The sequence below is a fragment of the Aetokthonos hydrillicola CCALA 1050 genome, assembly GCF_017591665.1.
Taxonomy (GTDB): domain Bacteria; phylum Cyanobacteriota; class Cyanobacteriia; order Cyanobacteriales; family Nostocaceae; genus Aetokthonos; species Aetokthonos hydrillicola.
The window spans coordinates 57,672-115,342 of the sequence record NZ_JAAKGC010000016.1; the positions used below are offsets into that span (position 1 = coordinate 57,672).

Consider the following 57,671-nt stretch of genomic DNA (forward strand, 5'->3'; position numbering starts at 1 on the left):
AAAGTTGAGTAGCAATCCGAGTGAAGATAGCAGAATAGTTATGTGGTTTAGCAGAGGAAGATGAGGTTTGAAGTGATGAGCTAGAAATGTTTTTAGATGTATCACACAAAGCCTGGTCGTCATTATTTTTTTCGCGATAGCTTATTGAAGTAGCTACTTCAACTGGAAATCTAAAGCATAAACCTTCATTACTCTGTTCTTTATATTGACCGCCAACACTGTCTAGAAAAGTGAGAACTGGTTGATTTTTTGCTGTAGGAACATAGTGAATTTTAACAGAATCCACCTCACGTTTTTTAGCAATTTCACCGATCTTTGCTAACATTTGATGCTCCACACCCCGCCCTAGAACTCGACAACTTAATAGAAATGAATCTACTTCAATAGCATCGGGTTGAACTTTGAAAATAACTACACCAACTAAACCGTAATCTCCAAAACGATCCTTAACGCTAATGGTGAGACATTCAACGTTTTGTAAGGAACATAACTGTTGTATTTCTGTCTCGGAACGTCTAATGGTTGTGGTGTTAAACTGATTTGTTCGTTGGGTCAATTGTGATACTCTTCCCAGCTGATGCTCAGTCATAGAAGAGATTTGGATCTGTAAATCTAGACTAGCAATAAAATCAGCAAAAGTTAGAGATTCTGTTCGTAAGCGTTCGCGCTGTAGGTTTTCTTGGTACAAAGCAGTTCGCCGCTTATCTTCTTCTGTAATTTTCAGGGTATCGAAAGCCCAAACGTGTTCAATAAATTGAGGAATGTTGTCTGGTGCAGGAAGTTGCAAGGTTAAAACTTCTGGACAGTTACTTTGAACTTCTGCACATTCAACAGGATTGTCATCGATAAAGATGAAGTGTTCTAGACTTAGTTGTAACTCCTTAGCTAGAGATTTGATATTTTCCGATTTAGGTTGCCAGTTAGCTCGATAAGAAACGATATGGTCAAGCTTGAGAATCATATCTGCTCGTTGCTCAAATACAGCTAACAAATCTGCTTCATTGTTCTTACTGCATATGCAAATGAGCGTTCCAGCTTTGTACTGTTCGACTAGAAACGATTGCATTGCTTGGTAAGAAGGAGTAATTTGAATTCCATTGACTCCGTCTTCTCCACAAATACCTTTCCAGAGAGTTTCATCAGCATCAACCACAATCACTTTGTATGGAGTGCTTTTGATTCTACGGATTTTACGAGCAATTATTGTTCCTAAAGCTGTAAAGAATGGGTTTGTGAAAGGAACATGACCAAGTTTATCGGCTTGGGAGTCGTAATAGTTTGCAATAGGATAAGTTTCTTGAATTGCTTCAGTTGTTACAACATGTACTCCAGGTATTGCTTCGAGTTTGCAGCTTAGTTCTTTCTCAATTTGGTTAAAGAGAGAAATATGCTGTGAGTCTGGCGAAACAGGACATAAGCAAACTAAATAAGGCACTGTAGAACGTTCTACTGCAGATTTTAGTGAGAGTAATAAGTCTTGGATATTTCGAGTGATTTTCTCCTGGACGTTAACTAATTGAGAATCTGTTTCAGTAATTGTTTGATCTTCGTACCGCAGCCAGTCTTCTAACCGTATTAAGATAACGTTTATACCATTCTGATTTTTGGAAAGTAGACTTGTTGGATCAAGAAGTTGCTGAAAGACTTGATTATAGGGCGCAAACTCAATTCGATGGGGAATTTTTAGCTCTTGCATCCAAAATTTTAGAGACTCTTGAATCGGTTCTGCGGTAAAAGTGGATGCGATCGCCACCCGTAATTTCTTCTGAACAGGAACTTTCGCGACTAGTTCTGACAAAGGTTTGTTCGTTTGGTTGATCACGCTTTCCAGTAAAAGCTGGAAATGTTCGATCACCCGCCTGATTGTTTCGGGTGTAAAGATGTCAGTGTCATATTCTAAAGCTCCCCGCAAACCTTCACTTTCTTCAAACATTGTTAAAAACCAGTCGAAATCCGTCATCCCTCGATCTACTTTGACTGGTTCAAGAGCAAGGTTTGAAAACTGTGTAGTGTTCATAGCCATGCTCGTGAAGCTAAACATGACCTGTACCAAGGGTATGTCGCTATAGTTTCTTTCTGATTCGGCAATTTCTACGACTTTGGCAAAAGGTACATTCTGATGGACATAAGCCTCTAAAGCTACTTCACGAACACGCGCTAATAACTCTTTAAAAGTAGGATTGCCAGAAAGGTCAGTGCGTAACACAACTGGGTAAGAAAACATACCAATCAGGTTTTCTGATTCAGTATGAGTACGTCCCGATACAGGAGAACCAAGTAGAATATCTTCTTGTTCTGTGTAGCAGTAAAGTAAAATCTTAAACACTGCCATCAGAGTCATGAACAGAGTCGCTCCCTCTTGACGGCTAAATTCTTGCAGTGACTGAGACAAGCTCGCAGGTAAGCTGAAGAATTGGGTTGCACCTCGGAAGCTACGATTAGTAGGTCTTGGCTGGTCAAGTGGTAGTTCTAGTGCTGGTGGAATCAGAGCAAGTTTTTTCTTCCAATATGCAAGCTGGCTTTCTATGACTGCACTTTGTGAAGATTCTTTCTGCCAATTTACAAAGTCCCTATATTGAAAATTAAGTTTGGCAAGGGAGGGGAAACGGTTGTTAGAGTATGCATCATATAATTCTCCAATTTCCTGAATGAACACTCTCATTGACCAGTAATCGGAAATAATATGATGAATCGTTAAAACAAACACATGTTCTGTCTGACTTAAACGGAGTAAAGTAGTCCGTAAAAGTGGAGCTTGGGTTAAATCGAAAGGCTGCTGAACTTCGTTTGCTGCCAATTTTTCGACTTCTATTACTTGCTGGGTTTTATCTACTTCACTTAAATCAACGATAGACAGAGGAAGATGTAGTTTTGGCGCAATAACTTGAATTGCCTGCGCTGTTGCTACTGGGAAAGTTGCTCGTAAAATTTCATGACGATTTACAACTTCTTGAACACTTTGTTCTAGAACTTTTATGTTGATTTGTCCAGACAACCGAACAGCCATTTGAAAGTTGTAAACAGGATTACCTGGTGATAAATGGTTGAGCAACCACATTCTTTCCTGTGGGAAGGATAAGGGGAAAGAAATTTGTGCATCCGTTGACTCTGTGGAAGGGCGATCGCTTGTTTCATCTTGTCTTATGCTAAGCTTTACAGTGGAGTCAAACCCTGTTATTTCACCAAGTAAAAATGTTACCAATTGAGCAATGCTAGGGCCTTGGAGAAATTTTGTTTCAGGTACAACAACTTTTAAGTCAGACTCAATACGCTTCTTCATCTGGATAGACATTAATGAGTCGATCCCGAAGTTAGTGATCGGCAGATCAACATCCAACTTAGGTAGAGAATAACCCAAGACCGATGCTAATTGTTCACAAAGATAAGACTGTAAAACTGACTGTTGCTCCTCTTGTTTTAATGCTAAGAGTGCATCGCGAGTTAGTCTTTGTTCTTGAGAGTTATTTGACTTTGCTAAGGTAGCTGCTTCCAAAACCTTGCCAACGTGAGGTTGAGAGGTTGGAATTTCTGAGGGATAAGTTCTTTCCAGCCAGTACCGTTGGCGCTCAAATGGATAGGTTGGCAGTGATACCCGTTGGTAAGTAAAACCACGATGAAAATTAGTCCAGTTTATATCAACGCCCTGTACATATAGGATACTCAAACTATTGAGGATTACCTGCCAGCTATCCTGACCAGATTTGAGGGTTGTTAACCAAATACCTGTTTCTTGGGGTTGAGCCTGAACAGCTGAATTATCACCTAGTTCAATAAACAAGTTACTACCTTGTTTAACCAGAGTTTCTGTAACTGCTGTAAGCTGTATTGTTTCTTTCACCAAGCCAGATTCGGTGAATACAACTGCCATTTCTCCTGACTGGCTGAGCTGACTAGACTCTACAAGCATCCGAAGACTATTTTCTAGATCAGTTGTTTGTGCTATGCAAGCAGCTACATATTCGCCTACACCAAAACCCATCACTGCTGCCGGTGAAATTCCCCAAGACTGCCATAGTTTAGCTAATGCATATTGCACAGCAAAAGATCCAGGCTTAAAGTATTCTTTTTGCTCCAAAGGAGAGAAAACACCTGATTCTGGATAAAGCACTGATAACAGCGGTTTTTCCAAATACTTCCGAAGGAGAAAATCACACTGTTCCAATGTCTCGCGAAAAGTAGGCTGAGTCTGATAAAGTTGGTAGCTTAACTGAAGATAGCTAGAGTCACAATTGCTGAACAAAAAGGCTATTTTCAAAGAATTGTTGCTGCGTGCTTTACCACTTACTGCTCCTACAGCTGGTTGACTAGCTGCAAAAGTAGATAATTGCTCGTGTAACTGAGCAGTTGATTCAGCTATGACTGTTAGTCGGTGAACAAAATGAGATCTTCCTGTATTAGATGTAAAGCAAATATCTCCTAAAGAAACTTCTGAATGAGAGGCCAAAAAATCAGCATAACGACCCGCAAGAGAGCGTAAAGCAGACTCACTTTTTGCTGACAGGGTTAATAAATGTGAGGGATACTCCAGTTTATTTGTCTCCAAGGTCAGCTCAGGTGCATTTTCTAACACCACGTGAGCATTTGTACCACCAAAACCAAAGGAACTTACACCTGCAAAACGGCGACGTGATTTTGTGATCCAGGGTTGTAAGTAGGTTGGAATTGAAAGTGGAGAGTCCTGTAAGGAGATAAGCGGGTTTAAATGTTTTAGATGTAAGTGAGGAAAAATTTCTCCAAATTGTAAGGAGAGTACCACTTTGATTAAACCAGCAATACCCGCCGCTGCCTCTAAGTGACCGATATTAGTCTTAACGGAGCCAATCAAACAAGGTTGATTCAGCAAACGATCTTCAAGCAATACTCTTTTTAACGATTCGATCTCAATTGGATCTCCAATGGGAGTACCTGTACCGTGTGCTTCTACATAGTTAAGTTGATCTGCTGTGATCCCAGCTTTTTGCAAAGCTTTTCGGATAACTACTTGTTGTGACGGGCCGTTAGGAGCAGTGAGTCCATTACTACGACCGTCTTGATTAACTGCGGAGCCTCTAATCACAGATAAAATATTGTCTTTATCCCTCACAGCATCAGATAAGCGTTTGAGAACAACTATCCCACAGCCCTCACCCCGGACGTAACCATCAGCACTATTGTCAAAAGTTTTACAGCGTCCGTCAGATGCCATCATGTGTGCTTGAGAAAAAGTGATGGTCAACTCTGGAGTTAAAATTAAGTTGACTCCACCAACTAAAGCTAAGTTAGACTCTCCTGTCTGTAAACTTTGGCAGGCTAAATGTATTGCAACTAGTGATGAAGAGCAAGCAGTATCTACAGAAATACTCGGCCCTCGCAGATCTAGTAAATATGATAGGCGGTTAGCTGCTATGCTAAAGGCATTACCAGTACCAGCATACGCATCTATTCGGCTAGGGTTTTCAAACTGAATTCGAGAATAATCATTATTACTGATCCCAATAAAGACTCCTGTTTCACTCCCAGCTAGTTGATTTGGTACAATTCCCGCATTTTCCAGTGCTTCCCATGCTACTTCTAGCAGAATTCTTTGCTGAGGATCCATTCGCTCAGCTTCTCGTGGAGAAATTCCGAAGAAGTTAGCGTCGAATTGATCCACTTGATCTAAAAATCCACCCCAACGGGTGCTCATTTTCCCTGGAGTCTCTAACTCTGGGTTATAAAAACTGTTGATATCCCAACGATTATTAGGTACTTCGTTGATGACATCCACTCCACTACGCAATAACTGCCTAAAAGTTTCTGGATCATTAGCGCCAGGAAACCTGCAACCCAAACCGATGATAGCGATCGCTTCACCGAAAGTGTTCGGGGCAGTTATTGTGTTTTGTTGAGGAACATCTACCTTAACGCTAACAGGCTCCTCTGGAGGGTTAACTTCTCCAGATAAATGTAGAACAAGTGCTGCAATACTGGGGTAATCGTACAACATGGTTGGCGAGAGTTTCTGACCAAGCCAGTTCTCTAGCTCACCAGCAAACCTCACTGTTGCGACTGAATCTAAACCATAGCTGACGAAAGGTACTTGAATATCTATCTCAGAGGGTTTAACCTGAAGACGTTCAGCAATTTTAGAAACAATCCAAGCTTGAATTTCTGCGGATTTTCCTTTATTTGGCAAGCTTTCTGGTTTGGAAGCTAATTGTTGCTGTGATTGAACTTTACTTTGAGAATCCTTGCGCCAAATTCCGACTATATCTAAGCTATCTGCAAGAAAATTTGCTTTACAAGCACGCCGTTGAATCTTACCACTGGAAGTTTTAGGAATTTTTCCTGTCTTCAGCAGCAGTATGGTATGAACTTCTAACTCATGGTGTTCTATGACTGCTTGACGAATTGCTTTAACCACCTCATCTACGTTTAGCTTCCGGAGATATTGACGGTCTATTTCTTGAGTGATCGCCAGTTGCTCTTCTCCATCTACTTCAATTGAGAATGCTGCTCCACAAGTTGGTCTGAGTGCAGGATGACACCGTTCTACTGTTAATTCAATATCTTGAGGATAATGATTGCGACCTCGAATGATAATCAGATCTTTCAACCGACCTGTGACAAACAATTCACCATCCTGCAAAAATCCTAAGTCCCCTGTGCGCAGAAATGGGCCGATATCGGTGTCTGGTAGTCGTGCCTGAAAAGTTTCAGCGGTCTGCTCTGGTCTGTTCCAATAACCCTGAGCTACACTCGAACCCGATACACAAATCTCTCCTACTTGATCAGGAGCACATCTGGTCAATGATTCCGGGTCAACAATAACAATGTTTGTATCTAGCCATGCTCTTCCACACCCTACTAAATGGCTAACATTTTTTGCCTCACTAGATGCTTTTACAATCCTATTTTGTTGGAGTGCATCTGATTCCACGGTGCAATAAATTGGTTCATCCTTGACTATACCACCGGAAACCATTAGGGTAGCTTCAGCCATGCCATAGCAAGGATAGAAAAAGTTAGGACGAAAACCACACGACTCAAATACAGCAGCAAACTTTTCCAAAGTTTCTCTGCGAACCGGCTCAGCACCACTGTAAGCAGTACACCAGCTGCTTAAGTCTAGAGTTTCTCGTTGTTCAGGGGTGATATTATTTATACAAAGTTCGTAGCCAAAGTTAGGCCCACCGCAATGGGTTGCTTTATAGCGCGAAATTGCTCGTAACCATTGAATTGGTCGTTGAACAAAGGATGTCGGTGGCATTAAGACACCAAGAAAACCCGTATACAAGGGCTGAAGAATTCCGTCGATCAGTCCCATATCGTGGAAGCTGGGTAACCACGATACAGATACGCTGTTTGGTGACAATTCAAAAGCTTGCTTAATATATTCTGAATTGTGCAGCAGGTTTTGATGACTCACCATCACCCCCTTTGGTGTTCCGGTTGAACCTGAGGTGTACTGCAGAAAAGCTAGTGTATCACTGTTTAATACAGGTTCCTGCCATGAAAGCATTTCTTCACTAGCAACATCGTCTGTAGCAAGCCAGGCTACCTCTGCTAATTCTCTGTCTTCGGCGAAACGACTCTCTATACTAGGCAACAGTTCTTTTGTAGTCAGTGCAACTTTTGTCTGAGCATCTTCGACAATAGCTTGCAGCCTTGACATTTTCTGATTACGTCTAGGTGGATAAGCCGGAACTGCGACCATTCCTGCATACAAACAACCAAAGAAAGCAGCAATAAATTCCAGTCCCGATGGATACAACAGTAAAGCCCGTTCGCCAGGAGCAGCTAGTGATTGAAGACGAGCTGCGATCGCTTGAGCTTGTTGATCTAACTCCCGATAAGTGAAACTACCTGTTTCAGTTTCCCCATCTTCCAAAAAAATGTAAGCTGTCTTATCAGGCTGATTTTGCGCTCTTTTGCGTAGAAGCTCCACCAAATTTAAGGGTTGTTCAGAAAGGTTCAATTCAGTAGTCATATTCTTCAAAATATTGGATTGTTGAAATATCAAACCCCGAAAAATTGATAACTAGAAATTCATTGAACTTAAAAGTTAACCAAAGCCTCCTTTTTTTAGCTCTCGGTAACTAGCATTTATTTTTTACTTCATCAACGCCAGTTCCTGAGAGTGTGGTACAGAAACAGAACTCCACTCTAAAATGGCAGCCCCCCAAGAAAGCCCTGCACCAAAGCCAGCCAAAGCTATAACATCATGTGGCTTAATTTGTCCTTTGCGAACAGCTTCATCTAAGGCAAGAGGAATTGAAGCAGCCGAGGTGTTTCCGTAATTTGCTAAATTGCTAATGATTTTTTCACTAGGAAGTCCTAGACGCTCAGCTACAGAATCTAAAATTCGCTGATTAGCTTGGTGCATCAGAAGCCAATCAACTTGGTCAATAGTAAGATCAGCATGAAAGAGTGCCTTCTCAATAACTTCTGGAACTTTCTGAACAGCAAAGCGGTAAACTTCTTGTCCGTTCATTGTAATGGGTTGATAAGTTCCTTGACCAATGGAGATACTATCAACAAGTTGCTTCTCTTGATCTTTGAAACCTAATTTCAAATACTGATTCTGCATACCATCGGTATGAAGTTGAAAACCCAACAGGCTCTCAGATTCACTTGCTTGTACAACCACTGCACCCGCGCCGTCACCAAAGAGTATACAAGTACGTCGATCAGACCAATCAACCCACCGCGAAAGAACTTCTGCGCCAATCAGAAGAATATTTTGATATGCACCAGCACGGATAAACTGGGCACTAGTTATTAAACCAAAAATGAAACCAGAGCATGCTGCTGTTAAATCAAAAGCTACAGCTTGGGTAGCTCCTAGTTCAGCTTGGATTGCACTAGCACTACCAAACAAATCGTCAGGCGTAGATGTCGCTAGGATAATTAAATCTAAGTCTCGTGGTGCAATACCGGCCATTGCTATAGCTTTTTGAGCAGCTTCAGTAGCCATAGCAGTCAGGGAATGCTGCGGTGGAAGAAGACACCGGCGGCGAATTCCTGTCCGAGTTTTTATCCATTCATCAGAAGTAACCATAATTTGGTTAAGTTGATGATTGTCTAAGTAAGTATCCGGAACGGCGGAGCCAGTTCCTGTCAAAACAACACCTTTTTTTGATGAATATCTCATAGCTTTAATGACTCATTATTTCTGTGATTCAAGTTTGTCAAACAGCCCTATTATTCCTCGAATTTTTTAAAAGCTAGGCTAACATTATGACCCCCGAAACCAAAGGAATTAGAGAGTGCAACATCTACCCGTTGAGAGCGGTAGTGTAAAGGAACATAGTCTAGATCACAGGCTGGATCAGGTGTTTCTAGATTAATTGTTGGTGGAATTTTGTCTTGTGCTATAGCCATTACTGTTGCAACAGCCTCTATACCTCCAGAAGCTCCTAAAAGATGACCAGTCATCGATTTTGTAGAACTAATAGCTACTTTAAAAGCATGATCCCCAAGAGCTTTTTTGATGGCAAGTGTTTCCACAACATCATTAGTAGGCGTACTAGTGCCATGAGCATTAATGTAATCTACTTCGTTCGGGTACAATCCAGCATTTTTGAGCGATAATTCCATTGCTCTAGTAGCGCCTTCGCCATTAGAAGGAGGTGAAGTAATATGATGGGCATCACAAGTTAAACCATAACCGACAATTTCTGCATAGATTCGAGCACCGCGCCTTTGCGCATGGCTTAATTCTTCTAATAAAAGAATACCACTGCCTTCTCCCATCACAAAACCGTCTCGATCTTTGCTAAAAGGACGAGAAGCTTTAGTAGGTTCTTCGTTATAAGTTGATAAAGCTTTGGCCGAAGAAAATCCTGCCATACACACAGGAGTAATAGCAGCTTCGGTTCCACCGCAAATCATTACTTGAGCATCCCCCCTCTGAATAGTACGGAAAGCATCTCCTATAGCATTAGCTCCCGAAGCGCAAGCTGTAACAGGACAAGAGTTAGGACCTTTTGCTCCTAAATGAATTGCAGTTACTCCAGCAGCCATATCTGCGATCATCATGGGAATTAGAAAAGGACTACAACGGTTAGGCCCACGATTTAAAACAACTTCCGTTTGATTTTCTATCATTTTTAAGCCGCCAATTCCGCTGCCAATCAGCACTCCCACTTGCTGAGAATTGTGATTATTAATCTCAAATCCAGCGTCAGCAATAGCTTGCTTACTAGCACAAACTGCAAATTGAATAAAGCGTTCTAAGCGCTTAGCTTCTTTTGATTCCATGTAATTACAAGGGTCAAAGTTTTTCACTTCTCCTGCTATTCGAGTGGCATGACGAGAGGCATCAAATGAAGTAATTAAACTTATGCCACTATGTCCTTGAAGAAGCTGCTCCCAGTATTCAGTCACTGTATTACCTAAAGGACTAATTACCCCTAGCCCTGTGACTACTACTCGTTTCAATTCAAGGCTAACCATAATAAGATTCTATTTTGATAGTGTTTGCTGGTCTTAACTCAGTTACTTAAGATATTTTTTGACACTAGTTTTGATGTGAAAATCTAACTGCTGGCTTACCATCCATCAAAGTTAGTATTAGGCAACATTTCCCAAGTGAATCAGAATCCCAGCGATAGATCGGAAGTCCAGAAAACTGTGAAAATTCTGTAACAACTTCTGGAATATCTCGAAAAACAATATTCCTAACAGAGTTTCTAGCACAAAGAGCCTCTGCCAGAATAAAGACTGATCCAATTTCACTTAAACGTCTACCTTCAAGTGAAACAACATTGCCAGATCTTAGCTCTTCAAGTTCAGTATCTGACAGCTTTATCCCAAGATAATTCACTGCCTTTTCAATCTCGGATGTATCTAAATTTGGGATTGGTGGTGATTGTAACATATTATTTAACTCCAAAAATCTTGATAATATACGTCAGCGCGATTCTAATGGCACTTGAACAAAAGCCACTAAATTAATTAGAAATTTTGTATTGGTCTTAAACTCTTTCTGCCCTTCAGTAGCCAAAACGACTTTGGTGTTTACATAGGGGATAAATCTTGCAGGTAGGATAAAAGAGAAAGGGGAAATCAACAAACCTACTTACATGGTTACTGGTGAAAAAAATTCACCAGAATTGTACTCTCTTCCTAGCTTTCTTGATAAGCTGATTTTACCTATGTAGTGGCATATTTGCTAAAACTTAGGTAACAACCTCCTTCTATAAACCTGATCGAAAAAAAAGACACTTTACCAAAAAAAGAGCTACTTCCATTACCATAAATTCTTCTAGCCTTGATCTTATAAACTATTCAGGTTCTTCTATTGCTGTATCAACTCCTTAATTACCCTATGCCATATAGATTATTTCCTGGGAGAAGCATGGTCAATACAGATAATGTCAGTACTTTTTTCCTGAGAAATGGAGTAACAAAACTCTGCTAAAATTAGGAAAAATCAGTTTATAGCAATGAAATATAAAATACATCATATTAATATATGGATTTTGAAGAAGCATTTAGAGTTGCAAATACCGCAGTTTTAGCAAAAACCAAAAGAAATCTGAAAGATGTAGAAGCAGCAATACTTTTGGGAGCATGGGAAGGTAAGAGCTATTACGAAATAGCAGACGTTTATGGCTATAGTGCTAAGTACCTAACTCAAGACGTAGGATCGGGGCTGTGGAAGCTGCTTTCAGATGCTTTAGGTGAGAAAGTCAGTAAAAAGAACTTTAAGAGTGCACTGGAGCGACAATGGCGCTTAGAAAGGGTTGTAGATATCAAGTCTAGTGAAACAATACCATCTAACTCAATTTCACAAGTAGATCCAGCAACGACATTACCTCCTTTTGTGGAGCATAAAGAGATCAACACCAATCCCCGCCAAGATTGGGGAGAGGCGGTTGACGTATCAGTTTTTTATGGTCGCACCGCAGAACTCGCTACCCTAGAGCAATGGATTTTGCGCGATCGCTGTCGCTTGGTAGGAATTTTCGGGATCGGGGGAATTGGTAAAAGTGCTTTGTCTATACGCAGTTCAGAAAAAATGCAGCATGAGTTCGACTACCTCATTTGGCGATCGCTCTTACATGCACCACCTGTTGACAAGATGCTGGAAAAACTGATTTATTTTCTATCTAGCCAGCAAAATACTGATTTACCAGAAACAATCAGTGATAGAGTATCCGTATTAATCAATTACCTACGCTCCTCACGCTGTTTACTGGTATTAGATAATTTCGAATCAATTCTACGTGGTGGCGAAGAATTTGGACATTATCTTCCTGGATACGAGGGATATGGTGAACTTTTAAGACGAGTTGGAGAAACACATCATCAAAGTTGCTTAGTACTGACGAGTCGAGAGAAGCCTGAAGAAATTGCACTATTAGAAGGTGAAATATCATCCATTCGCTCGCTACAACTAACCGGTTTAAGTGAAGTGGAAGGGCAAGAAATATTGAAATTAAAGGGTCTTTTGGGAAGTGAGGGTGAAAGGAAAAGACTAATTAAATACTATGGTGGTAACCCCCTGCAATTAAAAATAGTTTCTGCTTCTATTCGAGATTTATTTGCTGGTAATATTGCTAACTTTATAGAACAAGGAATAACAGTTTTCAATGGTGTTCGCAATCTTTTGGAGCAGCAGCATAATCGCCTGTCTGAGCTAGAAAAGCAAATTATGTACTGGCTAGCGATCAATCGAGAGCCGGTTTCATCTCTGGAACTGCAAGAGGATATTTTAACTGTAGTATCACGACCGAGATTACTCGAAGCGATGGAGCTTCTTAGAAGGCGTTCGCTAGTTGAGAGATGTTCAGCAGGTTTTACACTACAAACTGTAGTCATGGATTACATAACTGAAATATTCTTGGAACAGGTTTTTGAAGAGATTAAAACTGAAAATTTGTCTTTATTGATAAGTCATGCTCTCATCAAAGCTGAAGCAAAAGATTATATTAGGGAAATTCAAAATAATCTAATTCTACAGCCCCTTATTGATAAACTAATTATCAACTTTGTTTCGAAAGAAAATATAAAGAAAAAAATCAATAACCTTTTGCTGAAAATTCGAGAAAAATTTTACATCATACCAGGATATGCTAGTGGAAATATTATTAATTTGTTAGTTCAATTAAAGATTGATTTAACTGGGTACGACTTTTCTAATCTGACTATCTGGCAAGCCTACCTAAAGGATGTCAATTTGCATCATGTCAATTTCTCTAACTCAGATCTAACTAAGTCTGTTTTTGCGGAAAAATTGGGTGGTATTTTGTCGCTTGCCTTTAGTCCAGACGGTCAACTTTTAGTGACGAGTGATACTAATGGCGAAATTCACTTGTGGCAAATCCAGAGCGGGAAACAAATTGTTATCTGTAAGGGGTCTACTAACTGGACATTCTCAGTTGCCTTTAGTCCGCTTGGTAATATTTTGGCTAGTGGCAATCTTGATAAAACAGTGAAATTATGGAACGTTTATACTGGTCAATGTCTCACAACATTAACAGGGCACACCGATTATGTGTACGCGATCGCCTTCAGTCCAGATGGTGAGATTCTGGCTACTGGTAGCTACGATCAGACAATCAAATTGTGGCATATTAACGATGGTAAGTGTCTGAAAACCTTAACAGGACATGCTGGTTATGTACAAGCGCTCACCTTTGTCCCACAACGCAACGCCAACAGTTCAGAGAGTTACATTTTAGCCAGTGGCAGCCAAGACAACTTGATCCTGTTGTGGGATGTTGGTACAGGAAAATGCCTCAAGGCTTTGCAAGGTCACTCTAATTCGGTATCGTCAGTAGCCTTTAGTCCTGAAGGTCAGATCTTAGCTAGTGCTAGCGATGACCATACAGTGAAGTTGTGGGATGTAGGCACAGGAAAATGCCTCAACACTTTGCAAGGTCACTCTAATTCGGTATCGTCAGTAGCCTTTAGTCCTGAAGGTCAGATCTTAGCCAGTGGCAGTTACGATCAAACAGTGAAATTGTGGGATGTAGGCACAGGAAAATGCCTTAACACTTTGCAAGGGCACTCTAGCTGGGTATCGTCAGTTGCTTTTAGTCGTGAAGGTGAGATCCTAGCCAGTGGCAGTTACGATCAAGCCGTAAAGTTGTGGGATATACGCACTAGCCAATGTCTAAAAACTTTGCAAGGACATACAAACCGCGTATTTTCAATTGCCTTTGCTCCGCAAAGCTATGCGGACAGTCTGTATAGTCATATTCTAGTTAGTGGTAGCGAAGACTGTAAGCTAAGGTTGTGGGATGTTCACACAGCCCAATGTTTAAAAACTATACAAGCACACTCAGGTCGCGTATCGTCAATTTCCTTCAGTCCTCTAGGTTTAATCTTGGCTAGTGGCAGTGAAGATAGTACTATAAAGTTATGGGATTTTTACACAGGCGAATGTATAGAAACCTTACAAGGACACACAAATCAGGTACTGTCAGTTGCTTTTAGTCCTTTAGGTAATATCTTAGCTAGTGCCGGTAATGATTATACCGTGAAGTTATGGGATATAAGTGCTGGTGAGTGCCTAAACACTTTGCAGGGACATACCAGTTTATCGTCAGTCGCTTTTAGTTCAGATGGAAAAATCTTAGCTAGTAGCAGTCATGATCAAACTGTCAAATTATGGGATGTAGGTACAGGTCAATGTTTACAAACTTTGCGGGAACATTCTAGCTGGGTATCCTCAGTTGCTTTTAGTCCAAATGGAGAAATACTGGCTAGTGGCAGCCGTGATCAGACTGTAAAGTTATGGGATGTGAATACAGGTCAATGCTTACAAACTTTACAAGGACACTCTAGTTGGGTATCCTCAGTTGCTTTTAGCCCAAATGGAGAAATGCTGGCTACTAGTAGTCATGATCAAACCGCGAAGTTATGGGATGTTGATACAGGTCAATGCTTACAAACCTTACAAGGACACTCTAGTTGGATATCGTCAGTGGCTTTTAGCTCCAATGGAGAAATGCTGGCTACTAGCAGCTTAGATGGAATGATTATGCTCTGGAATGTGAAGACACGCGAGTACCTAAAAACTCTTCGCTCTGATCGACCCTACGAACGGATGATCATTACTGGTGCTACAGGTTTAACCAAAGGAACTACTGGAACGTTGAAAGCTCTTGGAGCAATAAATAGTTAAGATGAATGTCATTAATTATTGCAGCCTGTCACGAGTCCAAAGAGTATTCCTCAACCACCCAATTCAATATAAGTACTGCTAAACTGAGGAATAACCCTAAGAACCAGTGATTATGCTCAAGCGTTCTAAGTTCGACACAACTCAATCTCAGATTATGCACCGCGCTGAGGATCTCATTAATGCAGCTTCCAATCGCTACCGCATTACGGTTCAAGTGGCAAATCGTGCTAAGCGTAGGCGTTACGAAGATTTCGACAGTGCAGAAGATGCAATGATGAAGCCAGTACTAAGGGCTATTATCGAAATGTCTGATGAACTGACTCAGCCAGAAATTATTGGTGAAATGTAAACAACTTCAGTGGGAGTCGGGAGTCAGAAGTCAGGAGTCAGGAGTCAGGAGTCAGGAGTCAGAAGCCAGATAATTTTTGTTGAATAAAGTACCTTTCTCCCCTGCTCCTCTGCCCCCCTGCGCCCCTGCGCTCTGCTCCCTTCCCCCTGCGCCCTGCCTGCTCCCTGCTCCCTCTTCCCTACGAATGCTCAAAAATTCACAGTTTATAAAAAAGCCTTGGTACAAAATTGCTGCTTTAATTGCGGTTGGTGTGATTGTCTTGGGTTCAGGGATAAGTGGATTAATTCCCACGAGTTCGCTAGGTTCCCAATCTGCACTCGCACAAGTAGGCATTATTCCCAGTGATGTTTGGCAGCAAGTTTATCAACAATTACCTGACTTACCACGAGAAAATAAGTACATCAGCAAGGACACCGGAAAGGTTGCTGAAAATAACACCTTGGTAAGTCGCATGATTAGGTATCATTTTTATCTCAAAGGTCGCCCAGCAAATTATCGGTTAGATTGGAAGCTAACATTGGCTGATTACTTGGGAGCAAACGAAGTTATGTACGATGGTAGCTATCCAGGTAATGACACATTGAAGAAAAATCCTATAGATGGCGATCGCGCTGCAATTAGTCGTTTGAATCGTCGTCAGCGCGATGCTTTAGTACAAGCTTTGGTCAATGCTTTTAATAAACCGAATAGATGATATCACCCCGTTGCAGCAAGATTTTTTTGGAAGGTTAAAATTTTTCCTACATCTGCTACCCTGTACTGTCAAAATCCCTTACTTACTTTATTAGACATCTGGTGAAAATTAATTATGCGTTCCTTGAAATCCTTGCTAAGGGCGAACGCCGTACTCTGCGAGAAGCCAGAGGCTACGCCCCTACATCAATTTCTGGAGATGTCTATTATACCTAAATAGTCTTTCTTCTCACCGTACATTGTTACTGAAAAATTTGCGGTGTAGTGCTTGAGGGTTCTGAACAAAAAAGTATATTTTGTTACTTACATGAAAAAAGTCATGGTGACTGAATGACTTTCTTCCTAACGTAATTAGGAAGTTTGGGGGATGCAAGAATACTTATAAACTCGTATGATTCTCTGGTTTGAGAAATGCATTCAGAGGGTGTGGCGTGCCTTGTCTGGAGACTCATCCCCTGAAAAACAGGGGTCGATAGTCTTCCTAGAATTGAATCTCTGAGATTGAAGCGGTTAATGCCTTATATCTCCTGCCGCACCGAACAATACAAATCTTTTTTTTCACAATGGGCGGTACTTCCCAAATACCCTCCTTCCTGTTGACTGTCGCTTGCTAGGAGATTTGCACCTATAATTAAGCCCATGAATACCCTTCCAGACGCTCAAGTTGTTCAAAAAATTTTTGAAAATGCGCAGACTGATGGTGACATTACCACAGGGGATCTTACAGAAATTTACAGAATTGTTGTAAATTTGGATAAAATTCCCAAACCCGTAGGTATTTCCCAAAATATACCCGACAGTAGCACAGATAAGTTTATTGGAAGATATAGAGAGTTAGAATACTTGCATCAACAATTGCAATGTTATAACGAGGTTGTAATCGCTGCAGTTGAAGGGATGGGTGGAGTAGGGAAAACAGAATTAGCTATTCAGTATTCCCTATTGCATTTGCAGTTGCATAATTATCCTGGAGGTATTTGCTGGTTACAAGGACCAGAACAAAATATTGGCTCGCAAATATTAAACTTTGCTCACACATATTTGGGTTTACGACCACCAGAAGATTTGGAACCACCCGAACAAGTGCGTTGGTGCTGGGAATCTTGGCATAAGGCAAATACTCTAGTGGTTCTGGACGATGTGAAAGATTACAGTGAGATAAAACCTTATCTACCACCGCAGCTACCCCAATTTAAAGTATTAATTACTACGAGACTCAGATTAGATTTCACTGGTTCTCTCTATATGGAAGATTTACCACAACCAGATGCATTCTTAATTTTGACGCTAATGACTCCCCCATTGTGGTTAACCGTAAACGCTAGAATGAAAAACGAATTTGAAAAAAAATTCAATTAAAGAATTCAGGAGTCTTAAAACAGTGAACAGTAAACAATTATCAGAGAGCAAGGCAGTTGGTGCAGTGTTAACTGATAACTGATAACTGATAACTGTCCCTATGCAACGTTTACTCAAAAGTGGATCTGGTTGGCGTATCGGCTGGAATCCAGCCGCGCCAGAATTTAAAGGTTTGGTGGGTACAGATGATTGGGCAATTGAGTTAACTGAACCAGAGTTGAATGATTTTTGTCGCTTACTGTTACAGCTAGCAGACACGATGAAGCAACTTGCAGATGAATTGATGGATGAAGAAAAAATTGCTTGTGAAGCTGAAAGCAATTTACTATGGATGGAAGTAGAAGGGTATCCTGACGCCTATAGTCTGCGCTTTATTCTAAATACAAAGCGTGGAGCAGAAGGTAAATGGGATGCTTCCGCTGTTCCAGAGTTGTTACAAGCTGCTGGAAGTCTCGAAGTTTTTTAATTTTCGCTGTTGTGTATTTTCAATTTTGTGCTATCATCTTATAGATGACGGGGCGTAGCGCAGCTTGGTAGCGCGCCACTTTGGGGTAGTGGAGGTCGTGGGTTCAAATCCCGCCGCTCCGACTTTTACAGGTCGGTCAAAAAATTAAGACTAGTAGGGGCGAACGCCGTTCGCCCTATTTAGATTACTTTATAAAGTAGTCAGGAGTCAGAATTCATTCTCACTCCTGAATTCTGACTCCTGACTCCTGTATTCTGAATTCTTTTATTCTTACATCTCTTCCTAAAGACATAAGCTGAAAGTGAAGTAGTCAAACCTTGTGGTTTTCCGTAGTATGAGGTTTGGCTATTCAATGAAATTAGGTAACGAATGTCTAACACCACTAAGGAAGATGCAATGTCAATGCAGCAACTGATTTGCATCATGATGCTGTTTTACTTAATTCAAACTTACGGATGTAATCCAGGACTTTTTGGTCTTCCTGTTACTATTTATCTCAAACAAAATCTTGGACTTTCACCAGCACAGTTAGCATCCTTCAGTAGTTTTATTTTTATTCCCTGGTTAATTAGACCACTTTACGGAATCATTGGAGACGCTTTTTCTATATTTGGCTATCAGTTCAAAAGCTACTTTTTTATCTGCTACTCTCTAGCACTTGTTGTTTTATTAGGATTAGCCGGATTACAAGTTAACACGATCACTCAGCTAGCAACAGGGTTAATTTTAGTAAATCTAGCTATAGCCTTTAGCGACGTATTTACAGATAAAATCATGGTCGTTCAAGGCAGGATTCTCAACAACACGGCTCGTTTACAAGCAGCTCAATGGACGGCTCTAAGTTTTGGTCAAGCTTTGCTATCTTATATCGCAGGTTGGATTGCTCAAAATTCTAATTTATCACTCGCATTTGTGCTTACAGCAATTGTGCCATTTGTTGGGTTAGCTGGAACTTTTCTATTACTTAGAAATGAAAAAAAGCACCGAAAAACTGTTTCAGTTAAAACTAGTGTGAAATCTATTTGGTCAGCAGTCAAGTCGCGACAATTTCTCGCTGTTATGGGCTTTATTGCTTGCCTTGAATTTACTCTCATCCCGCCGTTGGTAAATTACCTTGTATATTACTACAAGGATGCTTTGAAGTTTGACGCTCAATTCATAGGGATTTTGGGGACATTTGAAGCTTTGGCTAATGGTTTAGGCGCGATCGCCTTTGGTATGTTTGCTTTTAGAATTTCTCGACGTCTGCTGCTAAATCTAGCAATTGGCTTAACAACCCTCTCGACCATTGGTTTACTATTTATATACAATGCACCAACTGCTATCTTCGTTAGTCTATTTTTTGGATTTTTTTCCATGGTGTCCATGTTAGGCGTCTTAGAAATTGCAGCCAGATCTTGTCCTGTTGGTGCAGAAGGTTCGACATATGCAATCTTGAAGTCAGTGTATCAAATAGTTAGGCAACCGGGGCCTATTTTAGGGGGTTACTTATACGGTTGGGGAGTTCCAGTTTATATTCTTGTCATTATCAGCGCCGTATTTACAATGTTTTGCTGGTTTTTAATCCCTCTATTTAAATTAGAGCAAGAATCTATAGAGCCACAAGAAGTTTAAGTAGGGTGGGTTAACGAAGTAACGCACCGCTAATACACCGTTAATATCGGTGCGTTACGGCGCAAAAATTGGTGAATAGGTAAAAAATGATACTTGATAATGCGCCTAACGCACCCTACCATATAAATGGTCTCTAATCCAGCGCTGAAAACTCGAATGATAAAACCTGTAATAAGGTTCTTCTTCTATAGTTTCGTAATGTAGAAACTCAAACCAATTTTCCAGCAATTCCTCCACATCGTATTCATCCTGATTTACAATTTCCGCGATCGCACTAGCTGAAATTCCTTTTCCCTCTTCTATAGAACTTAAAACCCGAAGCACTTGCAGTGCAATATCAGACAAACCTTCAGCCGTCATTTTCTGCCAATGCTGTTGGTAATATACTTCTAAAGCAGAAGGTAGTGGATCGCGTTGCCAAGGTTCAGAGTAAACACCCTCAGCAATAGCGTTTATGATGGTGCTGATATACATGAAATTGTTTTCACTTTCGGCGGTGAGGCGATCGCAAAATTCTTCTTCAGTGACGTTGTGAGTACGTAGCCAAGATTTTTGATTTAACCTTTTCTCCAAGTCTGGTGCTTCTTCGTGTGTTTCTAGTGAAAGTTCAGGAGTAAGGTATTGCCAGATATATGCTCGCACATCCTCTGTGTTTTGTTGTGCGTATTCTGTTAAATTAAGATTCTGGGATGGTGCTTCGATTAATAAACCAGATTTTCCTTTCAAAAAGGGACGACGAGTGAGAAGGAAATAAATACCGTTTGGAAGATAGCGAGGGAGATAAAAGAGATTAGAACCAGGGGGTTGACTTTTGCGATCAATCGAATCACAACCATCAATAGCAATGATAAACCGCTGATGAGGTTCTAGCTGATCGCTAATTTTTTGCAGGAGAAGCGAGAGAAACGAGCCTCCTTGTGTAGCGCTCTCAGGAAGTACGTTGCTAACTCTGTTTGTAACCTGGGGTGAATTTTGCGCGGAAGGTTGGGGAGGGGTGTTAGGGGAATTGTGTACGCGATCGCTTAATTGCGTACAAACAGTTGTGAGAAATGCTTCAACATGATTTTTGCCTTCAAGTTGTGCATCGTAATAGATAACATCACTATTTGTTTGCACGTACTGAGCTAAAGCAGCAGTTTTTCCGCTACCAGGTTCACCAACAATAGTAAAGTAACCTCGGTTGTGGCGATGGAAAAAATTATTTTCGCTTTTATCTGCAACTTGTTCAATAAAAGCATCAGTAGTAATCTTATCTTTACGATTTATAATCCATTTATTCAACCCATCTTTATACAGACTTGTGTCATTTTCCAGCGAGAAACGAAGATATTTTTTTACGTCTTCTCTGCTTAAATGCATGTACTCTTCTGCTGTCAAATCTAATTCTTTAGCAGGAATACCAGGAGATAAAAATAACCGCTTTTGACTAGAAATATAAGGTCTTCTGGTCAGTAGAAAATAGGTCTTATCTGGCAGCACATTCGGCAAGTTTAACAGATTTCCTCCTGTTTTTTGCTCGACTTCATCCAGTGCATCGACCAATATCACCAAACGCTGACCATCAGCAAGCTTTTGACTAGCTTGTGTGAGCAAGTTCCCTAAATCAGCATTTTCTGTATTTTTTAAATTGTAACGGTTAATTAATTGCTTACGAACACTCTCCAAGAACTGTTCTGGGCGAGTACGACCGTCTGCAAAGCTATTAAAGTAGCAGATATCTTTGTGTTCATCAACGTATTTAGCCGCGATCGCGCTTTTTCCCATCCCTGCATCTCCTACCACCGTAAAATAACCTTTAGGATATTTGCTGAGAAATTCGTTAAAAGCATCGAATACAAATTCACGACCACAGAAAGAGTGGATCTTTTCTTGAATGAGGGCTTCAAATTCTCCAGGATAGGAAGACGAGTCAATTGATTTAAGATCTGACGGCTTTGGAAAAAATTGCTCAAGATATGTAAGCTTTTCTACTATTTTATCAAGTGTATTACTATCTAGCTTTTGATTGACTAGTAATTCTTCAATGTCTGTATGCATTAGCCTATCAGATGGGGTCTGGCTAAGCTTTACCATTTTGATAAAAGTGTCTCTAAATTCGGATAATACCTGATTTATATCAATATTTAGTTCACGAACGATTTGCCCTAAAGTGTTCCAATCCTGTTCTTCCCAGTTTACGGATTGCTGTAATTTAGAAAGAACAACATCATAACTATTTTGATAAAATGCTTCATCAAAAGCTTTTTTAATCTCTTCACGTTCCAGAAGTCCAGACAGCGCCTCATCTTTCCTCTGAAAAAAATCTGTTTTTGCCAGGTTTGTGTTTTGCTCAGAGATGTAAACTACAAAGCACATGCATAAATAATGTCAAATTTTTGCTCTGGGTGTTTAGTCAGGTCAATTTTCCACTCCTGGAATAATCTAATTAAAGTTTCGTTTGCTTTTGCTTTCTTGGTTATCCAAGGAGTAGCAGCATTAAAAACACCTTTAACTGTGTTAATGATATTCATTAGTATCGATGAGTCAATGAGAACGCTTTTCTAGAGATCTACACTCAGTATTACTGATTTTCCTGATTTATGTTAGGCGGCGAGAAAAATTCAGAAATGTAAACTTACGGTGGGGTGTGTTAGACGAAGCCGTAACTGACATCTTGCACCATTGAGAATCAGCCCGATATCCCGCCCTACACTTAAGTGTAGGGCTAATAGCTTAAGTCCATTTCAATCGACTGAAATCCTTGAGCAGTCCTCTTGAGAGGACTTTAGCTATCAGCCAGCGATTTAAATCTCTGGCTGGCTGACTTACAGCAATTTGCAAACAATTAATTACCCAACATGATATTATACTTGCGACTTCCACCTTTGAAAGTCTGTCAAGATAGCCCGCTATTTCGTCAATGATTGGTGTTAATGAACAATTGAGAAGGGGAAATTATGAGAAAACTGAAGCCATTTTTTACTACGCTCTTAGCTATTGCTGTTCTGTGCATTGGACTAATAGGAGCTAAACCAGCAATGGCAATTACATTCGACTTCAGCTGGAAAGGGAATGGAGGTTATACTGCTCAAGGTTCATTTAGCTATGAAGAAGAACAAAAGAATTCCACAATCACAAACACGAACCTAGAGTCTCTCAAAATTTCTTTCTCCGATCCAGCTAACAAATTCTTAAAAAGTTACGTTCTCGTCAAAGACGGACAAGATACTGGTGTGAATCCATATTTAGAATTCAGTTTCGATCCTGCTACAAAATCTTTTACTAGCGGTAGTGGTTTTGATGTCGGCGAAGGTAGAACAACTGGTGACAACGATTATTACCTCCATGGCACGATTGACACAATTTTAGATTTAAGACATCTAGATACCAATGTATTGGATACTAATTCAGGAGTGATCAACGTCAAAAAGGCATCAGGTGAAAAAGATGACTAAACAATATTGAGTATTGTGTTGACTCTTTAATGTAGGGCGTACGGCTGTACGCTCTACATTTTTGCCGAGAGTATTAAAATCCTAACAGTCCCCGTAACATTTATTAACAGACAAAAAAAATACAACCTTATACCGAAGTTTTGACCCTTACAATTGTTAACATTAGCAATTAAAAGTTAAATAACACGCAAAAAGGATGATGGGATACATGATTGATCGTCATTTTCTCCCGTTAATCCCTTTTGCTTATTTGCAAATAAGGAAAAATTTAATTCGAGGGAACTGCTATGAGTCAACCTATAATTGTAGAGAAAAAACCTGCTGTATTAGAACTAGAACCAGGTCAATATCATTGGTGTAGCTGTGGCAAATCGAGTAATCAACCATTCTGTAATGGTTCTCACAAAGGTACCGACTTTACACCTCTAGCGTTTGACGTTACTGAGACAAAAACAGTAGCATTATGCAATTGCAAACATACAAGCAATTCCCCATACTGTGATGGTTCCCACGCCAAGCTTTAATTTTTAAACCGTAAAGCCTCATATCTTATCAAGGGCATCAGGCTTGTGAGCAGCTTTTTTTCCAGTTTTATCGCTTTCAACGAGATATTCTGGGTTATCTTCTGACGCTGCGACGTGGTGTCCTTTAATTTCAGTGGGTGAGGTGAGTTTCTCCTCAACCTTACCAGTAGTATTCCCTTGTGCTGTTTTCCACTCAACGCGATCTGCGCTCCGCGCAGCAGCGAAGCTATCGCCTTTTTTAAATTCTTCAGTCATGATTGATCTCCTGTTTGAGGTTTGTGACTTCCACTTAGATCAAATTATGCTTAGTATTAAAAAGGCAACCATCGACCCATTGACAGATAATGAGCTTTCCAAGTACTTGTATTAAGTCGTTGACTTTGCTAGTAGTCTTGCACAAGCTAATCTTTTTGCCTCTGGTACTGATGCTCATCACGCTTACGCTCATTGGTTGCACTACCTTAACTACGGAGCAGTATGAAGCCGCAGCGCTCACTCGTTACGCTTGGCAAGTAAAATACGCTGATGACCTAGCTAATGAGACATCGCCACGCTTTGAAACTTTTTCCACCACCTCTTTACTAAATCGTAATGGTTTGAAGCCAGAAGGAGCAGTGGTTGGTCCCGATGACCGGGGGTTATGGTGGCCTATTTTACCACCAAGACCTTCAGTAGATGAAGTCGAACAACGGAAACAACAGCAACGAGAAGCAAGTAAGCCGGAATTGTTAAAATCTGTGGAGTATCGATTGACTTATACAATCGGTAACCAGCGGAGAACGTTACCCACAAATTATGATGTTTATAGGCAGGTGGTGAAGGCATACCCATTCCACACGCCTTTACAACTTACTTTAGGAATTGATGATAACTCAGTCGAAAAGGCTGAACCTATCGGTAATTAATAGACTATTTTTTGACTATTAGGGTAACTAGACTTTCAATCAAGCGATCGCGCTCAACTGTTACAACATCCCGCCCATGCAAAATCTCGTGAGTGATGATGTGATGAATCAAAGTTCCCATAAAAATTCTGGCAGCCATTTCTGGATCAGGAAGAGAAATTTGGGGATGAGCGGTGAGATACTCTGTGAGAATGTGGATATTTTGCTTTTCAAACTTGCTGATAAAAGCCTTCGCCAAACTCGGGAACCGTCCCGATTCTCCAATCATGATCCGAATTAGAAAAAATAATGGCTGCTCTCCTGTAAACTGCTCTAGTATCTTCGTTGCCAGACGTTGCAGCACTATATCAGGGGGTTCTTCGAGAGTATGCGGATTTTGGAGCCACAATAACTCTTGTGGACAACCCTGTGATAATTGTTCAATTAGTGCAGTGAACAATCCTTCTTTATCTTGAAAGTAACTGTAGAGCGTTGGTTTAGAAACCTTTGCAGCATTCGCAATCCGATCCATGCTGGCAGCCGCATATCCACGTTCCATAAATTCCTGCCTAGCTCCTGCTAAGATCGTTTCGGCTTTTTCAGAATCTGGTCGTAGTAGCTCAGCTTTCGTGGGTTTCATTGGTCGAGAAAGAGGAAAAAACGAGAATTTCTAAGAAAATTATTGAATTTACTGCTCGTAACTTTACCATACGGTTTAGTAAAGTTGGCAAGTATTCAACTAATTTCGCAATATTGTAATCGATTTCTGATGTTCGAGTTCATCCCACAAAATAGCATTCCATTCAAACCTTTCTCTCGTATACCAATTCACTAAGCAATCTAAGTAGAGGGTTGCACAAGTTCATGGCAAAATCAAGCAAGGTGTGCCCTTCTCCCTATTGGGAGAAGGGAGCTAGATTCTGTTCCCTCTCCCTCCGCAGGAGAGGGTTAGGGTGAGGGTCAATGGGAGCCAAAACGCCACGAATTTATGAAACGCTGTACTAAGGAAGAACTGCGGGAAGTTCTTGACCGAATCAATGAACAGTGAACAGTGAACAGTTATCAGCGATCTATTGATGGTTGGGTGTTAACTGATAACTGATAACTGATAACTGATAACTGTTAAAAATTCCCGCTAGACTAACGCCACAACTTTTTCTAACAAACCTTGAAACAACTTCAAGCCGTCGCTACTTCCTAGTATTGGATCTGAGGCTCTTTCTGGATGTGGCATCATTCCCAAAACATTGCCTGCAGCATTGCAAATCCCAGCGATGTTGTTCAATGAGCCGTTGGGATTTTCTCCTTGATAGCGGAAAACAACTTGATTGTTGTCTTGTATTTCTGATATAGTCTTTTTATCTGCGTAAAATTGTCCTTCTCCGTGAGCAATGGGCAAAGTAATAATTTCATTACCTGCATAACCTTCAGTCCAAGCTAGATTAGTGCGCTCGACTTTTAGAGAAACACGATCGCAAATAAAATGCACGTCTCGATTTTTCATCAAGGCTCCAGGTAAAAGACCAGCCTCAGTTAATACCTGAAAGCCATTACAAATACCGAGGACAAACTTACCCTTTTGTGCATGTTCTACAACTTGCTGCATGACGGGAGAAAAGCGAGCGATCGCACCACAGCGCAAATAATCACCATAGCTAAACCCGCCTGGTAGAATCACCACATCTATATCAGAAATATCAGTTTCTTGATGCCAAACCATGCGAGTTGGTGCGCCAAGTAGATCGCGAGTCACATAAGCAACGTCGCGATCGCAATTAGAACCCGGAAAAACAACAACCCCAAATTTAATCATTGGTCAAAACACTCCCGTTTGTGATTCGACTTCAATCAAATCAAAGCGATAATTTTCAATAACTGGATTTGCTAGCATTTGGTCGCACATGCTATCTAGCTTTTGACGTGCTGAACTTTCATCAGGTGATATAAAAGTCAACTCAATGTATTTACCAATCCGCACCTGTTCAACGTCATCGTAACCTAACTGGTGTAGCCCTGACTGTACTGCTACACCAGCAGGGTCTAGTACTGAAGGACGAAGAGTAACAAAAATTTTGGCTTGATACTTCCTTTTCACAGGCTTAAGCTTTTAATACAAGGGGATGTTGCTGACACTATATCCATCATAGATGGGAAGGAGTCAGAATTCAGAATTCAGGAGTCAGAATTAGGACTTACGCACTATACAAGTCGAACATCATGTGGATTAACGGATAATGGTTGTTTCAAACCTGTAGGGGCGCTCATGCTTGCGCCCCTACAATGGACGGTAGCACCATCATTTGTGAAAAAATCTTTCGTTCAGGCGCTATTAATTCCTACCCCATATCTCATGATTTCTGTCAATGCGTAAGTCCTAAGAATATAAAGACATAGGTACTTTACCCAAACGAAATAAAAGACACTCTGTACATGATACGGATTTACTTCTCCTGGCTCCTGACTCCTGGCTCCTGAATTCTTTTTATTAACGTTAAGCTAAAAGATAGTCAGGTTAAAAGTTCCAAAAAATTGCCTATGAGCGCCTTTCGTACCCGCAGTCAACAGCGTATTCTCAAATTGCTTAAAACTGTTAAACAAGGCATTTCTGCGCAGGAAATATACTTACAACTGCGTAGCGTTAATCAGGGGATGGGTTTAGCAACCGTTTACCGATCCTTGGAAGCCTTAAAGCTGGAAGGCTTAGTGCAAGTGCGGGTATTAGCTAACAGTGAATCTGTTTATAGCCTAACGCAACAAGAGAAGCATCACTTGACCTGCCTACAATGTGGTACATCGATTCCGTTTAATCAATGTCCCGTCCATGAGCTAGAAACCCAATTGCAAGATAAACATAAGTTTAAGATTTTTTACCACACTTTAGAGTTTTTTGGTTTATGTAAACAATGCCAAGTCGCCCAAGCAGCTATGGAGTAGGGGCATGGGGCATAGTATTAACAGTGAACAGTTATCAGTTATCACCCAAGAATAATGTGTTTATCTTTGGGTTTAAGCCCAATACCATACACCTTGATCACTGAATCACTGTTTACTGCTCCTTATCCCTCGGCTCCTACTATATAATTACAAGGAAAAAAATGGCGTACAGTGACTTCAGCCTTGCTAAAGCAAAAAATGATTTTGCCTTGACTTTAGAAGAAAGCCGTAATTTGTTCAGTGATGTAAAACCAGTATTACCATCAGAAACTTTAAAAACTCTTCTCAGGGACTACATTCCATTAGCAACAGCTATTTCAACGGAAAAAGCTAGATCAGAATTTTTAATTGCTCCCATCTTAGCAGAGCTAAGACGGTTATTACATAACAAAATTTCTCTTTTTTCTGGAAACGAGTTTAACGTTGAGCCAACAAGAGGCTTACAAGGCTATTGTGATTATATTATTAGTGGTTCTAAAGAGCAACTTTACATTACTGCTCCAGTAACTATAATATTTGAAGCCAAAAAAGAAGATATTATTGGGGGTCTTGGTCAGTGTGTAGCGGCGATGGTTGCGGCACAGCTATTTAATCAAAAAAAAGGTAATGAAGTTGAAAGTATTTATGGTTCTGTGACTACTGGAACTAACTGGAAATTCCTAATTCTACAACAATCCACGGTGTATATTGATGAAATTGAGTACTACATTAAAGAAGTTGATAAAATTTTAGGAATTTTACTTCAACCTTTCCAACCAGCTTTGAGTGCTGTTTAGTCCATTCTATACTAAGTTTGCTTCAGGATGCTGAGGTATAGCACAGCTATGTCTGATAAATTCTGGGAACCTGCTGGCGGTGATTGTAATACCTGGTGTAACTTTAGTAACAAGTTAATATAATACTAAAAATTTAGTCTTGTTGAAACGTAGATGATTTCTACTCACCGGGTCATTTATTGCACAAACCCAGAGTGTACAAAAGCGATTAATCCTATAGAAAATCGCTTTTGTGCAAATTGCCAAACACCACTAATTCGCCGTTATCTCTGGGCGGTTAGTCAGCGTCAAGTCAATCTTAAACCACGAGCAAAGGTAGCACAGAGGTATGAGGTCATTAGACACCCTATTTGGCTGGATACTCAGCCTGGATTGTTACCAGATATACGTGATGAATTACCGCAAGAAATTCTTCCTTACTTACAATTATATCAACAGCGATCGCACTTACCCCAAGTCTATGGGTTTCACGATGATATTCTCTTACTAGAAAATGTACCTATAGACGAGAAAGGGAACCTATATCCAGCAATTGCAAACGCTTGGGAACAAGCAACAGCACTTAGGCAAGTTTATTGGTTATGGCAAATTCTCCAGTTGTGGATACCTTTATCAGAATTGGGAGTAGCGGGCAGTTTGCTCGTTGCGGAGAATTTGCGAGTGCAAGGTTGGTGCGTGCGGTTATTGGAACTGATCCCAACCTTACATGCACCATCTCTACAACAATTAGCAGAATGTTGGCAACCCTGGATTATTACAGCAAAAACACCACTCGAACAAGAGTTAAAGAAAATCCTCCAAAAAATGTTTGCTGAAAATCCACATTTAGAGGAAATTGCTAATCAACTCAACGCACTACTACTTTCTTGTGCAGCAGAATTACCATTAACTGTGAAGGTGGCTGGAGCAACAGATACTGGTCCACAACTCACACAAAATGAAGACAATTGTTATCCTACCAGTTCTGATGATCAAGATGACCCCGTACTTACACACGTGTCAATGGTTTGTGATGGGATCGGCGGACACGAAGGTGGTGAAGTTGCAAGCCAATTAGCTGTACAATCTCTAAAATTACAAATCCAAGCCTTAATTACAGAAGTTGCTTCATCTAATGAACTTGTATCACCAGAATTATTGCAGCAGCAAATAGAAGCTAGTTTGCGGGTTGTGAATAACGTAATTTGCCACTGTAACGACGAACAAAAACGCGAAGGACGAGAGCGTATGGGTACAACCGTTGTTTTATCAGTGCAAATACCACAACGTATTCAAACTATTTCTGGAAAGCAGTCAGAAAATGCTCATGAACTTTTCTTGGTGAATATAGGTGATAGCCGTGCATACTGGATTACACGAAATCACTGCCAATTACTGACAGTAGATGATGATGTAGTAGCGAGGGAAGTACGCTTTGCTCGTAGCTTGTATCTAACAGCACTGAATCGTCCAGATGCTTGTGCCTTAACTCAAGCACTGGGAACAAAAGAAGGTCAATTTCTCCGTCCAATGATTCAAAGATTCATTTTGGATGAAGACGGCATATTGCTGCTATGTTCCGATGGTTTAAGTGATAATAACTTAGTAGAACAGTATTGGCGAGATTATAGTGTACCAGTTTTAACTGGTCAACTTTCTTTAGAAGAAGCTGTACGCTACTGGATTAACTTGGCAAACCAGAAAAATGGTCATGACAATACCTCAGTAGTTCTTACTCATTACCGTGTCTCTCCAAAAGAGATAATACCGATAACTCCGACATTCCCACTAGTGGAAGTACAACAAGCACCACAACCTCTTGCAACAGAAAGTTCTGATTTACACCTACTAAATTTAAACCTAACAGAACCAGTAGTAACAACTACAGCAACTCCAATCCCTGAAAAAAGTAAAGTTCGGCAAAAACAGTGGTTTTTGTTGGGAGGATTCTTAATTTTGACTATAGGGAGTCTAGCTCTAGGATTCTTTGCTAGAAAGCTAGCTAACCCAAATATATGTAAGCAACTTCCGCAACAAGTACAAACACTCTGTCCCAGTGTTGACAATAAATGATACCTCTGTGGCTGGAGACGTAATCCTTACAACGAAAGATGAAATTTAGCTCTCCTTAAAGTGAAATAAGACAAGAACAGATGGTTTCACCGTATAGACTGTTTGCTCTACATAAACGGTCTATTCTTGCATTCGCAATTCCCTTAAGAGGAGGATTACTTGATGAAATTAATTTCTAGAGAGGAAATCAAAACACTGGTAGAACAGCCAAGACAAAATTCTATCTCGATTTATATGCCATTGGAAGTAGCTGGACCAGAAGTCCGCCAAAACTCAATTCGCTTTAAGAACTTAATTAGACAAGCTGAGGCACGCTTAGTAGATGCAGGTCTTGAGAATGAAGAAGTGGCTCCATTAATAGAAAAAGCCAATCAATTAGACGACCCAAATTTCTGGGAGGGAATAGGCGACAAAGGACTGGCAGTTTTTATTTCTCAAGACATATTTAACTACTACACTCTACCTATTGAATTTGAAGAGTTAGTTGTAGTTACAGATCGATTTCATATCAAACCTTTATTACAAATTTTAAATAACGATGGACGTTTTTATCTTTTAACGCTAAGTCAAAAAAACGTCAAATTCTTTGAAGGAACGCGCTACAGCATTAATGAGATTGAGGTAGAAAATATGCCTAAAAGTCTGGATGAAGCCCTCGGTTATGATGAAACTGCTAAAGAGGGTCAATTCCGGATTGCAACTTCTAAAGGTGGAACATCCAATCCTTTTTCAAAAGCTCAACCTGGAGCATTTCACGGTCAGGGAAGTCCTGACAGAGATGAGCATCAAAAAGACATTTTACAATTCTTCTATGCAGTTAATAATGCATTGGAAGAGAAACTGCGAAATAAAAAAGCTCCTTTGATATTAGCTGGGGTAGAATACCTGTTACCTCTGTATAGAGAGGCGAGTTCTTACCAGCATTTAATTGAAGAAGCGATCGCAGGTAACACAAAAGTTGAGAGTCCTAAAGAACTGCATCAGCAAGCTTGGTCTATTGTGGAGGGTTACTTCCAAAAATCACAGCAGGATATTTTGGAAAGATTCAATGAACTGTTTGGCGCTAACACTGGTAAAGTGTCTAACAATATTTCAGAAATTATTCCAGCAGCTTATTATCAAAAAGTTGATTCATTGTTAGTTGCAGTTGGTACACAGCAATGGGGTTTATTTAACCCAGGCACAGAAACAGTTTTTTTGCACGAAGAACAAGAAACTGGGGATGAAGATTTGTTAGATTTTGCTGCTGCTCATACTTTATTAAACGGCGGAACCGTTTACACTTTTCCACCAGAACAAATACCATATAGCTCATTAATTGCAGCAATTTTCCGATACTAATACTGTTTGAAAATTAGTTTTTGCACTTGTAAAGTCCCTTAGAAAATCGTAGGTTGGGTAGAGCGCATAAGCGTTACCCAACGAAACGAGGAATTTCTGCTAGTGCTTCACCTAAACGCGTACATCCAAGTCCTAAACGAGTCACCTCTAAACCCGTGTTTCCTAGTCTCTTCTTCTCTATTGGATTCATATTCCTAGCTTTACACCTAGCAATTTTGCAGAAGTAGTAGCTTTTGATATAATTTCAGATGATTCACTGCTTAGAATTGATCCCTTTTTTAACCCTGCTCCGACGAGCATTTCACCAATTTCACTATTAGACATCTTGAAAATCGAACGAATAGAAACTAGACTTTCAAGACAACCAGGAGTTCTTAGAAAAAAGCAACCACCGTAGTAACCACGAGTTCTACCTTCTAGTTTTTGAATAGCAACTTGCGTATACCTATCTTGTGTTCCTGTAGCCGGGCTAGGTGTAAGATGAGCCAGAGTCAGGAGCATAGAGTTATTGCTTTGGTAAGGTTTTTCAAAAGCTGAGTGAAAGTGAGTGATTTTATCAAATGCCATCAAATTACAGTCCACAGTCAATTCAAGTTTTCCAACTACCTTTTCTACAATAGTTCGGAGGGTATTTCTGGCAGCTTGATGCTCATGAATTAAACTAACTTCGTCAAAACTTGTGCCGCTTTGAAAGGTTCCAGCAAGAATTTGAACTTGAAGCTTTGAGTCAGAAATAGAAATAAATCGCTCTGGAGTACAGCTAATCAAATTCCAATTTTCACTCTTCATTAAAAATCTTTGATTAACTGGAGTTTTGAAGGTATAAAACCAAGAATTAAGCAGGTGATTATCAACGTATACAGGAAATTTGACTGAAACTACTAAATGCTCTATATCTAATCTTTCTCTAATCTCTAATCCACGCCTGACGACGTTATCAACTTCTGCAACAGTCTGCTTGTCAATTAAAAATTCATTTTTCACTCCGTAATTACATACACTACCGTTAGTCTGGTACTCTATTGGTTGGACAGCACCTTGAAAAGGTTCCGCAACTCGTCGGTTTCCTGAACTTACAGATGCCGTACATGCAGCTTCACGCACAGACTGAAGTCCCATCTCTTTGTCATTTTTGTTGGAGACACCCCTACGGGTAACTTTATCGACAGGAAAATCTTCAATATGTCCTGCTTGCACTACGAAAACAAGACACTCTCCACGAATTTGTTCCGAAATTGAAGATAAATCCGCTACCCAATGCAGTTTTTTATTTAGAAGACAATTGCACTCTGAACCGATTATACCCGAAGCAGAAAGACCGCGATCTTCAAGCCACTTGTCCAGAGATATTAATAGTTCGCCAAGATTTTTAGCACTGTTTGAAAAATGTCTTAATTCCTTAGCAGCACCATAAGAGACTACTTTCAACTGCTCATCAATATGCATCACCTCAAATGCTAACAACGGCTTTACGCATCGTATATATTTTGTTTCAGTATGCCAAACCCACATTTAAAAAATCCTTAAAAACAAATTAGTGATAATGTGCTGTGTCTAATAAGTCAACACAGATAATCATATTGGTTTGTAGTTGCGCTTCAGCGCAACTACAAACCAACGGCAAGCCTTTCTAGGTTTTTTTCACAAAACTTTACATAATTACTATTATTTGCACTGACTTCCTAAGACTATAAGTCCAACCAGCCCACAACGAATAAAATACGAGAAATAAGTATTTAGTAACTCAGAGTTTACAGGAGGATGACCTAGGACAATAATTTTCCAGACATTTCCGGAATAAGCCTGACATTGCGTGTCTAATACAAATAGAAAACAAAAATACCGCAATGGCAAACCATGTACCTCCAAGAATCGCTGCTGCCAGATTGGGAGTCAGCACCAAAACTCTCGAAAGGTGGCTTGAAGAAGGGAAAATCAAAGGCATTCGTACCCCATCCGGACAAAGAAGATACGACGTGGACTCAGTTATCTCTGCTGGATCTACTAGCTCAGAAGACGGACGAGCAACCATTATTTATGCCAGAGTTTCAAGCCGCAGTCAAAAGACTGACCTTGAACAACAAGTACAGGACAGTTTATCGAACTACCTGCAAGCGATCGCGTGCTATCATCTGCGCACCACGTACCTACATTTCTCCTGGTTGATTAAAACCTAATGGTTGTTGGGTATCAACATCTACAATCTTGCATTCCACATTCGCGATAGTCTGCCTTACTGAACTAGGCAATTTCAATCAAGAGTGCGGTGGTTTATTTGCTTCCGCGCTGCTTGTAGAAGAAGCTTTTGTTCAGCACGCGCGATCGCTCTTATGGTTCGCTCTATTGCTTCAGGTTCAACAGAAATAGAAGTAATACCCCACTGCACAAGCTGCTCAATGATTTCAGGATACAGCGCAGGTGCTTGACCACAGATAGAACAAGGAATTCCTGCACTATTTGCCATTTCGATCAGTTGGGCGATCGCTTTGGTTACCGCTGGATGACGTTCATTAAATACTGTTGTGAGATTTCCTTGGTCTCGATCCACTCCTAGTAATAATTGTGTAAGATCATTTGTACCAATGGAAATACCTTGCACACCTGCTTTAACGTATTCTGGTAATAAAAAGAGTATTGAAGGCACTTCAGCCATGATCCACACTTGAAACTGTGGTATTAGAGTCAACATGGCTTGTTCAATTTTTTGACGGCAAAAGGAAAACTCTTCCACAGAGCGCACGAAAGGTAATACTAGCCGGATATTGCTATAGCCTGCTTTCTGTACAGCCGCCACAGCTGCTAATTCCAATTCAAAAATTGCCGGATTTTCAATATAGCTAAAAGTACCACGCTCTCCAAGCGCGCCTGGTGTCGAAGATTTTAAACCTTGGCTAAAAGATAGCAGTTCATGCGATCGCCAATCTAGAGAACGATAAAAAATTGGTCGTGGTGCAAAACCAGCAGCAAATTCCATAATCAAATTGCACCAACGCTCGAGTAATTCAGCTTTGCGTCCTTCCTGAAGCCAAATGTTGGGATGCTGTCCTTCCAAAATATTGAGAACCATTAGTTCTGAACGTATTAATCCCACACCATCGACAGATAAGTTTCGTACCTGTTCTATTAACCTAGGCTGACTCAAGTTAACAAGTAACTGGGTAGCTATGATCGGCCAAGAATTTTGGCTTTTGGAACCAGTATACTTTTGACCATAATTTTTTTGCTCATTTGACTCGTCTTTGTGTTCTCCAGCCTGAGACTCGAGCGGCACCTTCCCATCAGATATTATTTGGGGTGATTGTTGATTTTGCAGCCATGTAGGCGAATTTATCAGTTCCCGAGAGTTTCCTCTTATACTCGATTCACTCGAGTTAAGGAGACTTTCCATAGACGCTATTTTCTTTGAAGGCTTTCCAGCAGAGGTAACAGGAGCCCGATATCCTTGCTCTAAAATTTCCCCTGCTCCCCTGCCCCCCTGCTCAAGAGCTCCTCTGCTCCTGTGCTCCTCTGCTCCCCTCGTCACACGATAAACTACTCCATGATCGCCATCGACAATCAATTGTTCACCGCTTTGAAAGATGATTGTTGCGTCTGGAACACCTACCACCGCTGGAATACCTAATTCTCTAGCAAGAATTGCAGCATGGCTAGTTAACCCTCCATGTTCGGTTACTATACCACCTGCTTGTTGCAGTAACGGTAACCAATCAGGTGCAATTTCACGTCCTACTAAAATAACTCCAAATGGTATTTGTTCTTGCTGCTGAGGTCGTGAATCTACGATAACGTGGGCAGAAGCCATAACCCTTCCTCCCGCAACCCCTAGTCCTTTGACTAGTTGGAAATTAGAAATTGCATTTTGGTAGGAGCTAATTTGCGTAAAGTACAACGTCCTCGTTGGCTCATCACAAATAGTCCACTCTAAGGTAAAATGTGGACCCACTTCTTGAACAAGTTGATTTGACAGATCAATCAACTGTTGCAGGTGTTCTTCTGGGAGAGCATACTGATTTTGTTGAGCTTCCTCTAACGGATAGCTAACAAGACCTGTCTGATTTGGCTGGATCTCTGGTAAATGTTGCGCAATAGCTCCGGGCCTGGTATTGTTAAGGCGATATGCTAGTATTTTGTTGCCTAATTGCCGCTCCTGAACAGCATTGTTTTGGGGCTCAATATAATAAACATCTGGCAGAACTTCACCCTTACTAATTGCCATTCCTAGTCCCCAAGTAGCTTGAATTTCCAATCCTGTGGAATTGGCATTTACTAAACCACTGGCGATCGCGTTGTATACGGGTTGTACCAAAACTCCCAAATTCACCTGTTGTAAGTCAATTCCTATACGTTGCCAATAAAGTAAACTTTTCGCACGAAATAACTGACTCCAAGTGCGCTTCAACGCGAGAGCGATCGCTTGTTCATCTGAAGAGGAAAACTGGGACTCAAGTAAACCAGAGATATTCTTTGTCCCATACTTTGCGGTTGGGACAGCAACAGTTGGACGAAAAATGAAAAATACATTGTTTTGGAATGATGCTTCACCGGATTTAGGTGAATGGCTTTGAGCGTCCTTTGAGGGTAATAAGCGCAGAGCAGCTTTAAGTATTTTGCTGAAAAGCTGCTCTGGTATACTGGCTGTGATAATTTCTTGACGCAAGCGACCAGCTACTTGCTGAAGTTGACGCCAATTATCTACATCTAGATGTAAAGAAGAGTGAGGTAAGTCAGCAATTAATGCTTCTGAGCTGTTGAGATTTTCTAGAAAATCTCGTAAAACTTCTGCCGACACTACAAACCCAGGTAATACTGGATAGCCACGCTGCATCATTCTGCTCAAATGAAATGCTTTGTCACCTACTTTAGGGTGATCCTGGGGTTTAATTTGATCAAGCCAGTAGAGTTTGTCCACTCAATTAATACGTTATCTATTATTAATTATTGTTGATTATTGAGGAGAAATTTGGCATCTCTACAGTAGATAAAAAGTTTTATTTCTTTGGGCAGAGAGACTCCATTTTTTGGTTTTTATAGTATCGTACAACACACTAACCGTAACTAGTAGCTATTCTAGGGTAGAACACTATGAGAGAGAATCATCTGTGTCAAGATGACCCAAAAAGCATTTGCAGATTGGGATTTTCAGCTTCTCAAGAAATTCAATAATGAAAATTGCCGCTTGAAATTTCTTCATGATAGCACGATCACAGCATTAAAACAGGAGTATGAGGACTTAGACAAATGCCGCAAGTAGTATTCTCTCTTCAATTATCAGTATTCCCAAGCACTAATTATCTTTCACCGAATGATTGGCTAAATACGATGTTCCGGCTCTGTCTGGCTTTGGTTATTGGGTTAATTATTGGTTTGGAACGCCAGCTTCAGCACAAACCTGCTGGGTTAAGAACTCATATGCTAGTAAGTTTTGGTTCAGCCATATTTACTCTTATACCCCTACAAGTCAGTGCTGCTCACCAAAGCGTTGATTCGCTCAGTCGTGTAATTCAAGGTATTGCTGCTGGTGTGGGATTTCTCGGTGCAGGAGAAATTGTACGCCAATCAACCCAAAAAGATTCCCACCTCCCTGAAGTTCACGGGCTTACTTCAGCCGCAGCAATTTGGGTTTCAGCCGGTTTAGGAATTGCTGCTGGTTGCGGTTTATGGCAGTTAGGATTAACTGGTGCTCTATTCTCTTTGTTAGTTCTTAAAATTCTAAAGAAACTGGAATAATTATTAATATTTATTAATAAATCGTAAAATATCTCCTTAATTTTCATCCCCCATTTCCTGATCCTGAGCATTAAACAGTGCGATCGCCTTGGCAAAAATTTGCTCTTCTGCCCTAGTTTCAAGAATTGACTTGACTAAATTAGTAAACTCCCAGTCAACGAGATTATCGTTATCTATTGTTTTACTAGCAGGATAAAAACTAATATCATCACGCTTTAATTCATTAGTAAGACCAGTTTGCCATGCTTTAGATTTAGTGTCCCATGAAAGAGATTTACCTCGTAATGTAAATTGAAACCATACTATTTCATCATTTTTAAATTCAAAAAAAACATCAAAATATGGTTCGATCCCTTGTAGCCAAATTCTCGTTATATCTTTTTGCACATCTTGTTTAAGGAGCTTTTGCTCAATAGGTCGCAATGACGCACCCAGAGAGGTAATTTCATCCTTATCTAAGGTATTATGGTTAGGCATATTTTAAATTCTACTTGTTATATAGCAATTCTATTTGATTCGTAAAACAAGGCAATAGACAATAGAGCTTTTCACGCATAGTTTAGGATTGATCTATATTTCCAAATCCTTTGTGAAAAAACCAAGTACCTCGTATTTCTTATTCCCCGCTCCCCCTGGTTCCCCTGCTAAGATCTCGCTAACTAATTTTGTAATATTTCTCCTCCTTTAACAGAAAGAATTTGCGAGGAATTTAACCATTGGGAATCAAAAGAACTTAAATGGGTGGTAGTAATCAGGGTTTGGAAACGATCTTGAATAGCGTCAAGTAATTGATTTTGGCGCGATGAATCAAGTTCAGCTAAAACATCATCAAGGAGTAGAAGTGGTGGTTCTCCCACAACTTCTTCAATGAGTTGTAATTCTGCTAGTTTTAAGGCTAGCACTAAGGTTCGTTGCTGACCTTGAGAACCGTACTGACGGGCAGGTGTATTATTAATAATTAATTCTACTTCGTCGCGATGGGGACCGACAAGAGTAGTACCTTGGTGCAACTCAGCAACAGACCTTTGCTGAATTTTTGCTAAAAAATTTTGCTGTACCTGTTCTGGATGGTTTTGTTCTAAAGGGATGTTAGGTGAGTACTTAACTTGCAAAATTTCTGTGCTACCACTGATACTAGAGTGCCAATCGGTAGCAATAGGAGCTAATCGCTTAATAGCGCGATCTCGTCGTCTAATTACTCGGGTACCCGCAGTAGCTAATTGTGCATCCCAAACAGCTAATTCTGATTGTAGAGACGTTGCAGATAAAGTCTCTATATTATGCTTCAAAAAAGCATTGCGCTGTCTTAGTATTTGGTTATACTGCTTCAAAATATGAGTATAAACCGGCTCGAGTTGAATTAAAAGCGTATCCAGCCAATTACGGCGACCTTCAGGACCACCACGTACTAAATCCAAATCCAAACTGGAAAATTGTACGGCGTTGAGAACACCAAGAAAGTCCATTTGACGGCGAAGATTTTCACCATTTAGAGTAACAGTGCGGCGACCGTTATGCCGTAGAGTTAAAGCAAGATCACTAATCCCGGTTTGTCGTTTTAGTTTTGCGTAAAGTAAGGCGATCGCTTCTCCGTCTCGAATTAAATCGCGATCTCGTGCCATGCGGTGCGATCGTAATGTTGCTAATAATTCCACCGCCTCCAAGAGATTGGACTTCCCTTGAGCGTTATTACCTACCAAAATCGTCTTCGGAGCAGTAAACTCAACCATCTGCTCGTTATAGTTGCGAAACTGTCTCAAAAGAAGGGTTTGGAGGTACATAGGCAATGGGCACGGGGCATGGGGCATGGGGCACGGGGCATGGGGCACGGGGCATGGGGCATGGGGCACGGGGCACGGGGCACGGGGCATGGGGTAAGGTTTTATGAGTCACGGGGAATGGGGTAGGGGATCAGGGGGATACAGGATAAGAAGCGGTACTCTCTTAAGCTAGTAGATACTCAGTCCTTAATAGCCAATTACCCACTTATCCAATGCCCATTGCCCTATGCCCCATGCCCTATGCCCTATGCCCTATGCCCTATGCCCTTTACCAATTAAGCGCAAGAATAGCTTCTCTAGTTCGATCCAAACAAACATCAGAGCACTAAACCCAAAACAAATAGCTAACTCAGTTGGACTTAGCCAGTGAGTGCCAAAAAAAGTTCGTAAGGGTGGAATGTAAACTAGCATTAGCTGCAAAATTGTTGTTAAGAGAACAGATCCTAATACGAAAAGATTTGAAAAAGGATTCATTTGTATTGTCAATTGGGTGTTTGAGCGAATTGCTAGCGCGTGCCCCATTTGAGCGATACACAAAGCCGTGAACACCATGGTTTTCCACCGATCTGGATCTAGTCCTGGACCCTTGACAATTTGCACATGATGATATGCCCACTCCATAAGGATAATCGTGATGATAGCAAAGACAATACCAATGCGGATGATGTAAGACCCTAAACCCTTCGAGAAAATGCTCTCACGGGGACTAAAAGGTGGACGTTTCATCACATCTGGTTCAGGAGGTTCTAAAGCTAACGCTAGTGCTGGTAAACCATCTGTCACTAAATTCATCCAAAGAATTTGTAGCGGTGTGAGTGGGACGCCTCCCATAGGCAATAGTATTGGTGCTGCGGCAATGGTAAGAACTTCGCCAATATTACTACCAAGGATGTATTTGATAAAGCGGCGAATATTAGTGTAAACAACTCGACCTTCTTTAGTTGCGGCGACAATAGTGGCGAAATTATCATCAAGTAGTACCATGTCGCTAGCTTCTTTGCTGACGTCTGTACCAGTAATACCCATAGCAATACCGATGTCAGCTTGTTTGAGGGCTGGAGCATCGTTTACACCATCGCCTGTCATGGCGACAAATCTACCTCGCCGTTGTAGTGCTTGAACAATTCGTAGTTTATGTTCAGGCGCAACCCTAGCGTAGATGTTAACTAAGTCAACGTTTTCCTCTAGTTCTTGGTCACTCATCCGTTGTAGCTCAGAACCTGTGAGGACGCGATCGCCCACTTTTGCAATCCCTAAATCAATTGCGATCGCTTGTGCTGTTAACTGGTGATCCCCAGTAATCATCACAGGACGGATTCCTGCGTCTCGACACTCTTGCACCGCCGCTCTTACTTCTGGACGCGGTGCATCCAGCATTCCTACTAGTCCTAACCAAACTAATTGTTGTTCACTTGTTTCGTCTGAACCTTCTGGTGGAATATCACTAAAGGGTTTGTACGCAAAACCTAAAACCCTCAAACCATTACCTGCCATTTGGTCATTTTGGGACAAAATGCTTTGGCGTTGTTGCTCATTTAAAGGAATAGTACCAGTGCCTATATAGATGTGCGTACAACGAGCTAAAGTTAACTCAGGAGAGCCTTTGGTAAACATTAAGTAACTTTCAGATTTCAACAAGTTACTAATGAGCGGATCAACCGCTGTCAAAGGAGAGACGCCTGTTTCTACTTGCTCAACCTGACAAACCACGCTCATGCGTTTGCGTTCAGAAGAAAAAGGAAATTCGCTGACGCGCGGTAGCTTACTTTGCCACTGATCCTGCTCAATACCTCCTTTTGCGGCTAGCGTCAGTAATGCACCCTCTGTGGGATCTCCCAGAATTTTCCATTCACCTTTTTCTTGTTGCAGCACTGAATCATTACACAAAGCACAGGCTATTAGTAATGCTTGAAGTTCTGAATAGTCGTGTAGTTGAACTTTCCTACATTGAAATTGAAACTCGCCTATAGGGTTGTAACCGTTGCCTGTAACGCTGAACTGACAGTTTAGAGTCGAAATGGATTGTACAACCATTTTATTTTGAGTCAGCGTACCAGTTTTATCAGAGCATATTGTGCTTACAGACCCTAAAGTTTCCACAGCTGGTAGTTTACGTATTAAAGCATTGCGACGCACCATGCGTTGTGTTCCTAACGCTAATGCAACAGTAATAACTGCGGGTAAACCCTCTGGCACTACAGCTACCGCCATACTTAAAGAAACTTCCAACAGTTCTTGTAATTCGCTGAAGCCTCCTGTGCGGATAATACCACCAACGACAACAATGGCCACCAGAACTAAAGAACCGGTCACTAGGACTTTACCAAGCTGATCCATTCTTTGTTGCAAGGGGGTAGGTTCATTTTCCACTGATTGCAACATGGCAGCGATTTGCCCTAGTTCTGTCTTCATTCCAGTGTTAGTGACTAGAACTTTGGCTCGTCCTTGGATAACTTCAGTCCCTTGAAATACTAAATTAACGCGATCTCCTATTCCTGTATCTTCTGGTAAATGAATTGATGCTTGTTTATTTACTGGGTGAGCTTCACCTGTAAGTGCTGACTCCCGCACTTGCAAATTAGATTGTTCTAGTAAGAGTCCATCTGCTGCTATATGAACGCCTGCTTCTAGCAGCATCACATCCCCTGGCACCAGTTCCTTCGCTGCTACTTCTAATAACTGGCTTTCGCGAAGGACTCGCACAATAGGCGAAGCAAGTTTTTTCAAAGCTGCTAGCGCTTTTTCTGCACGGCTTTCTTGAACATAACCAAGAATCCCGTTGAGGATGACAATTGCTAAGATAGCGATCGTATCCTTGAACGGTAGTTCGCCTTTTGCCAGTTTTTGTTGCCAATTTAGCAGATCTAAAACGCCGGAAACTATAGCCACGGCGATCAGCATCAATAACATAACGTTCTTGAACTGATCCACCAAAATATCTAGGGTGCTGCGTCCGCGAGTTTCCTGTAGTTCGTTAGGACCATATTCTTGTAACCGCCGTTGTACTTCTTGGTGGCTCAAACCCGTTTCTGCATTTGTTGCAAGCCGTTCTAGTGCGCTATCAACTTCTAAGCTATGCCAAACAACGATTGAATCAGGCAAAGAGTGAGCAGACATGGTATGGGTTAAAGCAAGGGTTACAGCATTTGATCATAGTTCATTAAAACGGAACAGGGAATAGTGATGAGGAAATAGGCAGTAGGGAAGATGAACCCGGGACCAACGATCTCTTGAGCAGGGGAATACCCTTACTTTAAGAAGACTTTCAGGAAATACATCACTCTGGGTGTTGACAAAAATAGCGCAAGAAAAACAGTTTATCTAAGTATTATTTAGAACTGCAAGCTCTGAGAATTCTATCTTGGGAACACAATACGTAATTATTACTACTTTAGGCAAATTTATTATCACAAAATATTGATAATAATCATGGATATATGACTGCTTAGGAGCTTGAATCTCTACCGATTCTGACTCCTGACTCCTGAATTCTGACTCCTTTTTCCTGAGTTCCCTATCTACACCAGTCAACTCAAGAATCAAGCAGGACTGCTATCAAAGATATTTCACAATTGATTCCAAGTGTGTTAAATCGTTAAGTAAATAAGTTTAATATGACTTCTACAATCGTTAGTTTTCCATCTAGCCTGATGTTTGGTCACAAAACAATCCGACCGCTTAGTGCAGCTGCCCTTGGTGGGATCGCGTTCATCAAAGATAAAGTTATTGCTATAGACACAGTGAAAGGGCATTTATTGGAAATTGACCCTGCAACAGATAACACAAAAATTGTCAATATTCACCAAGTAAGAGATTTTACAGATGTTACCGGTCTCGCAATTTGGGAAGATACCCTCTGGGTGACAAGGGGTAACAGTATCTATTTATGCAAGCTGGCTACTTTAGGCTTAGAGCATTTCGTCACCTTGCCTTATAGTGCTGATGGTATTGCTGTTTGGGAATCAACAGTATATGTCACTTGTCAAAAATTAGGCGGTATTTTGATTTTTGACCGTAATACACGCAAGCAAATTACCAAATTTTATGCTCCTGGTTTAGGGATGGAAAATTTGGCAGTTACAGAAGAAACCCTGTGGGTTTGCGACGCACTTGAACAAACAGTTTACTGCATTGACAGGGCAACAGGAGAAGTACAGTTCAGTGTGTTGACGCCATTTGAAGCTCCTAGAGGGATAGCAGTACACAAAAATACAGATACAGGCAAAGAAACTTTATACGTCGCCTATGCTTCTGAGGAACCCTATATTCGGGATAACCCAAATGCTGATCCCAATCATGAACTAACTTACCGCGATCGCACGTTTATTCACCCCCTGCATTATCATCACAATCCAGAGCAACACTACGCCCTTTCCAATGGCTATCTTATTGAAATGTCCTATGTAGAGGAAATTTCACCATTAGAAGAAGTTTATTTAACAGATGTAGAATGGCTCATCGCCCTACCTTCAGAAACTGATCGTCAAAAAGTGCGGCACGTTGAACCTGTTGGTCTACCTTTTACAGAAAAAATCGTAGATGGGCAGCGTGTAGCAGTATTTAAATTTGATTATCTCACTCCAGGCGAACGCCATTTGTTTGGATGGAAGGCTGTTTTGGAAGTTCGGGGGATTAAATATCGCCTCAGCCCAAGAGATGTAGAAGATCTTCCTGAGATTTCACCAGAATTTCAAACCCGTTACCTGGAAGATAATGACGACTTGGCAATGGATAGTGACATTGTTCTCCGTGCTGCCCAAGAAGCAATTGGTACTGAAACCAACTTACTACGGAAAATGTATAACATCCGCAATTACGTCTACGACGAATTGTCTTATGGGATAAAACCTCATATTGACACCCCAGATATTGTTTTAGAACGAGGCGTTGGTTCTTGCGGAGAGTATGTGGGTGTTCTACTTGCACTCTCGCGTTTAAATGGTATCCCTTGTCGTACCGTGGGGCGCTACAAATGTCCACCCTACGCCGAATACCAACATATTCCTCTACAACCAGACTTTAATCATGTTTGGTTGGAATTTTATATACCTGGTTTTGGCTGGTTACCAATGGAATCAAATCCTGATGATATTGGTGGTGGGGGACCATATCCCACAAGGTTTTTTATGGGCTTATGCTGGTATCACATTGAAATTGGTAAAGGAATCCCTTTTGAAATTTTGACAAGTAAAGGTCAACGGGTAACAAAAGAAGAGATTTCAATAGGAGAGTTAGCGATTAATCACATTCGCTTTACAATTCTTCAAGAATTAGAACCCTTTTAGGGCAATGGGCAATGGGCATGGGGCATGGGGCATGGGGCATGGGGATTGGGATATATACTTCAGAAGTCTCAAAGCAATTTTTTCCTTCTTCCCCTCCTCCCTGCTCCCTGCTCCCTGCTCCCTGCTCAAGGTATCTTCCTTGCTAAAAAACTACCAATTTCTAAACCTACAAACCCCATCAGGGCGCTACCTAGCCAGTAAGTTAGCGCCAATCCTTGAGAACCTGTTTTTAGCAGCGCAGAAGTATCCAAAGCATAAGTAGAAAAAGTTGTGTAAGATCCTAAAAACCCAACAGCAACCAATAGTCGTAGATCAGGAGAAGTAAGCATTCGATCTAACGTGAATGTCACAAAAAAGCCCATTATAAAAGCACCTGTAACATTAATAAAAAAAGTGCCATAAGGAAATCCAGTGCCAAGCCATCTAGCAAATAGTAATGTTAGGTAGTAACGGCTTAAGGCACCAGGAATCGCTCCCAAAATAATTGCCAAAGGAGCACGAAGGTTTGGATTTGTAGAACTTAATAAACCTAGGGTTTTATGCAAAAAAGTTGTTAGCATGTTTTTTGAAATCGCTCTTCAATTACTAAAATATTTATGTTTAAAAAAGTGTCGCCCCCAAGATAGGCTACCCTAAAAAAACTCAGTTTCCAGTATTATAGCTCCGAAGTTGGGTAAGTTTTTCAATAAAGATATCGTAGTGTTGGCGAGCAGTTTCAATAGATTTCCCAGAAGATGTAATTAGTCGATAAATTAATTTTTTATTCATAAAATTAAGCCGATATAGAGGCAATTTCTATAAAACGAAAATGGAAAGATATTATTGTAATTTCTGTGTTTATCAAGACTTAAACATTGAAAAATCGCAGATAGAATTAAAGGGGCAGAAGCGGCAGTGATACCCTGGGTTGGGCGGAAAAATTTTACTAAAATTGCTGCTTCTTTGGTGATAGTTTTGTAAATCCTGTTGGTGCTTTTGGGCAACATGAGCTAACTCAAACTCTATAGAGTCTAACTCGCTCTTGCTAACGTGAATTAACTCAGATTTTTTACGGAATTCTAAATTATAGAATGAAGCGATCGCTTGATGTTTTGGGTAAAGATAACGAGCCGCTAGCAGATAAACTAGTGCTTGTCGTCTATCAAAAGTAGATTTACCAGTTTTAAAGTCCAAAATATGCAAAGTGCTATCGGGCTCTGAGAAAACGCAGTCCATCGCAGCATATAGGCGGAAGTAATAATCTTGATGTTCGATCACAATCGGTTTGGGAAAGCCTTCATCACCGCGAGTTAAGAGGACGATACGTTTACCTGAAAGCAATGGATCATTGTGATAATTTTTCAAAATTTGCAGCACACGTTGCTGAACTTCACCAGTAGAATCACTTAATTTTAGTAACTGTCCAATTTTTTCTACACCGTCTGCCTGCTTCAAAAGATGTCTATGGTGGTGAAACTCATAAACACCTTTTTGTGCCAGTAAGCCAATGCGTTGGGACGGAGTTGCCTTTCCCAAAAGGGCTTTGACCTGTGGTTCGTGTTGCCGCGCTTTAGTAAATCCCCTTCTCATCTGACAATGCCAACGTTGTTGCTCTGCCACTGGGGCGACTAAAGACCAAAGGTAATAACTGGCAAAAGGCGATTCAGGGCTTGACATTGCAGGAAATCAGTGAGAAAAATTATAGAAGAGAGAAATAACGCCGCTTTGAATGCGGTCTAGCTACCGCTTAAAAGTCTTATCCGACAGTGATATAATCAGGGAGAAGTTCTGTGAGATACACAATAGTCGCGAGACTAGGCGTATCAGAGTGTGAGATATTGAATAAGGCAGCTTTAAGAAGGTAGTCTGAGTTCAAGTATCCTACTCCTTTTGTATGTAGGAGTGTCAATCATACTATTGTGGCAAATATTTAGAGGCACTTCGGATGTTAGGGTAAAACTCCGCGCCTACAACGTAAAGTCTTACTAAGACTGATGAAAACACTTGCTAATCTTTTGATATCCATAATTGTAGCTTTTTGGGTAATGGCGATCGCACTGCTTTCAGTACAAAACGCCGCGCCAGTGAGTTTAAAATTTCTCACCTTTGAGTCGATACAAATCCCAGTGGGTTTATTATTGGCGTTTAGTGCTGGGGTGGGGATTATCGGGATGGCGCTCCTACAACCTCTTTGGGGTGTTGCTGGATCAAGGCAAAGCCGTGAGCAATTAGAAGACGATAATGAATTTTTTGTTGATGAGTAAAAAAATTTTAAGGCTTAAGAGGGGGTAAAATGCCATATTCTGCGCTTCTTACCCAAAAAAGACTAATTACTTCGTTATCATCCCTTGTTGCCCTAATAACAGGGGTTTTTACTAAGTATTTTTCTTGCTTAGAAAGTAGTTTTTTGTTCAAAAATGGGCTGATGGAAAGGAGAAATCCTGAAATCTATATAAATTAATGGTTTCATCTATCCACTTCCGGCTACAACACCTTAGAATGATTCATTGAAAAGTTGAACTGATGGGAGTTGCAGCCATTTTAGGCAAAAATACTCATCGGAAGTGACTTTTGTAAATCTCTAGACAGAGATTTACGTATAGATGCACACAAGGCATCTGATGACCATATCAAGTAAACCACTAGGAGTTTGACATGAATAAAGGTGAATTGGTTGATGCTGTAGCTGATAAGGCTAGTGTTACCAAAAAACAAGCTGATGCAGTCTTGACTGCGGCTATCGAAATCATCATCGAAGCTGTTTCCTCTGGTGATAAAGTCACCCTTGTTGGATTCGGTTCTTTTGAATCACGAGAACGTAAAGCTCGTGAAGGTCGCAACCCAAAAACCAACGAAAAGATGGAAATTCCAGCAACCAAGGTTCCCGCCTTCTCTGCTGGGAAGCTTTTTAGAGAAAAGGTAGCACCCCCAAAAGAACCTGTGTCCTAGGACATTCTTTGATGATGCGGCAGCCTGTACATGGGGGAAATTTAGTTTGGGCAGCAGCACTAGCTGGTTGCCCCCCCAGTGCAATTCTGGATTTTTCTGCCAGCATCAGCCCATTGGGACCACCAAGCGGCGCTATAGCCGCCATTGTGTCCCAATTGGACAATCTCAGGCACTATCCAGACCCTGATTACAGTGCTTTGAGACTTGCTTTAGGTCAGTTCCATCAGCTGCCGCCTGAATGGATTCTGCCGGGAAATGGCTCGGCGGAATTACTTAGTTTGGCCGGTAGGGAGTTGGCACAGTTAAGTGCAACAGCTTTAATAACTCCAGCCTTTGGTGATTACTACCGGACGCTGGCGGCATACAATGCCAAAGTACTGGAGTTTCTCCTTGATTTTGGGGTAGCAGCAGCAGGAAGAACAATGTCTTGCTCGTTTGTTTGTCTTCCCCCCTCTCTATCCTCCCTATCTCTCTCTCATCACACTCAACAGTGTGGCTTACTCATAAATAATCCTCACAACCCAACGGGAACGCTATTTGCGCGCTCAGCGATTTTGCCGTACCTTAAGGAATTTGCTTTAGTCGTCGTAGATGAAGCTTTTATGGATTTTCTGCCTGAAGATCAGGAACAAAGCCTGATCGAAGTTGTGCAGGAATACCCAAATTTAGTGATTTTGCGATCGCTAACCAAATTCTACAGTCTACCTGGTCTACGACTGGGGTACGCGATCGCTCATCCTGATCGATTGCGACAGTGGCAGCTGTGGCGTGATCCTTGGCCTGTTAATACCCTAGCAGCAGCCGCTGCCATCGCTGCTCTTGAAGATAGGGATTTTCAGGCACAAACCTGGATGTGGCTGCCACAAGTACGAAGTGAACTTTTTGAGGGTTTAACCTGTTTACCAGGATTACAACCCTTTCATAGTGCTGCTAACTTTTTACTAGTGGAATCACAAAGCTCTAGTTCAGAGTTACAGCAACAATTACTCAAGCATCACCAAATTCTCATTCGTGATTGCCTGAGTTTTCCTCAATTGAGCGATCGCTACTTTCGAGTAGCTGTACGTTCAAAGTCCGATAACCAGCGTTTACTAAAAGCCATATCATTAGTTCTTAGTCAATAGTCGAGAGTTTCAAGCTTAAAGTTTTTGACTATTGACTATTGACTTTTAATTATTGGTGATTTAGTGATGACCGTTGACTACGATGTTGTGATTATTGGCGGCAGTCTTGCTGGACGCTATGCCGCCCTTACTGCGACTCAACTAAAAGCCAAGGTTGCCTTGGTAGAACCCGATACCAGTGAGCTCTTATACTCTGCTCACACACCCTATGAGTTAATTTATCACCAAATTTTTAATGAAATTGCCAATCTCACCGAACAAATTAGTGAAGCTGCAGTATTTAAGCCTCATGCTTTATCCGTAGATATATCCCAAGCAAACCTCTATGCTCATGCTACTGTTTCTAATTTGCAACAACAACATTCACTCGCTATCCTAGCTGCCAAAGGAGTCGATGTTATTGTTGGTGGTGGCGAATTTCAATCGTCCCCCCGTTTGTCATTTGCTACTAACAGCCGTGTTTTACGCGCACGCAACTATTTGCTTGCTACTTCCGTTCAATTCATTCCAGAAATTGAAGGACTACAAAAAACCGGCTTTCTAACCTTATCCAATATTTGGCAGTCTCTAGATAGTCATACACCTCCTAAAAATTGGGCAATTATTGGCGGTGTTCCTCAAAGCATTGAACTTGCCCAAACTTTAACTAGGTTGGGTTGCAGCGTAACGTTAATAGTTGATCGCCCATTTATTCTGTCTCACATTGATCCAGAAATAGCCCATTTACTTCGCAGCCATTTGGAGGCTGAGGGTGTGCGTGTCTTTACCCATACCCGAGTTACTCAAGTGCGAAGAATTGATGATAAGAAGTGGTTACAGGCAGGAGATAAGGCAATTGAAACTGATGAAATTGTCGTCGCTACTGGACAACAACCGAATATTCAATCCTTAAATTTGGCGGGGGTAAACGTTAAATGGAATCAGTCTCGTGTGTTGGTGAATGACAAACTACAAACCACTAACCACCGAATTTATGCTTGTGGTGATGTAATAGGAGGTTATGACTGCCCTAATATTGCTAATTATGAAGCCAAAATCGCTGTTAAAAATGCTCTGTTTTTTCCTAGGTTTAAAGTTAATTATCAATCTATTCCGTGGGGAATATTTACTCGCCCTATGCTAGCGCAAGTAGGTTTAACAGAAGCGCAAGCAAAACGCCTGTACAGTCATGATGAAGTTATAGTTTTGCAGCATTATTTTAAAACAATGGCAGCCGCCCAAGTCACCAACCAAACCACAGGCGTTTGTAAATTAATTACCTTGCCCAATGGATTAATTTTAGGTGCTACTGTCTTCGGAGGAGAAGCACGAGAGCTGATTAATATCATTGCTTTGGCGATCGCGCAAAAAATTCAGGTCAAGCATCTAGCCAATTTATCTTCCGTTTATCCTAGTTTTTCGGAAATTCTTGAGCAGACTGCACAGGATTGGAATCAGCGACAATTTAATAGTAATGTTGCATTACAGGATTTTCTACAAAGCTTCTTCCTTTGTCGCCGCAATTGGGATATATAAAGTTATCTAAAATTACATCCCTTGCTTGCTCGTCAGTCTTGGTGGCTACTTCGGCAGTCAACCATCTATCTAATTTGAATGAAAAATCGAGTAAATGTCACGAAGGTTTGTAAAATCTACATCATCAAAAGTAATGTTCTCCTGTTGCATCCTTTCTCTAAATCGTAAAGTCATATCCCAAAAACCCTCAGATTTTGTTTGTTTTTCGTTTAATAAATCAGCGCTCGCATCATCAATGGTTCCCCTCTCTACTGTACCTTCGTTAGAGGGATGTATCACCTCATGAGGATTAACCAAAATCTCAAGCTGCGGATTATCAATTCCTTGCTGACGCAAAAGATCAAATAAAGAATCTCGTTCTTCTGATGGCAAACTCTTAATAGAATTAATAATTTCTTGCAAAGTCATCATATGAAATTACTCTAACTTAAACTAGCTATATTTGAACATCTAAATGTCAGGTATCATATCCATTATAACTTTTTATTCTTCTTCTCTACCACCGAAGCATTTCCAATTCCTTGAAGAATTCCACGGCCGATTAAACCTAGACCCCGACCAATTATTTGGGTAAGAACGAAAACAACACCCTTACCAAAGAAGGATAAGAGTGACTGTAATCGTGGCGCGATCGCATCACGAAATTCTAAGAACAAAGTTATCACTAGTGGAATCCCTGTAAGTTGTTCTAACTCCTGATTACGCGGAGCATAAATCGAAACTTTAGCAATACCCCGAGGTGCAAATACAAATAGCTCATGACGACTTTCAAAAATTGCTTTTGGCTCTGTTATATAATTACTCATACGATATTTCCAAGATAAGTTATTTCTAAATCGTTCAATTTCGCGTGTAGAAAGCATTTGACGATTATAAAAATTTTCCTTAATCTCTTCTACATTTGCTAATTTATTGAGTAGCGGCTGTATGACAGCATTTCCGATTTGAATTAACAAATTTTCTAAGATCATTAATCCTTGTTCTTTAGCTTCAACTTCATCTGCGATGTATAACATATTATCCACACGTAAATCAGTTTTAAACAATAAATAAGAAAGTAACTCGTTTATCAAAGGGATTTTATTCAAAATCTCTGTTCGCACTATCTCAGCATCTTGTAGTAAAAAAGGAACAATTTCTAACTGACTTTCACCCACTGGCACGACAGAGAATTTACCAAAAAATTCTGTGGTTGCTGCTTGCCATATGTCTAGTAATAAATTATTTTTTATTTTAAATACTTGGTGATGTTCTAATTGAGATAGAGATTTATCTTCTAATATACTTACAAGTTTCTGTAGAATGGTATAAAGTAAATCTCGTTTTTTATCTACCCGTAGAATGTCGATTTCTAAAGGAACATTAGTTACATTATTTAATAAATTAAATTGAAGCTTATGAATACAAGATGTAAATAATCCTGCTTGCAGAGCTTTAGCACTTAATAAAGAAGGGTAGTCCTGTATCTGTGGCTCTGTAGAATTTTTAACAGGATTTGTCTTTAGAGATGCAACATCCTGCATTATTGCTGTTGGTTCGTTTTGGTTTGGTGAAGCCAAAACCTGATTAAGAAGCCAACGAGCCGAAACGAGTTCTCGTCGCCTACCAGCTAAGATTGCTTGATCTAGCACTGGTAATCCAGGGACTTGTAACTTTTTGGTCACTTGTGCTAAAGCAGTATTAATATAACTAACCGCTGACACATGCAAATCATTCCGTAGCTTAGCGAAAGGAAGCTTGGCATTTTTCGAGGTAGGAGAAGAAACGATTTTCTTTGTGTTTGGTTCTCTTCCTACTTCCCCAAACCAATAAGAGCGCCCTGCTATAACTTCTTGTATAGCTGTGACTAATTCAGAAATAGGACTACCTTTAGGACAATAACCCTCCACACCTACAGCCTTTGCTGCCAATAGTATTCCTTGCTCTTGGAGAGAGCTGAGCAGTAAAATTGGGAGGTTTGGGTACTGAGTTTTTAGTTGCTGACAGAGTTGTAAACCCATCTGTTGGCTAGAAGTGGAATGAACGTTGCCTAGTTCTAGAATGACTAAATTTAACCTTGCTACGTCTTGATCAGTAGTTTCTGCTAGAATACGCAACACATCTGTATATGTTTCTGCTTCTAGGATGACTTGTAAGTTAGGCAGTTCTTGCAGAGCTACCCGTAAACCTAAACGAAAGATGGGGTCTTGGTCAACTAACAATAATTTCACGCATGTGTTGTTTGTAGTCTACTTCATTACATATATAGCAGTCCTGTTCAATTTTTAAACTTCCTAAAATAGGAAATCCTTATTCCTCTAGAGTGTTATTTAATGTATCTCGACTACAGATGTATTAGCCTTGTTATGGAAATGCCATTGCTACAATGAGCTAAGGGAGAGCATCTAGACTGATAATAGCTCTCCGAAAGGAGCTTGAGGTCTTATGGAACCTATAAAAACCACCATTATGCAAGCTGTTGAAAAACTGGGTTATCGCGTTACTCTTGGGGATGTGGTAACACAGTCAGGGTTGAATGCGGCGGAGGCGAATCAAGGGTTATTAGCCCTTGCTTCAGATGTTGGGGGACATTTACAGGTGAGTGATACAGGTGATATCGTGTACCTGTTTCCTAAGAACTTGCAAGGGATTTTGCGCAATAAATATTTTCAATTGCGCTTGCAGGAATGGTGGAAAAAGATCTGGAGCATCCTATTTTACTTAATTCGGATTTCCTTTGGGATTTTCTTAATTCTTTCTATACTTCTAATAACTGTCACGATCTTTATTATTATCATGAGCATGAACTCAGATCGTGACGATAATAGCCGAAGCAGTCATTCAAGTGGCGGTTTTTGCTTCTTTTACTTCCCAGATTTATTTTGGTATCTTAGCCCAAACTACGAAGAACGCCAGCAAAGAAGACGGAGAGAGAAAAGTGAGCTAAATTTTTTTGAAGCAGTTTTTTCGTTTCTGTTCGGTGATGGGAATCCTAACGCAAATTTAGAAGAACGCCGATGGCAAGAAATTGCTAGTGTGATTCGTTATAACCGAGGTGCAGTTGTAGCTGAACAAATTGCTCCCTATCTCGATGATATTGGTACAGGGTACTCAAAAGAGTATGAAGATTATATGCTGCCTGTGCTAACTCGCTTTAATGGGCAACCAGCAGTAAGTCAAGAGGGACAGATTATCTATTACTTTCCAGAGTTGCAGGTGAGAGCAGCAAATAAACGTCACCAGCCTTTTTCAAGTTATCTAGAAGAATCATTTTGGCGTTTTAGTACAGCAACTTCAGGGCAAAATCTCTTGAGTGGCGGGTTAGGAGTTGTCAATTTTGTTGGAGCTTTAGTGCTGGGAAATTTGCTTAAAAATGGTGTGGTAGCTGCGCAGATAGGTGGACTAGTCGCTTTTGTACAAAGCATTTATTGGTTGCTGCTGGGTTATGGAGCAGGTTTCTTGGGTATTCCCTTAATCCGCTATTTCTGGATTCAGGGGCGCAATAAAAAAATTGCTGCACGTAATAGCGATCGCCGTTCTCGAGCAGAAGTATTAGAAAGTGCTGATAGTTCTTTACGCCGAAAAATTGCCTACGCCAACGAATTTGCACAAGAAAAAGTCATCACCAGCAAAGACTTAGCTTACTCTACTGAAACCGATTTACTAGAACAGGAAGTAGAGCGCTCTGCCAAACTTGACGAGGAATGGCAAAGACGCTTAGAGCGTGGAAATGACATTCCTTAATGTAAAGTTTTTTCAAAGAGCATAATGACCCTCTATAGCTTCTATGGTATGTTAAAGACCAGCTATATATTGAAATTTAAGGACTTACCTACTGCACAAATTTCTTCTCTTGTGTATAGCGATGCGAGAGAAACCTGTTCTAGAAGCAGACAAGATCTTAATTACGGATGTCGCTATTCAAGGCTGGGCAGTAGCAACTGCAATAGAAGCTCATCTCCTGTTAGAATATGGGCAAGTTGACGATGCGCAGAATTTGCTGGATAGGGAAGTTATAAGCTTTAGAAATATTGCTATTAAGTGGGCAGATTCATTACTAGGTAATGAGCTTTTACAAATTGCTACTGCCTATCGTTTTGCTGCTCCTATTTTTAAGGAACATATAACGCCAGAAAGGGTGGATAGAATAGCTTATATTTCTTCTGTGGATAAATCTTTATCGAAAAACGAAATAAAACGAAAAAAAAATTTCGCTGAAGTAGAGTTTGAGATGTATTCTGCTCGGCAAAGATTTGACACAAAATGGATATACCAGCAAATTGCTGTTGCCGAATATCTCGATACTTTGAGTGAATTGTTAGCTAGATTAGAGAGTTTGCAGCCTTTTGCAAACCTCTGTAAAAGTACAGGTGTCAAGAGTAGTCGTGAGCTTCTTCTGGGTGATGATGCTGATCCGGGCTTGTACGGCATTAAGCTGATATAAGCGTTGATGATGTTGTGTTACTTGTTAATTTTTTATCAGTTGCTAAAACACATTTTGGTCAAGGGCGATCGCCGATTTCTCTAGCTATGTTCAATGATTGTTGGTGAAACTGAATTGCCTGTTGGTATCGTCCCAACGAGTAGTAAGCGTTACCTAAATTACTCAGAGCAATGGCTTCACCTTGTAGAGCTTCAGGTAGAGTAGGAGCGATTACCGTTCCAGATAATTTTTCTTAACGGCTTATCCTAATATATGGGGAACAGCTTTCATTTTTGCTAACCATTTAAAATTTTACGAATATCTTTCAACATTAAAAACAAATGTAATTGATCAGTTGGACTACTTTCAAAATCAAATTGCTCATACCATTCCCGTGCTTCATCATCTTTAGCATGAACAAGTAACGCACGAATACCAATAATATCAGCAGCTGCATGAACACGTTTTAAGCAATCTTTTAATAAACCTTTGCCAATACCCTTTCCCTGGTTGTCTTTATCAACTGCTAAACGTGCCAAAAGTGCCACAGGAATTGGATACTTGGGTAGTCCTTTTACAATCCGACTTGGAGCATCTTTATGAGCAACAGACGCTACAGTGAGGCTATAATAGCCAATTACAATCCCATCTGAGATAGCTACGTAAGTTGTAGAGCTATCAGAGCGTTGATTTTGTAAAGCATAATCTGTCAGAAATTTATTTAGAGCCGCCTTTCCACAATTAAAACTTTTAACATTGTGTTCAGGCGATAATTTTTCAATATAAGGTTTATCCAAGGGTAATGAATTATTCAAAGACACTTGGCTCCCTCAATAAGCGAGCCAGACGAGGCTTTTCTTGTGGTGGAGAATCGAGAGCAGCTTGAAAAGCTTGCCACTGCTCATCATCCAAGACAAAAAGACGGCGATCTGTTAGTGTTTCTTGCGCTGCAATCAAACCATGCTCTAGTAAAAATTCACTAACACTTTTGTGATTAGCCGCCGCCGCCTGTTGTAAAAGTTTTTTAACCTTATAACTAGTGCGGATATCTATCCGTTCTGTCCTGGATTCATTTAAAGTACTCATCTTTTTTTAGCTATCTCTAACAATAACTAAAAGCTATCATACACACATTGTCCTGACAATAGAATCGGAAGTATAAATAACTACCCACAATTGTATTACCCAAAACCCTGGGTTCGCGGCGCAAATTCGGGAGAATTCTGCGTAGTTGGAACTTTTTAGCCTTTCTGAATGCGCTTGGCAATGATATTGAAATCATAGTAAAGCCTAAACCTGAACATCGCCAACACGGTCGAATAAGCGTTGTTTACTAAGCAAGAACTCCTGGTTCGCCAATTTCTAGAGGGTTTGGGAATGGGCAATAAGCTGCGCCTCAGGTAGAGTAAGGGCGAACGCTGTTCGCCCGAGATGTATTTCAGCAACACCTAACCCCTACTTAACCTGAATTGGGGCTAGAGCAACGCCTTGGTAATAATAGTTCAGAATTTGCAGGTGGTTGTATCCGCGTTTAGCTAGATTGTACGCTCCCCACTGACTCATACCTATACTATGACCCCAACCACTGCCTTGAAGGACGAAACTGCCATCTGGAGCCTTACTAATTGTGAAGCGGGTACTCTTGAGCTTGAGTGCAGTTCGTACATCTTCTCTTTTTAAATCTTTAACGCCTTTATCACCAATAATTCTTAAGGCTGTCACACTGCCAAAGGGAGAAAAACTTGCTGGAATCATCTGCTGGACATTGCCCACACCAGGAATATCAGCGCTAATTTCCGCAGGGGAGAAGGTTTTTACCCATTTGCATTCGCTGACATTTTGATCGAAGTCTTGTACACCACGTAAGTAGGGTTCAGCGCTTCCCCAAACATCTTCCACATTTTCGGTATGCCCACCAGAGCAATTGTGAAAGACAGAGAGAATAATCTTATTTTTGTAGGTTAGTACTTGCCCTGCTGTAGCATCAACAGCCGCGTAAGTACTACGAGCTTCACTCATGACGCCTTTGTACATTTGCCAGTGATCTGGTGTAGCACCTAGATCGTAAATAGGATTAGTACGCTGTCTTTCGCGTTCGTATAGGGCAAATGTGCGGGCAGTTATTGCTTGGGCTTTCAGTGCTTCTACAGGCCAAGCAGCGTCCACTTCGCCACCGAGAACACTATAGAGATATTCTTCTAAATCAACCCAGTTAACGGCAGCTAAACCTTTTGCGGTAGGGATGACGAGTACTCTACCTCGATACCAGCGATCGTTAATGTAAACAAATCCCTTACCTGTTGGTTCAATCCAAAACAGACCAGATCGCCAACTATCTAAAGCAACTCCCCCAGGAACAGCTTGAGCATAAAAGGAACTCATTCCTGGTAACTGTCCTAAACTACGACCGCTACCATCCTTGACAGATGCAGTTGTGGAACTACCAACTTTGACTTGATTCACTCCATTTTGAATTGCCACACGCAGAATCACAGAAGCTTGCGCTGGAGCGATTAAAATGCTCCACAAAAGAATACCAAGCCACCAATGGCGTCCTTTAATTTTGGAAAATAACGCGGTTAAAAACAGTTGGAATTTCATGCTGATAATCTAGTCACGGCTTTTGAACAACGACGAGCAGTAGGTATTTCTTGCTCCCCATTTATAGCAATAGTAGGCAAGATGACAATACTAAAATCTCAATCAAAAGGATATACTCATCCAAGGCTTACAGTATGCGTAATTTATCAAGATAGCGGATTAAAAAATCAGATGCTGACAAGATATGAATCTCCTGGTATTCTACTAGTACAAGCAAATCTTTATCACCGGATATAATTACTTCTACAGGAACAGCGAGCGCCGTCTCAAAAAGGATTTTATCTTTGGGATCCCTTAACTCAGGAATTGGGGAAAGCGGTAAAGGTTGGCAAAATTGGTTTATTTGTTTAACTTCTGATAGTAGATAATTAGCCGTTATCCCTAACTTTTGTAAACGAGGCTGTAGTTTAGGATAATTTAAAGTTTCTTCTAGTTCTTGAAGCAAGGATAAAGAAGTATAAAGAGTAATTATTTCTTTTTGAGCAAACTCAATAATTGTTCTAGGATTACCGCCCCATAGCAAACCAGATATCCAGACGTTCGTATCAAGTAAAATTTTCATTGTTTGATATTTTACGCCTGACTTCATTAACCATTGCAGTAATCTCCTCCATTGAAGGTTGTTCTGGATCAGTCCCAAGTTCGTCTAGCTTTTGCCAAAGACAAGATAGACCATTAGGCTTTTGAATTTTCTTAAAAACAAGCATGTCGTCCTCTTGCCAAAGGTAATATTCGTCACCAGGCTGAAGACTAGATAGTACTTCGGGTGGAATTTCTAACTGTCC

The 57,671-nt window shown here is 40.7% G+C and carries 47 protein-coding genes and 1 tRNA gene (2 of these 48 cut by a window edge); 23 read left to right on the forward strand and 25 right to left on the reverse strand.

All coding sequences use genetic code 11. From position 1 onward, the window contains the following. From G4P69_RS10750 to G4P69_RS10765, 4 genes are all read right to left on the reverse strand, one after another. Positions 1 to 7,948, reverse strand: partial view of a type I polyketide synthase gene (locus tag G4P69_RS10750; protein ID WP_208349674.1) — the 5' portion only. It extends 395 nt beyond the left edge of the window; the window shows 7,948 of its 8,343 coding nt (coding positions 1-7,948); it begins with the start codon at positions 7,946 to 7,948; its stop codon lies beyond the left edge, outside the window. Between the two features lie 123 nt (positions 7,949 to 8,071). Next, entirely contained in the window at positions 8,072 to 9,112 is a 1,041-nt protein-coding gene (locus G4P69_RS10755) for a beta-ketoacyl-ACP synthase 3 (protein ID WP_208349677.1), read from the reverse strand. A 50-nt stretch (positions 9,113 to 9,162) separates the two neighbouring features. Beyond that, the gene (gene fabF / locus G4P69_RS10760; protein ID WP_208345912.1) at positions 9,163 to 10,416 is read right to left on the reverse strand and encodes a beta-ketoacyl-ACP synthase II; all 1,254 of its coding nucleotides are present in this window, start codon (positions 10,414 to 10,416) and stop codon (positions 9,163 to 9,165) included. A gap of 64 nt (positions 10,417 to 10,480) precedes the next feature. Further along, on the reverse strand, positions 10,481 to 10,840 hold the full coding sequence (locus tag G4P69_RS10765) for a hypothetical protein (protein ID WP_208345911.1): 360 nt from the start codon (positions 10,838 to 10,840) through the stop codon (positions 10,481 to 10,483). Positions 10,841 to 11,437: 597 nt separating this feature from the next. Between G4P69_RS10765 and G4P69_RS10770 the strand changes: the two genes are divergently transcribed. The 7 genes from G4P69_RS10770 (at position 11,438) to G4P69_RS10800 (ending at position 19,578) form a co-directional block, all read left to right on the forward strand. Then, positions 11,438 to 15,097, forward strand: coding sequence for a WD40 repeat domain-containing protein (locus tag G4P69_RS10770; RefSeq protein ID WP_208349687.1), 3,660 nt, complete (start codon positions 11,438 to 11,440; stop codon positions 15,095 to 15,097). Positions 15,098 to 15,209: 112 nt separating this feature from the next. Then, the gene (locus G4P69_RS10775) at positions 15,210 to 15,446 is read left to right on the forward strand and encodes a DNA-directed RNA polymerase subunit omega (protein ID WP_208346232.1); all 237 of its coding nucleotides are present in this window, start codon (positions 15,210 to 15,212) and stop codon (positions 15,444 to 15,446) included. Positions 15,447 to 15,630: 184 nt separating this feature from the next. Continuing rightward, complete coding sequence (locus G4P69_RS10780) at positions 15,631 to 16,140, forward strand: hypothetical protein (RefSeq protein ID WP_208346233.1); 510 nt, start codon at positions 15,631 to 15,633, stop codon at positions 16,138 to 16,140. Positions 16,141 to 16,778: 638 nt separating this feature from the next. Continuing rightward, the gene (locus G4P69_RS10785) at positions 16,779 to 17,498 is read left to right on the forward strand and encodes an NB-ARC domain-containing protein (RefSeq protein ID WP_208349690.1); all 720 of its coding nucleotides are present in this window, start codon (positions 16,779 to 16,781) and stop codon (positions 17,496 to 17,498) included. A gap of 100 nt (positions 17,499 to 17,598) precedes the next feature. Continuing rightward, positions 17,599 to 17,964, forward strand: coding sequence for a DUF1818 family protein (locus G4P69_RS10790; protein WP_208345158.1), 366 nt, complete (start codon positions 17,599 to 17,601; stop codon positions 17,962 to 17,964). 48 nt (positions 17,965 to 18,012) lie between these two features. Continuing rightward, positions 18,013 to 18,086, forward strand: a tRNA-Pro gene (locus tag G4P69_RS10795). 247 nt (positions 18,087 to 18,333) lie between these two features. Beyond that, complete coding sequence (locus G4P69_RS10800) at positions 18,334 to 19,578, forward strand: MFS transporter (RefSeq protein WP_208345157.1); 1,245 nt, start codon at positions 18,334 to 18,336, stop codon at positions 19,576 to 19,578. A 105-nt stretch (positions 19,579 to 19,683) separates the two neighbouring features. Here the strand turns inward: G4P69_RS10800 and G4P69_RS10805 are convergent, their stop codons facing one another. Continuing rightward, positions 19,684 to 21,933, reverse strand: a complete 2,250-nt coding sequence (locus G4P69_RS10805) for an AAA family ATPase (protein ID WP_208345156.1) — start codon at positions 21,931 to 21,933, stop codon at positions 19,684 to 19,686. Beyond that, positions 21,921 to 22,088 carry a hypothetical protein gene (locus G4P69_RS10810; protein WP_208345155.1) on the reverse strand — a complete coding sequence of 56 codons (168 nt, stop codon included), beginning with the start codon at positions 22,086 to 22,088 and terminating at the stop codon, positions 21,921 to 21,923. Before G4P69_RS10810 ends, G4P69_RS10805 begins: the two co-directional genes overlap by 13 nt. Before the next feature lie 426 nt (positions 22,089 to 22,514). Here G4P69_RS10810 and G4P69_RS10815 point away from each other — a divergent pair, with 426 nt between their 5' ends. After that, positions 22,515 to 23,012, forward strand: a complete 498-nt coding sequence (locus tag G4P69_RS10815) for a hypothetical protein (RefSeq protein ID WP_208345154.1) — start codon at positions 22,515 to 22,517, stop codon at positions 23,010 to 23,012. Positions 23,013 to 23,299: 287 nt separating this feature from the next. Further along, entirely contained in the window at positions 23,300 to 23,536 is a 237-nt protein-coding gene (locus tag G4P69_RS10820) for a CDGSH iron-sulfur domain-containing protein (protein WP_208349700.1), read from the forward strand. Positions 23,537 to 23,554: 18 nt separating this feature from the next. On the opposite strand, the gene G4P69_RS10825 is transcribed toward G4P69_RS10820, so the two are convergent. Beyond that, positions 23,555 to 23,791 (reverse strand): hypervirulence associated TUDOR domain-containing protein, encoded by a 237-nt coding sequence (locus G4P69_RS10825; RefSeq protein ID WP_208349701.1) that lies wholly within the window; start codon positions 23,789 to 23,791, stop codon positions 23,555 to 23,557. A 170-nt stretch (positions 23,792 to 23,961) separates the two neighbouring features. On the opposite strand from G4P69_RS10825, the gene G4P69_RS10830 reads away from it, so the two are divergent. Next, positions 23,962 to 24,441: a hypothetical protein gene (locus G4P69_RS10830; protein WP_208349730.1), complete on the forward strand. Its 480-nt coding sequence runs from the start codon at positions 23,962 to 23,964 to the stop codon at positions 24,439 to 24,441. A 4-nt stretch (positions 24,442 to 24,445) separates the two neighbouring features. On the opposite strand, the gene G4P69_RS10835 is transcribed toward G4P69_RS10830, so the two are convergent. From G4P69_RS10835 to purS, 3 genes are all read right to left on the reverse strand, one after another. After that, entirely contained in the window at positions 24,446 to 25,060 is a 615-nt protein-coding gene (locus G4P69_RS10835) for a TetR/AcrR family transcriptional regulator (protein ID WP_208346806.1), read from the reverse strand. A gap of 495 nt (positions 25,061 to 25,555) precedes the next feature. Next, a complete protein-coding gene (gene purQ / locus G4P69_RS10840) occupies positions 25,556 to 26,230 on the reverse strand; it encodes a phosphoribosylformylglycinamidine synthase subunit PurQ (protein WP_208349733.1) in 675 nt (224 codons plus the stop codon). A 6-nt stretch (positions 26,231 to 26,236) separates the two neighbouring features. Beyond that, the gene (gene purS / locus G4P69_RS10845; protein WP_208349704.1) at positions 26,237 to 26,515 is read right to left on the reverse strand and encodes a phosphoribosylformylglycinamidine synthase subunit PurS; all 279 of its coding nucleotides are present in this window, start codon (positions 26,513 to 26,515) and stop codon (positions 26,237 to 26,239) included. A gap of 440 nt (positions 26,516 to 26,955) precedes the next feature. Here purS and G4P69_RS10850 point away from each other — a divergent pair, with 440 nt between their 5' ends. From G4P69_RS10850 to G4P69_RS10865, 4 genes are all read left to right on the forward strand, one after another. Next, positions 26,956 to 27,354, forward strand: a complete 399-nt coding sequence (locus G4P69_RS10850; RefSeq protein ID WP_208349707.1) for a Fur family transcriptional regulator — start codon at positions 26,956 to 26,958, stop codon at positions 27,352 to 27,354. A gap of 161 nt (positions 27,355 to 27,515) precedes the next feature. After that, positions 27,516 to 28,130 (forward strand): hypothetical protein, encoded by a 615-nt coding sequence (locus G4P69_RS10855; RefSeq protein ID WP_208342944.1) that lies wholly within the window; start codon positions 27,516 to 27,518, stop codon positions 28,128 to 28,130. 153 nt (positions 28,131 to 28,283) lie between these two features. After that, on the forward strand, positions 28,284 to 30,182 hold the full coding sequence (locus G4P69_RS10860; protein ID WP_208342943.1) for a 4-Cys prefix domain-containing protein: 1,899 nt from the start codon (positions 28,284 to 28,286) through the stop codon (positions 30,180 to 30,182). A gap of 162 nt (positions 30,183 to 30,344) precedes the next feature. Then, on the forward strand, positions 30,345 to 31,523 hold the full coding sequence (locus G4P69_RS10865; RefSeq protein WP_208342942.1) for a baeRF7 domain-containing protein: 1,179 nt from the start codon (positions 30,345 to 30,347) through the stop codon (positions 31,521 to 31,523). 186 nt (positions 31,524 to 31,709) lie between these two features. Here the strand turns inward: G4P69_RS10865 and G4P69_RS10870 are convergent, their stop codons facing one another. Then, complete coding sequence (locus tag G4P69_RS10870) at positions 31,710 to 33,035, reverse strand: chorismate-binding protein (protein WP_208342941.1); 1,326 nt, start codon at positions 33,033 to 33,035, stop codon at positions 31,710 to 31,712. Positions 33,036 to 33,370: 335 nt separating this feature from the next. Here G4P69_RS10870 and G4P69_RS10875 point away from each other — a divergent pair, with 335 nt between their 5' ends. Continuing rightward, entirely contained in the window at positions 33,371 to 33,700 is a 330-nt protein-coding gene (locus G4P69_RS10875) for a MerR family DNA-binding transcriptional regulator (RefSeq protein ID WP_208342938.1), read from the forward strand. 74 nt (positions 33,701 to 33,774) lie between these two features. Here G4P69_RS10875 and G4P69_RS10880 read toward each other — a convergent pair whose 3' ends face one another. Beyond that, complete coding sequence (locus G4P69_RS10880; protein WP_208342937.1) at positions 33,775 to 36,432, reverse strand: putative PEP-binding protein; 2,658 nt, start codon at positions 36,430 to 36,432, stop codon at positions 33,775 to 33,777. A 329-nt stretch (positions 36,433 to 36,761) separates the two neighbouring features. Between G4P69_RS10880 and G4P69_RS10885 the strand changes: the two genes are divergently transcribed. Then, positions 36,762 to 37,250 (forward strand): MgtC/SapB family protein, encoded by a 489-nt coding sequence (locus G4P69_RS10885; protein WP_208342936.1) that lies wholly within the window; start codon positions 36,762 to 36,764, stop codon positions 37,248 to 37,250. 36 nt (positions 37,251 to 37,286) lie between these two features. Here the strand turns inward: G4P69_RS10885 and G4P69_RS10890 are convergent, their stop codons facing one another. From G4P69_RS10890 to G4P69_RS10900, 3 genes are all read right to left on the reverse strand, one after another. Next, positions 37,287 to 37,727, reverse strand: a complete 441-nt coding sequence (locus G4P69_RS10890; RefSeq protein ID WP_208342935.1) for a hypothetical protein — start codon at positions 37,725 to 37,727, stop codon at positions 37,287 to 37,289. Positions 37,728 to 37,909: 182 nt separating this feature from the next. Continuing rightward, the gene (gene recF, locus G4P69_RS10895) at positions 37,910 to 39,031 is read right to left on the reverse strand and encodes a DNA replication/repair protein RecF (RefSeq protein WP_208342934.1); all 1,122 of its coding nucleotides are present in this window, start codon (positions 39,029 to 39,031) and stop codon (positions 37,910 to 37,912) included. Between the two features lie 252 nt (positions 39,032 to 39,283). Further along, positions 39,284 to 42,148, reverse strand: coding sequence for a cation-translocating P-type ATPase (locus G4P69_RS10900; protein WP_208342932.1), 2,865 nt, complete (start codon positions 42,146 to 42,148; stop codon positions 39,284 to 39,286). A 497-nt stretch (positions 42,149 to 42,645) separates the two neighbouring features. Between G4P69_RS10900 and G4P69_RS10905 the strand changes: the two genes are divergently transcribed. Continuing rightward, entirely contained in the window at positions 42,646 to 44,316 is a 1,671-nt protein-coding gene (locus G4P69_RS10905; protein WP_208342931.1) for a transglutaminase domain-containing protein, read from the forward strand. A gap of 125 nt (positions 44,317 to 44,441) precedes the next feature. On the opposite strand, the gene crcB is transcribed toward G4P69_RS10905, so the two are convergent. Together crcB and G4P69_RS10915 are read right to left on the reverse strand one after the other, a co-directional pair. Further along, the gene (gene crcB / locus G4P69_RS10910) at positions 44,442 to 44,876 is read right to left on the reverse strand and encodes a fluoride efflux transporter CrcB (protein ID WP_208342929.1); all 435 of its coding nucleotides are present in this window, start codon (positions 44,874 to 44,876) and stop codon (positions 44,442 to 44,444) included. A 280-nt stretch (positions 44,877 to 45,156) separates the two neighbouring features. Continuing rightward, positions 45,157 to 45,972, reverse strand: a complete 816-nt coding sequence (locus G4P69_RS10915) for a PD-(D/E)XK nuclease family protein (RefSeq protein ID WP_208342927.1) — start codon at positions 45,970 to 45,972, stop codon at positions 45,157 to 45,159. 317 nt (positions 45,973 to 46,289) lie between these two features. Here G4P69_RS10915 and G4P69_RS10920 point away from each other — a divergent pair, with 317 nt between their 5' ends. The 4 genes from G4P69_RS10920 to G4P69_RS10935 all read left to right on the forward strand — a co-directional run bounded on the left by G4P69_RS10920 (position 46,290) and on the right by G4P69_RS10935 (position 49,883). Beyond that, on the forward strand, positions 46,290 to 46,559 hold the full coding sequence (locus tag G4P69_RS10920) for a LapA family protein (RefSeq protein WP_208342925.1): 270 nt from the start codon (positions 46,290 to 46,292) through the stop codon (positions 46,557 to 46,559). A gap of 391 nt (positions 46,560 to 46,950) precedes the next feature. Continuing rightward, positions 46,951 to 47,244, forward strand: a complete 294-nt coding sequence (locus G4P69_RS10925; protein ID WP_208342923.1) for an HU family DNA-binding protein — start codon at positions 46,951 to 46,953, stop codon at positions 47,242 to 47,244. Positions 47,245 to 47,258: 14 nt separating this feature from the next. After that, the gene (gene cobD, locus G4P69_RS10930; protein ID WP_208342945.1) at positions 47,259 to 48,368 is read left to right on the forward strand and encodes a threonine-phosphate decarboxylase CobD; all 1,110 of its coding nucleotides are present in this window, start codon (positions 47,259 to 47,261) and stop codon (positions 48,366 to 48,368) included. Between the two features lie 66 nt (positions 48,369 to 48,434). Beyond that, positions 48,435 to 49,883, forward strand: a complete 1,449-nt coding sequence (locus tag G4P69_RS10935; protein WP_208342922.1) for a dihydrolipoyl dehydrogenase family protein — start codon at positions 48,435 to 48,437, stop codon at positions 49,881 to 49,883. A 69-nt stretch (positions 49,884 to 49,952) separates the two neighbouring features. Here the strand turns inward: G4P69_RS10935 and G4P69_RS10940 are convergent, their stop codons facing one another. Beyond that, the gene (locus tag G4P69_RS10940; RefSeq protein WP_208342947.1) at positions 49,953 to 50,294 is read right to left on the reverse strand and encodes a hypothetical protein; all 342 of its coding nucleotides are present in this window, start codon (positions 50,292 to 50,294) and stop codon (positions 49,953 to 49,955) included. Between the two features lie 62 nt (positions 50,295 to 50,356). Further along, positions 50,357 to 52,093, reverse strand: coding sequence for a DUF3685 domain-containing protein (locus G4P69_RS10945; RefSeq protein WP_208342921.1), 1,737 nt, complete (start codon positions 52,091 to 52,093; stop codon positions 50,357 to 50,359). Between the two features lie 214 nt (positions 52,094 to 52,307). On the opposite strand from G4P69_RS10945, the gene G4P69_RS10950 reads away from it, so the two are divergent. After that, the gene (locus tag G4P69_RS10950) at positions 52,308 to 53,606 is read left to right on the forward strand and encodes a hypothetical protein (protein WP_208349709.1); all 1,299 of its coding nucleotides are present in this window, start codon (positions 52,308 to 52,310) and stop codon (positions 53,604 to 53,606) included. Between the two features lie 121 nt (positions 53,607 to 53,727). Beyond that, the gene (locus G4P69_RS10955; RefSeq protein WP_208342919.1) at positions 53,728 to 54,306 is read left to right on the forward strand and encodes a hypothetical protein; all 579 of its coding nucleotides are present in this window, start codon (positions 53,728 to 53,730) and stop codon (positions 54,304 to 54,306) included. A gap of 58 nt (positions 54,307 to 54,364) precedes the next feature. Here G4P69_RS10955 and G4P69_RS10960 read toward each other — a convergent pair whose 3' ends face one another. The 6 genes from G4P69_RS10960 to G4P69_RS10985 all read right to left on the reverse strand — a co-directional run. After that, the gene (locus tag G4P69_RS10960; protein ID WP_313890543.1) at positions 54,365 to 54,517 is read right to left on the reverse strand and encodes a tetratricopeptide repeat protein; all 153 of its coding nucleotides are present in this window, start codon (positions 54,515 to 54,517) and stop codon (positions 54,365 to 54,367) included. Between the two features lie 64 nt (positions 54,518 to 54,581). Continuing rightward, on the reverse strand, positions 54,582 to 55,100 hold the full coding sequence (locus G4P69_RS10965; protein WP_243902931.1) for a GNAT family N-acetyltransferase: 519 nt from the start codon (positions 55,098 to 55,100) through the stop codon (positions 54,582 to 54,584). Continuing rightward, a complete protein-coding gene (locus tag G4P69_RS10970; protein ID WP_208345283.1) occupies positions 55,093 to 55,371 on the reverse strand; it encodes a type II toxin-antitoxin system TacA family antitoxin in 279 nt (92 codons plus the stop codon). Before G4P69_RS10970 ends, G4P69_RS10965 begins: the two co-directional genes overlap by 8 nt. A gap of 369 nt (positions 55,372 to 55,740) precedes the next feature. Continuing rightward, the gene (locus G4P69_RS10975) at positions 55,741 to 56,886 is read right to left on the reverse strand and encodes a SpoIID/LytB domain-containing protein (RefSeq protein ID WP_208345282.1); all 1,146 of its coding nucleotides are present in this window, start codon (positions 56,884 to 56,886) and stop codon (positions 55,741 to 55,743) included. A 127-nt stretch (positions 56,887 to 57,013) separates the two neighbouring features. Beyond that, positions 57,014 to 57,448 carry a putative toxin-antitoxin system toxin component, PIN family gene (locus G4P69_RS10980; RefSeq protein WP_208345281.1) on the reverse strand — a complete coding sequence of 145 codons (435 nt, stop codon included), beginning with the start codon at positions 57,446 to 57,448 and terminating at the stop codon, positions 57,014 to 57,016. Then, on the reverse strand, positions 57,432 to 57,671 hold the 3' portion of the coding sequence (locus G4P69_RS10985) for a hypothetical protein (protein WP_208345280.1). It continues 36 nt past the right edge of the window; only the last 240 of its 276 coding nucleotides appear in the window; its start codon lies beyond the right edge, outside the window; the stop codon is at positions 57,432 to 57,434. The genes G4P69_RS10980 and G4P69_RS10985 overlap by 17 nt, the downstream gene beginning before the upstream one ends.

Bases quoted from the DNA above. Each gene is read 5' to 3' on its own strand.
- G4P69_RS10755 (WP_208349677.1), bottom strand. From the start codon at position 9,112: ATGAGATATTCATCAAAAAAAGGTGTTGTTTTGACAGGAACTGGCTCC.
- fabF (WP_208345912.1), bottom strand. From the start codon at position 10,416: ATGGTTAGCCTTGAATTGAAACGAGTAGTAGTCACAGGGCTAGGGGTA.
- G4P69_RS10765 (WP_208345911.1), bottom strand. From the start codon at position 10,840: ATGTTACAATCACCACCAATCCCAAATTTAGATACATCCGAGATTGAA.
- G4P69_RS10770 (WP_208349687.1), top strand. From the start codon at position 11,438: ATGGATTTTGAAGAAGCATTTAGAGTTGCAAATACCGCAGTTTTAGCA.
- G4P69_RS10775 (WP_208346232.1), top strand. From the start codon at position 15,210: ATGCTCAAGCGTTCTAAGTTCGACACAACTCAATCTCAGATTATGCAC.
- G4P69_RS10780 (WP_208346233.1), top strand. From the start codon at position 15,631: ATGCTCAAAAATTCACAGTTTATAAAAAAGCCTTGGTACAAAATTGCT.
- G4P69_RS10785 (WP_208349690.1), top strand. From the start codon at position 16,779: ATGAATACCCTTCCAGACGCTCAAGTTGTTCAAAAAATTTTTGAAAAT.
- G4P69_RS10790 (WP_208345158.1), top strand. From the start codon at position 17,599: ATGCAACGTTTACTCAAAAGTGGATCTGGTTGGCGTATCGGCTGGAAT.
- G4P69_RS10800 (WP_208345157.1), top strand. From the start codon at position 18,334: ATGTCTAACACCACTAAGGAAGATGCAATGTCAATGCAGCAACTGATT.
- G4P69_RS10805 (WP_208345156.1), bottom strand. From the start codon at position 21,933: ATGTGCTTTGTAGTTTACATCTCTGAGCAAAACACAAACCTGGCAAAA.
- G4P69_RS10810 (WP_208345155.1), bottom strand. From the start codon at position 22,088: ATGAATATCATTAACACAGTTAAAGGTGTTTTTAATGCTGCTACTCCT.
- G4P69_RS10815 (WP_208345154.1), top strand. From the start codon at position 22,515: ATGAGAAAACTGAAGCCATTTTTTACTACGCTCTTAGCTATTGCTGTT.
- G4P69_RS10820 (WP_208349700.1), top strand. From the start codon at position 23,300: ATGAGTCAACCTATAATTGTAGAGAAAAAACCTGCTGTATTAGAACTA.
- G4P69_RS10825 (WP_208349701.1), bottom strand. From the start codon at position 23,791: ATGACTGAAGAATTTAAAAAAGGCGATAGCTTCGCTGCTGCGCGGAGC.
- G4P69_RS10830 (WP_208349730.1), top strand. From the start codon at position 23,962: ATGCTCATCACGCTTACGCTCATTGGTTGCACTACCTTAACTACGGAG.
- G4P69_RS10835 (WP_208346806.1), bottom strand. From the start codon at position 25,060: ATGAAACCCACGAAAGCTGAGCTACTACGACCAGATTCTGAAAAAGCC.
- G4P69_RS10850 (WP_208349707.1), top strand. From the start codon at position 26,956: ATGAGCGCCTTTCGTACCCGCAGTCAACAGCGTATTCTCAAATTGCTT.
- G4P69_RS10855 (WP_208342944.1), top strand. From the start codon at position 27,516: ATGGCGTACAGTGACTTCAGCCTTGCTAAAGCAAAAAATGATTTTGCC.
- G4P69_RS10860 (WP_208342943.1), top strand. From the start codon at position 28,284: ATGATTTCTACTCACCGGGTCATTTATTGCACAAACCCAGAGTGTACA.
- G4P69_RS10865 (WP_208342942.1), top strand. From the start codon at position 30,345: ATGAAATTAATTTCTAGAGAGGAAATCAAAACACTGGTAGAACAGCCA.
- G4P69_RS10870 (WP_208342941.1), bottom strand. From the start codon at position 33,035: ATGTGGGTTTGGCATACTGAAACAAAATATATACGATGCGTAAAGCCG.
- G4P69_RS10875 (WP_208342938.1), top strand. From the start codon at position 33,371: ATGGCAAACCATGTACCTCCAAGAATCGCTGCTGCCAGATTGGGAGTC.
- G4P69_RS10885 (WP_208342936.1), top strand. From the start codon at position 36,762: ATGCCGCAAGTAGTATTCTCTCTTCAATTATCAGTATTCCCAAGCACT.
- G4P69_RS10890 (WP_208342935.1), bottom strand. From the start codon at position 37,727: ATGCCTAACCATAATACCTTAGATAAGGATGAAATTACCTCTCTGGGT.
- recF (WP_208342934.1), bottom strand. From the start codon at position 39,031: ATGTACCTCCAAACCCTTCTTTTGAGACAGTTTCGCAACTATAACGAG.
- G4P69_RS10900 (WP_208342932.1), bottom strand. From the start codon at position 42,148: ATGTCTGCTCACTCTTTGCCTGATTCAATCGTTGTTTGGCATAGCTTA.
- G4P69_RS10905 (WP_208342931.1), top strand. From the start codon at position 42,646: ATGACTTCTACAATCGTTAGTTTTCCATCTAGCCTGATGTTTGGTCAC.
- crcB (WP_208342929.1), bottom strand. From the start codon at position 44,876: ATGCTAACAACTTTTTTGCATAAAACCCTAGGTTTATTAAGTTCTACA.
- G4P69_RS10915 (WP_208342927.1), bottom strand. From the start codon at position 45,972: ATGTCAAGCCCTGAATCGCCTTTTGCCAGTTATTACCTTTGGTCTTTA.
- G4P69_RS10920 (WP_208342925.1), top strand. From the start codon at position 46,290: ATGAAAACACTTGCTAATCTTTTGATATCCATAATTGTAGCTTTTTGG.
- G4P69_RS10925 (WP_208342923.1), top strand. From the start codon at position 46,951: ATGAATAAAGGTGAATTGGTTGATGCTGTAGCTGATAAGGCTAGTGTT.
- cobD (WP_208342945.1), top strand. From the start codon at position 47,259: ATGCGGCAGCCTGTACATGGGGGAAATTTAGTTTGGGCAGCAGCACTA.
- G4P69_RS10935 (WP_208342922.1), top strand. From the start codon at position 48,435: ATGACCGTTGACTACGATGTTGTGATTATTGGCGGCAGTCTTGCTGGA.
- G4P69_RS10940 (WP_208342947.1), bottom strand. From the start codon at position 50,294: ATGATGACTTTGCAAGAAATTATTAATTCTATTAAGAGTTTGCCATCA.
- G4P69_RS10950 (WP_208349709.1), top strand. From the start codon at position 52,308: ATGGAACCTATAAAAACCACCATTATGCAAGCTGTTGAAAAACTGGGT.
- G4P69_RS10955 (WP_208342919.1), top strand. From the start codon at position 53,728: ATGCGAGAGAAACCTGTTCTAGAAGCAGACAAGATCTTAATTACGGAT.
- G4P69_RS10970 (WP_208345283.1), bottom strand. From the start codon at position 55,371: ATGAGTACTTTAAATGAATCCAGGACAGAACGGATAGATATCCGCACT.
- G4P69_RS10975 (WP_208345282.1), bottom strand. From the start codon at position 56,886: ATGAAATTCCAACTGTTTTTAACCGCGTTATTTTCCAAAATTAAAGGA.
- G4P69_RS10980 (WP_208345281.1), bottom strand. From the start codon at position 57,448: ATGAAAATTTTACTTGATACGAACGTCTGGATATCTGGTTTGCTATGG.